Below are 57,089 nucleotides of genomic sequence, written 5' to 3' on the forward strand. Positions count from 1 at the left end.
CAGACGCCGAAGCACACCTGACACCTCACGATTCCCACGACCTCATGCTCCGGTAATCGGTTCATTCCAGTGCAGTCCAGGTGAAAACGACCTCTGAGAAGGTGATGCCGAAGGTCGGTGAGGCGGGGCCGACAGTGCCGTCGGACCGCTGGACCATGGTGGCGTCGGCTTTTTTCCATGCGCCTTCGTAGCGGGTCCACACGGGGGTGGAGTACTGGCGGCGCGTGGTGGTGCCGTCAGGGTTGGCGAAGGTCTCGGCGTCTTCTTCGCGCCGGCCCAGTATCTCCACGGGCTGCCCGGTCTTCGCGGCGAGGCCGGCCGCCTTGTTCTCGGAGGCGGTTGTCGACCCCGCCGAGGGGGAACCGTCTTCCGCTGCGGCGGGAGCCGCGGCTGCCGCCGGGAGAGCCTGGACGCTGACACCTGCCGCCGCCGAGATCGACAGGGCCACGAGAGCCGTTGCCAGACGCCTCCTTCTGCGACCTGTGAGCCGAGGATATTTCATCAGATTCCTTTCGGGAAGCACGCCCCGGAGAGTACGCGAAACGCGATGTCGATTTGAGTTGCATTCAGCCTTGCAGCCACCCCTTGAGTTCGGACTTCGAAAGGCCGCGTAACTGTTCACATCTTCTGCACATCTTTACCTTTTGTGAAGATGACTCTTGTTTTTCCTTCATTCCTCCTGGTCAGGTGGCATTGACATGTGATGACTGCATGGAGATCGCTTTGGTCTCCGTGATTTCTGATGTGTCTCAAAGTCGTTCCTGTTTCTCTTGTGCATGGGCCACCTAATCGGCTTTCCTGTGACTGATCTTTGTAGCGAGAAGGTCTGAGGGTGGGGATTTCCATGGCGTTCCGCCGCAGCTTTGGCATGCCGTTTTCGGCTCATCGGTTGTTGCGGACGCACCGCCTGACGACGGCCTTGGCCGGTCTGCTCGCCGTGGTCCTGTGCGTGACGTTGCTCGAAGCCCCGAGCTGGGCCGCGCCCGCCGCCCCCTTCTCGCCGCGTGCCGTGCCGAAGCCCGTATCGGTGCCCGGCAAGGACCTGGTCACCCACCGCACGGTGGTGCGCTCACAGTCCGATCTGAACGTCTGGCACCCACCGGGGAGAGTGACCTGGCCTGCTGCGGGGGAAGCGGACGTGACACTTCCCGCCGGCCCCGCGGGGGCGAAGGCGAAGAGCGGTGTCCGCCGTGTACAAGCAGGCTCGCTTCCGGTGCGTGTCGGCCGGCCCTCCCGCCCGGTTTCGGGCAGCGGCAAAGCGGCCCGGACCGCCGGCAGCACAGCGCCGAACCGACTGCATGTGAAGGTCGCCGACCATAAGGCCGCCCAACAAGCCGGTGTCGAGGGCCTGTTGCTGTCGCTCCGGCCTGCAGAAGCCTCCGCCGCGACCAGAGCGGCCGACGTCCAGGTGGACTACACGGGCATCACCGCCGCATACGGCGCGGACTGGGCCTCACGTCTGCGTCTGGTACAGCTCCCCGCCTGCGCACTGACGACACCCAAGGCGGCGAAGTGCCGCCAGGGCGTACCGCTGGCGACGGACAACAACGCGAAGTCTCACACCCTGACGGCGACCGTCGCCCTGCCCCCCGCTCAGAAGGCATCCGGTTCACCCTCCCTGGCAGCCGGCAAGGCCTCCGCGCAGAGCACGGTGGTGCTCGCCGCCGAGGCCGGTGCGACCGGTGAGGGAGGGTCGTTCAAGGCGACCTCGCTGACCGCGTCCGGATCGTGGTCGGCAGGCGGGAACTCCGGTGGGTTCGGCTGGAACATCCCCTTCGCGGTACCGCCCGTACCGGGTGGTCTGCAGCCGAAGGTCGGGCTCACCTACAACTCCTCGGCGGTGGACGGGCGGACCTCCTCCACCAACAACCAGACCTCATGGATCGGTGAGGGCTGGGAGTACTCGCCGGGATACATCGAGCGGACCTACGCCCCGTGCGAGAACGACAAGAAGGGCGGCAACAACACCGAGAAGGTCGGTGACCTGTGCTGGAAGTCGCAGAACGCGACCATGTCCCTGAACGGCAGGTCCACGCCTCTGGTGTGGGACGCCGGCAAGAACGTGTGGAAGCCCGCTGACGACGACGGATCCCGCGTCGAGCTGATCAAGGGCAGTGCCCCGGACGACGTGAACGGCGACCAGGACTACGAGTACTGGAAGCTCACCACCGTCGACGGCACCCAGTACTGGTTCGGGAAGAACCGGCTGCCCGGCTGGAGCAGCGGAAAGAGCGAGACGAACTCCGTCTTCACCGTCCCGGTCTACGGCAACCACAGCGGTGAACCCGGGCACGGTACGGACTTCGCGTCCTCGGTGCAGACCCAGGGATGGCGCTGGAACCTCGACTACGTCGTGGACCCGCACGACGACGCCATGGCCCTGTACTACGCCAAGGAGACCGGCTACTACGCGCAGAACAACAAGATCGACGACTCGGTCTCCTACACCCGCGGCGGTTACCTGACCCGGATCGACTACGGACTGCGTGCGGGCGAGGCCCTCACCACCGCCACCCCGGCCGGTCAGGTCAAGTTCGACGTGGCGGACCGGTGCCTGTCCGACTGCACCTTCGACAAGGACCATGCCCCCAACTGGCCCGACGTACCGGTGGACCTGGACTGCAAGGCGGACAAGCAGTGCCTGGAAGCCGCTCCGACCTTCTGGTCGAGCAAGCGTCTGAAAGCGGTCAACACCTTCGCCCTGCAGGGCAGCACGATGCAGCCGGTCGACACCTGGACCCTCACCCAGTCCTACCCCGGCACCGGTGACGTCTCCACTTCCACTCTGTGGCTGGACTCGGTCCAGCACACCGCCAAGGCGGGCGCTCTGGCCGACCTGTCCACACCGGCCATCACCTTCGGTCACGTCCTGATGGCGAACCGGGTCGACTCCTCCGAGGGCCGGCCGCCGCTGAACAAGTACCGCATCGACCGCATCACCAATGAGACCGGCGCCGACACGCTGGTCACCTACAGTCCCACCGAGTGCACCACGGGCAACCTGCCCGCCCCGGACAAGAACACCAAGCGCTGCTACCCGTCATGGTGGACGCCGGACGGTGCCGTCGACCCGGTCAAGGACTGGTTCCACAAGTACGTGGTCACTCAGGTGATCGAGGACGACACCACCGCAGGCTCCGGGTCCCCCTCGAAGACGACGACCTACGAGTACGCCGACGGCCCCAACTGGCGGCGCGACGACAACGAGTTCACGCTCGACAAGCACCGCAGCTGGAGCGACTTCCGCGGATACGGCACCGTCCGCACGCTCACAGGCACGACCAACCGCACCAAGACCGAGACCAGCTACTTCCTCGGCATGGCGGGTGACACCCTGGCCGACGGCAGCGCCAGAAGCGTGCCCAAGGTCAACGGGATCACCGACCGCGACGACTTCGCCGGCCGGACAGCCGAGACCCGTACCTACGACAAGGACGGCACCGACGGCAAGGTGGTGGCCAAGACCACCTACGTCCCCTGGGAATCCGACGCCACCGCCACCCGGCACATCACCGGGATCACCGACCCCGACAAACCGGGGACCGCAGGCCCCGACCTGCCCGACGCCGTCGCCCACCTTTCCGGGACCGTCGCGGAGAAGGCCTCCACGCTCCTCGACGACGGCACCACGTGGCGCACCCTGACGACCACCCGTACCTACGACCCGGTCTACGGCCTGGTCACCTCCCAGGGCGACGGCGGCGACAGCGGCCACGGCGTCGAGCCGGTGTGCACGCGCACCACCTATGTCACCCCCGACAAGACCAACTGGCTGATCGCCTACCCCAGCGAAACAGTGACGGTCACGTCGGCGCGCTGCGACGGCGGGATCCTGAACACCAGCATCACCAGCTCCTCCCGCACGTCGTATGACGATCAGGAACCCGGCACCGCTCCCAAGGCCGGTAAGGCGAACGTCACCAAGACCGAGCAGGCGTCGAAACTCAACACCGACGGCACGCTGCTCTGGGAGACCACCAACCAGGCCTCCTACGACCAGTACGGCCGCGTGACCACGAGCAAGGGCCAGGACAACCAGCCGGTCACCACCGCCTACACGCCCGCCACCGGCGCGCAGCCCACCACCGTCACCGTCACCAACGTCAAGAAGCAGGCGACCACCACCACCTTCGACGGACTGCGCGGGCTGGCCCTCACCACCACGGACGCGAACGGGCGCACGGCGACCAGCCAGTACGACAGTCTGGGTCGCCTGACCAACGCGTGGAGCGCGGGCCGGGCCACCACCGACGACCCCAACGCCACCTTCACCTACGCCATCTCCTCCTCCGCACCGTCGGCAGTGACGAGCAAGCAGCGCCGGGAAGACGGCACCTGGGCCACCTCCGTCACCCTGTACGACTCCCTGCTGCGTGAACGCCAGACCCAGACCGACGCCGTAGGCGTGACCGGCCGCACCATCACCGACACCTTCTACGACACCCACGGCCGCGCCTTCCAGACAGACGCGCCGTTCTACAACGACCAGCCGGTCTCCACGAAGCTGCTCAGCGTCACGCCCAACCAGATACCCGCCTCGACGGTCACCGAGTACGACGGCCGGGGCCGCCCCACGGCCGCGGTGACCCTCTCCCTGAACGTGGAGAAGTGGCGCACCACCACCACCTACGGCGACACCTGGACGGCCACGCTGCCCCCGGCAGGCGGCACGGCTGAACTCGCCGTCAACGACATCCGCGGCCGGACGATCGAGCGACGCGAGTACAAGGACCGGACCCCGGCCATCGGCGCGTCCGCCGACCACTACGAAGCGACCCACTACACCTACGACGCGGTCGGCAACCTCACCAAGGTCACCGACGCGTCCGGCCGCAACAGCTGGACCTACACCTACGACCTGCGCGGTCGCCAGGTCGCATCCAGCGACCCCGACAAGGGGGCCGGCACCACCGTCTACGGCGACGACGGGCGCGTCGCGACCGTCACCGACGCCCGTCACACCACCCTGGCCACCACGTACGACGAACTCGGCCGCAAGACGAGCCTGCGCCTCGGCTCCATCACCGGCACCAAGCTCGCCGAGTGGACCTACGACACCGTCACCGGCGGCAAGGGGCTACCGGCCACCTCCACCCGCTACGACACGTCCGTCACCCCTGCCGCCGCTTACAAGACGGAAGTCACCGGCTACGACACGGCAGGCAAGCCGACCGGCACCAAGGTGACAGTGCCCTCGGTGACCGGTGAGGAGAAACTCGCCGGCACGTACACCGTCGCCACCACCGCCACCCCCGTCAACGGCCTGCCCGCGACCACCGCCTACAGCACCACCAACACCAACGCCACCACGGCCCTGCCCGCGGAAACGGTCACCGACCACTACGTGCAGGACCAGCTCTCCATCGTCGACAGCACCCTGAACCAGGCATACCTGCGCGGCGCTACGTACACCCCGTTCGGCCAGCTCGCCCAGGCCCAGCTCGGCAACCTCGGCACTCTCGTCACCCAGACCCTCGGCTACGACCTCGTCACCCAGCGCCTGTCCACCTCGATCACCGACCGCCAGGCCGCGGGCCCGAAGACGCTGTCGAACATCAAGTACTCCTACGACACCGTCGGAAACCTCACCCGGGTCCGCGACGACCAGAGCGACGGCACCGTAGTCGACGACCAGTGCTTCGCCTACGACTGGGCGCGCCGCCTCAGCGAGGCCTGGACCACGGGCGACGGCTGCGCCACCAAGCCCGTCAACGGCACTGGCACTCCGAAGCTGGGGACCACCGACCCGTACTGGACCAGCTGGACCTTCACCGGTAGCGGGGACCGCGCCACCGAGACCCAGCACAAGGCGGGCTCCGTCACCGCCGACACCACCCGCACCTACAGCTACCCCACCACCGTCGGTGCCGCCCAGCCGCACGCAGTGCGTACCGTCACCGCCACCGGAGGCGCGACGGGGGCGGATGCCTACCAGTACGACACGACCGGCAACCTGACCAAGAAGACCCCCGCCGGCGGCCCCGCCCAGGACCTCACCTGGAACGAGGAAGGCAGACTCGCCACCTCCACCGTCTCCGGCGCCACCACCAAATTCCTCTACGACGCCGACGGCACCCGCCTCCTCAAGCGGGAACCCACCGCCACCACCCTCTACCTGCCCGGCGGACAGGAACTCCTCCTCACCAAATCCACCAACGCCCTGGCCGGCACGCGCTACTACACGGTCCCCGGCGGCTCAGCCGTCCGCACCAGCAGCGACGGAAGGGTTCGGCTCCTCATCGCCGACCCCCACGGCACCAACACCCTCTCCATCTCCGCCACCACCCTCGCCACCAACCGCCGCAAAACCCTCCCCTACGGAGCGCCCCGCGGCACCGCCCCGACCTTCTGGCCCGGCCAGAAGGGCTTCATCAACGGCGACACCGACTCCACCACCGGCCTCACCCACATCGGCGCCCGCGACTACGACCCCGCCACAGGCCGCTTCATCAGCGTCGACCCCCTCCTCGAACTCGACAAACCCCAGACCATCGGCGGCTACGCCTACAGCGCCCACAACCCGACCACTTACAGCGACCCGACGGGCACGTGGCTCGACGACGGCACCGGCCACAGCGAAACCCGCCACGACGGCGGCGCGGCGGGCGCCGGAAACCCCTATGGCGAGGGCAAGCCCGCCGGCGGGGTCGGAGACGACGGCTGCTACTACAGCTGCGGCGACAACAGCGGCACCAACGGCGGAGGCACCAGCAGCGGCTCGACGAGCGGCGGTGGCGGCAGCTGGTGGGACGACCTCGGGGACTGGGGCGACGACCTCGTCGACTGGGGCAAGGAGAAGATAGCGCCTGTCCTCCACTACGGAAACAGCCTGGCGCATGATCCCAACTTCTGGAACGGACTGTTCCAGCTCGGCTCCGGTTCGCTAGCTGGAGGAGGAGGTCTGGCCCTTGGCGCCACTGGAGTCGTCGAATGCGGGACCCTCCTCCTTTGCCTCGCAGGAGCCCCTTCCATCGTAGGTGGTGCGGGTCTTGCTATTACCGGTTACGGGGTCGCCAGAAACGGCGCAGGTTTGCTCGGCAAGGCGTTCTCCGAAGCCTCTTCCGAGTCGGCGGGCTCAACGGCAGCCTCCCAGACCCCTGCGGGTAAGGCACCTGAAGCGCCCAGTATCGACGTCGGCAACTATCGTGGCCGATTCCAGGCGTACTTGCACCGTAGAGGTGTGAAGCGACTGCCGGACGACTGGGACGCTCACCACGCCATCCCGCAGGAGTATCGAGGGCACCCGGAGTTCAAGGATTTCGACTTCGATGCCCCGTCCAACATGCGTGGAGTGCCCGGTAGTAGAATGAAGTCCCGCGGGGCCAATGTTCATCAAGAGATAACCAATCAGTGGAAATGGTTCCGCGATACGAACCCGGATCCCACGCGAGCGCAAATCGAAGACTTCGCCGGACAGATCGATAGGGGGTACGGTGCCTATTTCTGGGCTGAACGTTGATAGATGGATCGACGAAATGTCACGTCTCGTCTTGCGGTTCACTGCAGGATTCGAGGCCGCGTATGGATATCCGCCAGGTGAACACTGTGTGCTGCGATCCACTGATCGTAAGGCCAGCGAATCGCTCGCGGCGGCTTTGGGGGGCTCGGGTGCGCAGGACTTGATAGATTTCTATGCGCATGTTGCGCGAATCTCTCTTCCCGATGTCGGAGCTGGGTTCTTCGCAGACGAGGTTGAAGACGTGATCGACGGGTTGCGTGGTACTCAGCCGACACGGGTTTCCGGCGTGTCCGAGAGGAATGTCGTGGTTTTTGGATCTGAAGGTGGCGGTGCGCTGTTCGCCGCCGATCGCCAGACAGGAGAGATTATCCGACTCGAAGGCGGAGCCCTCGTTGGGTCTGACTATGAGGTTGAAGGGCCTGGTGTAGCTGTCATTGCGCGGGATTTCAGTGAGTTCATGCAGTTCCTCCAGAGAGAACTGTTGAAGCAGATCTCGTCAGAGGGGTAGGTTCGCCAAAAAGTGCGGGGGCAGTGCTCCGGCTGAGGACGGGGAGTGACCGCCCGCGCCGTCACTCCCGCCCCGAAGTAACCACCGCCAGCACCCCCGCTGCCACCCCCGCGATCAGCAGTGGTGTCCCCAGGTCGCGGTGGACGACCAGCCAGGCGCCGAGCGTGGCGCCCGCCAGCATCGCGAACACGGATGCCGTGCGGCGCGGGGAGCGGTGGCCCGAGCCGCCGCCCGCGCGGGAGTCGGAGGCGAGGCCGGTCAGCGTCATCGTGAGGACCGTCGTCGTCAGGTCCGCCACGCCCAGCTTGCGGACCGTCGCGTTGCGCAGGCCCATCGCGAAGGCGGTGAGCGCGATCAGCGCGTACGTCGTGGTGGTGGCGTCCGGCACGGTGAACGCCACCACCGCCGAGGCCCCGACCAGAAGCGCCTCCGCGGCCAGCGTCACCCGTGCCCAGGTGCGGCGCGAGCCGCCGCCGTAGCGGACCGCGACCCGGCCGCCGGCCAGCGCGCCCAGCAGGAAGCACGCCAGTGACGTGAGGGTGTGCGGCACCGAGAAGCCCGGGGCGCCGGCCGCGGCGAAGCCGAGGACGACCACGTTCCCGGTCATGTTGGCCGTGAAGACGTGCCCGAGCCCGAGGTAGCTCACCGCGTCGATGATCCCGCTGGCCACGGTCAGTCCCAGCAGCACCGGCACCAGGGGCAGCCCCCGCGCCTCCGGGTCGGCGTCGTCCGGCCGCGCGTCCTGTGCACCCTCCGCTGTCATCGAACCTCCGGTCACCTGGACGGTCAGGGGTGTTCCCAAGTCCACCATGGAGGCGGGGGAGTCTCGGATGCCGGGGCGCCCCGCGTGTCCGTAGCGTCTGGGGCATGACGAAGCACATGAACAACACGCGTACAGCGCAGGGTGGTTGGCGGATGCGGCGGGGGCTCGCCGCCTCGGCGGCACTGCTGCTCGCCTCCCTCGCCGTCGCCCCCGCGGCGTCGGCCGTCACGGCCGGCGGACCCACCGCCCCGACCGTCGCCTCCGCCCACGCCGACAGCAGCGGCCGGGGCGCGCTGCTCTCCGTGGTCCCCGTCGCCGCGCACAGCCGCGCCGGGGTCGTGCGGTACCTGGCCGCCCTGCCCATGGACACCGGCACCGTCCGGTACGGCGTACGGGCGTACCGGCTGACGTACCGCACCGTCGACCCGTACGGCCGCCCCACCACCGCCACCGGTCTGCTCACCTTGCCCGAGGGCGGCGGGCGGCGGCTGAGCCTGGTGTCGGACACGCACGGCACCATGGTCGACCGGGACTACGCGCCGTCCGTGGCGGAGGACGGACGTGCGCAGTCGTACCTGTTCGCGTCGGCCGGACACGCGGTCGCCGCGCCCGACTACCTCGGGCTCGGCAAGGGGCCGGGCGTCCACCCGTACATGGACACGCGCTCGGCGGTGACCGCCTCGGTGGACATGCTGCGGGCGGCCCGCACGGCGGCGTCGGGGCTCGGGCGGACCGTGACCGGGGACGTGTACGTGACCGGGTTCTCGCAGGGCGGGCAGGTCGCGATGGCGCTCGGGCGGGCCCTCCAGCAGGGCGCCGGCCGGCACTTCCGGCTGCGGGCGCTCGCACCGGTCAGCGGGCCCTACGACCTGGCGGGCACGGAGACGCCGGCGCTCACCGACGGGCGGGTCAACGACATCAGCGGTGTGTTCTACATGTCGTACTTCCTCGTCGCGCAGAACCGGCTGCACCCCATCTACAAGGACCCCGCCGAGGTGTTCCGCGCGCCCTACGCGAACCGGGTCGAAGCACTCTTCGACGGCCGGCACACCGAGGAGGAGGTGATCCCGCAGCTCGCGCCGAACGTGCGGGAGCTGCTGACGGACCGCTTCTACGCGCAGCTCACCCACCCGAGCGGCGGACTCGCCGAGGCGCTGAAGGCCAACGACGGCACCTGCGACTGGAAGCCGGCCGTGCCGGTGCGGCTGTACGCCGGGAACGCCGACACGGACGTGCCCATCGGCAACGCCCGCAGTTGCTCCGGCACCCTGGCCGCGCACGGGGTGACGGCACCGGTGATGAACCAGGGGGACGTCGACCACGGGGGCTCGGCCATGGCCGCACTGCCGAAGATCGCGCGGTGGTTCGGCGCGCTGGAGGACACCCGCGGGCGGTAGGCGCCGCACGTGCGGACATGACGAAGGCGGCGGCCCGGGGATCGGGGGCCGCCGCCTTCGCGACTGCGGTGCCGGTGGCCCGCGCCGGGCGGATCGCACCCGGGGGCTCACTCGGACAGGGCCTGGTCGGCTCAGTACCAGCCGTTGGCCTGCCAGAAGTTCCAGGCGGCGGCCGGGCTGCCGTAGCGGGAGTTCATGTAGTCCAGACCCCACTTGATCTGGGTCTTCGGGTTGGTCTTCCAGTCGGCGCCGGCCGAGGACATCTTGGAGGCCGGGAGCGCCTGGACCAGACCGTAGGCGCCGGAGGAGGCGTTGGTGGCGTGCGGGTTCCAGCCGCTCTCGTGCTCGACGATGTGGCTGAAGGCGTTGAACTGGGCGTCGTCCGGGATCATCTGGTGCGCGATCGTCTTCGCGTCGGCGCCCGAGCCGGTGGTGGCCGCGTGCGCGGGGGCCGAGGTGAGGGCCATGCCGACGGTGGCGGCGGCCACGGCGGCGGTGGAGAGGGCCTTCTTCGGGGTGGCGATGCGGCGGATGAAGGAGACGGACACGGAGAACCTCTTGCGTCGGGGACGGGGGGCCGCGGACAGCCGGAGCCCGCGGGAGCGGGGGAGGAGCTGCCTGGTGCCGCGCCCCCGGGGGACCGTCGGCTCCTTGCGACGTCGTCCAGAGAAGCAGCCGGGAAATCCGTCCGCAAGCACCCCTTTTACTAGTGGTCGTCGCATCCTGGGTGATCCGTCCTGATGTGAGCGGCGTCTCAAAGCCCAGGTGGACGCGGGTAAAGCCGCGTGCATGACAGCCGCTCGCGGCTACGGCCCGGCATCGTAGGTGACCCACGTCATGTGGGGCGCCTCACCGGGGCCGTCACCGTGGGTCGGCGGGGCTCACCGACGGTTCACCGCGCGGCGGGATTCAGAGGCCGTCGAAGGTGACCGGCGTCTCGAAGGCGGCCCGCCGGGTGGCCCGCCGCAGCGCCCGCAGCACCGCCGGACCCACCACGAGGGTCAGGACGACCGTGACGACGGCCCGGCCCAGGTCCCAGCCGAGCGAGGTGGCCAGGCAGTACGCGAGGAACCGGGCCAGGTTGGCGCCGACCGCCGCGTGCGGGTCGAAGGCGATCGAGGAGGCGAGGGTGCCCATGAAGGGCCAGCCCGCGAGGTTCATGACCGTGCCGTAGGCGAACGCGGCGAGGAACCCGTACCCGGCCAGCATCAGCAGCTCGGCACGGCCGCGCAGCCGGTCGGGGCCCGGCAGCAGGCCCGCGCCCATGGTGAACCAGCCCATCGCCAGCATCTGGAACGGCATCCACGGGCCCACCCCGCCGGTGAGCAGCGCGGAGGCGAACATCGTCACCGAGCCGAGCACGTACCCGAAGCCGGGCCCGAGCACCCGTCCGCTCAGCACCATCAGGAAGAACATCGGCTCCAGGCCCGCCGTCCCGGCGCCGATCGGGCGCAGCGCGGCCCCGGTCGCCGCGAGCACGCCCAGCATGGCGACCGCCTTCGGGCCGAGGCCCGACTCGGAGATCGTCGCGGCGACGACGGCGACGAGCAGCACGAGCAGGCCCGCGAAGAGCCAGGGCGCGTCCTGCGCGTGCGCGCTGAGCTGGGCGGTCGGCGGGGCGAGGAACGGCCAGGTGAACGCGGCCACACCGACGGCGCTGACCAGGACGAGGGCGGCCAGGGAGCGCGGGCCCAGACGGACCGCGCGCGCCTGCCGGCCGGCCGGGGCGACGGGCGCGGGGGCGGGGGCACGGAGGGAGGAGGGCGCGGTCATGTCAGCGCCTCGCGGACCTGGGAGACCGTGAGCCAGTGCTGCGGGGCGAGGATCTTGGTGACCTGCGGGGCGTAGGAGGGGGAGGAGACGACCACCTCGGCCGTCGGGCCGTCGGCGATCACCTCGCCCTCGGCGAGCAGCACGACCCGGTGGGCGAGTTCCGCCGCCAGTTCCACGTCGTGCGTGGCCAGCACGATCGCGTGCCCCTCGGCGGCCAGGCCGCGCAGCACGGCGACCAGGCGCGCCTTGGCGCCGTAGTCCAGGCCGCGGGTCGGCTCGTCCAGGAGCAGCAGCGGCGGGCGCGCGGCCAGCACCACCGCGAGGGCGAGCGCGAGGCGCTGGCCCTCGGACAGGTCGCGCGGGTGGGTGGCGTCGGCGACGCCGGGAAGCAGCTCGCCGACCAGGGCGCGGCAGGTGCCGGGGGCCGCGTGCGCGTCCCGGTCGGCCGCCTCGCACTCGGCGGCGACCGTGTCGGCGTAGAGCAGGTCGCGCGGCTCCTGCGGGACCAGGCCCACCCGGCGCACCAGCTCGCGGGGCGAGGCGCGGTGCGGCACCGTCCCGCCGACGCGGACCACTCCGCTCCGCGGCTCCACCAGGCCGACCAGCGAGCCGAGCAGGGTGGACTTCCCGGCGCCGTTGCGGCCCATGAGCGCGATGGTCTCACCGGGCGCGACGGTCAGGTCGACGTGCCGCAGCGCCTGGACGCCGTCGCGGCGGACGCCGAGGGCGCGGACCTCGGCGACGGGGGCACCGGGGGCCGGGGCGGCGGCCGGGGACGCGGTCGCGGCCCCGGTCGTGCGCCTGCGAAGGAGCGCGCGCAGACCCGGCCGGCGGACCGTCCCGGGTGTTGTGGGAGCCGTCCCGGGTGTTCGGGGAGCCGCCGGTGCGCCGGGTGCCGTGGGGGTGGCGGGTGCGGGCGGTGCGGTGGGCGGGAGCGGTGCCGGGGCGGGCTCGCGGCCGCTCAGGCGCTCGCGCAGGTCCCCGGCGCGGCGCCGGGCGTCACGTACTGTCAGGGGCAGCGGCGACCAGCCCGCGAGCCGGCCCAGGTCCACCACCGGCGGGTACACCGGCGAGACGGCCATGACGTCGGCCGGGGCGCCCAGCAGCGGGGCGGCGCCCGGCGCGGGCAGCAGGACGACCTGGTCGGCGTACTGGACGACCCGTTCCAGGCGGTGCTCGGCCAGGAGGACCGTCGTACCGAGGTCGTGCACGAGGCGCTGGAGGACGGCGAGGACCTCCTCGGCGGCGGCCGGGTCGAGGGCGGAGGTCGGCTCGTCCAGGACGAGGACCTCCGGGTGCGGGGTGAGGACCGAGCCGATCGCGACCCGCTGCTGCTGGCCGCCGGAGAGCGTGGCGATGGGCCGGTCCCGCAGGGCGGCCAGGCCCAGCAGGTCCAGGGTCTCCTCCACCCGGCGCCGCATGACGGCCGGGGCGAGCCCCAGCGACTCCATGCCGTAGGCGAGTTCGTCCTCCACGGTGTCGGTGACGAAGTGGGACAGCGGGTCCTGCCCGACCGTGCCGACGACGTCGGCCAGCTCGCGCGGCTTGTGGGTGCGGGTGTCGCGTCCGGCCACGGTGACCCGGCCGCGCAGGGTGCCGCCGGTGAAGTGCGGCACGAGCCCGCTCACCGCGCCCAGCACCGTGGACTTGCCCACCCCCGACGGGCCCGCCAGCAGCACGAGTTCACCCTCGGGCACCTCGAAGTCCACCGCGCTGACGGTGGGTTCGGCGGCCCCGTCGTACGTCACGGAGACGTCCTCGAAACGGATCACGACGACTCCTCGCGTGCGTCCTTGCGTGCGTCCTCGCGCGAGCCCTTGCGGGAAGCGTCGGGCGCATCCTTGCGTGCGGCGGCGTCCGCGGGGGCCACGAACGCGGGGACCAGACCGAGCAGGACGGCCGCCGCCGGCCACACCGGCAGCCCGGGGGCGGTCAGCGGGACCACACCCGGGTGCAGGGCCTGCGGGTCGCGGGCGGCGGCCAGCGTCAGCAGCGCCGCCACGGCCGCACCGGAGCCGGCCACCAGACAGGAGCGCGGGTTCCAGGTGTCGGGGCGGTAGCGGGTGCGCACCGAGCGCCGGCCGCCGAGCCACAGCCCGGCGAGCGCGGCGGCGACCCCGGCCAGCAGCACCGGAAGGCCGTAGCTGCCGCCCTCGGCGGTGAGCAGCCCGTACGTTCCCGCGCACACCCCGAGCAGCCCGCCCAGGGTGAGGGCGGCGGTGGTGCGGCGCACGGCGGGCGCGACCTCGGCGGTGCGGCCGTAACCGCGGGCGTCCATCGCGGCGGCGAGCGCCACCGAACGCTCCAGCGCGCCCTCCAGGACCGGAAGTCCCACGTGCAGCAGCCCGCGCACCCCCCGGTCGGGCCGTCCGCGCAGCCTGCGGGCGGCCCGCAGCCGGCGCCCGTCGGCCACCAGGTGCGGGGCGAAGGTGAGCGCGACGACGACGGCCACGCCCGTCTCGTACAGGGCGCCGGGCAGGGACTTGAGCAGCCGGGCGGGGGCGGCCAGCGCGTTGGCGGCGCCCACGCAGATCAGCAGCGCGGCCAGCTTCAGGCCGTCGTACAGGGCGAACAGCAGCGCCTCGGCCGTGACCCGGCCGCCCAGCCGGATGCCCTGCGCCCAGTGCGGCAGCGGGACTTCGGGGAGCGTGAGGAGCACGTGCGTGCCGGGGATGGGCGAGCCGAGGGCGACGGCGAAGAAGAGCCGGACGACGAGGACGGCGAGCGCCAGCCGCAGGAAGGCGGAGTAGGAGCGCGCGGAGGGGGTGTTCGGGCGGCAGGTGACGACGACGTAGCCGGAGACCGTCAGGAGCAGGGCGAGCAGCAGCGGGTTGGTGGTGCGGGTGGCACCGGTGCCGAGCGCCAGCGCCCACAGCCACCAGGCGCCCGCGTGGACGCCGGGTCCGGAGCGGTGACGGGCCTGCGGACCGGCCGGGCGGGCGCGTGGACCGGCCAGGTGGCCGCGCGCACCGGGCCGGTGCGCGCGGAGACCGGTCCGGTGGGCGCGCCGCGCCTCACCGGCTCCGGTCCCGTCACGCATTCCTGCGCCGCCTGGCCTGCCACAGGGCCGCCCCGGCGAGGACGACGACCACCGCGCCGCCCGCGACGAGGCCGACGGACGGGCCGCCGTCGTCCTTCTTCCCGGCCGTGCCGGCCGTGTCCGGGGACGGCTCGCCGCCCGTGGCCTTCGCGCCGCCGCCCGCCGCGACCTGCTCGCCGCAGCCCTGGCGCGGGTATCCGGAGATCGCGCACAGCAGTGCGTTCGTGTCGTACCGCAGGGGCTTGGCGACGGCCGCCAGGGCCTCCGCCGTGGTGGCGTCGGAGGGCACGCGGGCGCAGGCCGTGCGCGGGGCGGGCGGGGTCTCCCCGGAGGGCGCGTCGGCCCGGGTGCCGAAGTCGAGGACCAGCGCGACGCGCTTGCTGCCGCCCTGCGCCGGGGTGCCGGAGCAGACGGCCGCGAAGTCCGCCGTCCCGCGCGGCTTGGCAGCGTCCTGTGAGTCCTGGCTCACCGCGAAGCGGAAGCCCTGCACGTCGCCGTCGGCGGGCCGGGCCGTGGACGGGCCCTGCGTGGCGTACGTCCAGGCGCTGCCGTCGCGGTCCCAGAAGGACCAGTACCGGTACCCGGCCGCCCGGGCCGGCCCGGCGGCCGCCGACAGCAGGACGACGGCGGCCAGGAGCAGCGCCGACAGCAGCGGCATGCCGGGCAGGGCGCGGAGGCGGCGGTGTGTCACGGCTGCTGCCTCTTGGCGCGGCTGCCGCGCATGCCCAGCCAGGCGGCGGCGCCGAGGACGACGACCAGACCGACACCGCCGACGATCCACCAGGCGGTGCGCGAGGAACTATCGCTCTTCTTCACCGTGTCGCCGCTCGTGCTGCCCGTCACGGGCGCCTGCGGTGCCGGGCCGGTCGCGTTCAGCGCCTCGACCAGGTCGAGGCCGCCGAAGGCGCGCGGGTCGGTGCCGGTGGCGTGGGCCGCGAAGATCAGCTGGGCGTACGCGGCAGGGCCGCTCTGCGCCGCCCACTTCCCGGCGTTCTTCTCCAGCCACTGCAACGGCTTCCGCGCCTGCCCGGCACCGCCCTGCGCGGCGAGCGCGACGACCGCGTCGGCGGTGTTCCCGTAGTCGGGCTGCGCGGTGGCGCCGGGGAGCGCGGAGGTGAGGTGGCCGTCCTCGGCGACGGCGTGCGCGAGGTAGGCGGCACCGCCCGCGGCGGCCCGCGCGGGCGTGGCGGCACCGGTGCCGGTGCAGCGGGCCGCGCCGCCCGCCTTCCCCTGCGGGGCGGCGGCCAGCCCCTGGCCGAGCGCGGCGACCACACCGGCGGCGGTCGCGTCCGCGTTGGCCGCGAGCTTGCCGTGCTTGTCCGGCTGGTAGGCGAAGGCGCCCGCCCCCTCGCCCTCGCACGGCAGGGCCAGCTTCAGCAGGGCGTCGTAGGGGGACTTGCCGTCCTTGACGACGGACGCGGGCTTCTCGCCCACGGCGGCGAGGGCGCCCACGACGACCGAGGTGGAGTTGGCGTCGCTGGGTCCGCCGGGCGTGTACCCCCAGCCGCCGTCCTTGTTCTGCACGGACTTCAGCCAGCTGACGGCCTTGCCGGTCACCGTGTCACGGGCGCCGAGCGCGGCGAGCGCCTGGACGGCGGCGGCCGTGCTGTTGGAGTCGACGGCGGTCCTGGCGTCGCACGCCTTGGACGGGTCGGCGCGGAAGGGCGCGAACGCGCCGCTCGCGCACTGCTGCCCGGCCAGCCAGTCCACGGCCTGCGCGGCGGGCCGCACGCCCACGGTGTGCTGCGCGAGCAGGGCGAGGGACTGGCGCCAGACGCCGTCGTACTTGGGGTCGGCGCCGCCGTAGAGGCCCGGCGGCAGCGCGGGCGAGGCGGAGGGGGCGGGGGAGGAGCCGGTGACGGCGGCTTGCGCCGGGGCCCCGATCACGGCGACGGCGGCGACGGCGGCCAGGGCCGCTGCGCTGCGGCGTATGTTCATGATCGGCGGATGCCTCTCCCTGCGGGGAGCCGGACAGCACGGGACACCCCGGCGGCTCGGCTCCGTGTCCCTCGACGGTGCCGTACGGCGGCGGGCTGCCGGCGTACGCGAGCCGCTCACGCGCGCGCCCGGGGCATTCCGGCTCCCGCCACGGGGGCGGTCCACGGTTGCGGGTCAGCGCCGGATTTCCACCGGCTTCCCCCCGGACAGGCGTGAAACGACCGGGCCACTCTACCGGCCCGGCCGGCGGCGGCCGCGGGGCGGCTGTACGGACACGGGGAGGCAGGGACGCAGGAAGGCAGGGCGTGCTGCGGCTGCGGTCCCGGCGCGGGTCCGCCGAACGGCAGACGCAGGGTCCGGGAGGCAGGCGGCCGGTCACCGCCGCCGGTCCGGCCGATCCGCGGGCCCCCACAGCAGCCGCGCACCGGCGGGGGCACGCGGAACCCCCCGGGGATGGCCGCAGGGGGTGGTGGCATGCGAAAACCTACGAGACGGGTTCCCTTCGCCGGTATGGTCCGGATCAGGTGATGGGGGTCGCCTTCCGGTTCTCTGCTGCGAACCTTCCGGCCTCTCAGCCCTACCGTCGACGTCGGCCCCGGCGGATGCCTCGGCGTCTCGAGGATGCCTCAGCGTCTCGCGGAAGTCGGCTACTCCGGTCGGACTCCCTCACTCGTCCCGTAGGCCCTTTCAGGATAGAACGCCTGCCACCGGACGCAATACCCCAAGCCGGGAAAAAGGACTATTCGTGCCCTCTCTCCGTCAGGCCGATCAGCCGGCACACCGTCTCGATGTCCCCCTGGACCTGCGCGATGGAGGCACGGCCGGAGAGCCAGGTGATCAGGGCCGACAGCCAGGTGTGCTCGATGACCCGGACCGCGGAGAGCTGCTCGGGCGTCGGGTCGTCCTGGCCCATCGCGTCCAGGATGATCGCCGTCGTCTGCCGGGACACCTGGTCGACCTCGGGGCTCACGCCGCGGTCGGCGAAGGTCAGGGCGCGGACCATGGCGTCCGCGAGATCGGGCTCGCGCTGGAGGGCGAAGAAGGCGCGCATCAGCGTCTCCGCCACCCGCTCGGCCGCGCTGTCACCGGCCGGCGGCCGCTTGCGCAGCGTGCCGTGCAGCCGCTCCAGCTGGTCCTGCATCGTGGCGACCAGCAGGTGCACCTTGGACGGGAAGTACCGGTACAGCGTGCCGAGGGCGACCTGCGAGGACTCCGCGACCTCGCGCATCTGCACCGCGTCGAACCCGCCCCGGGAGGCGAGGTGCGCGCTCGCGCGCAGGATGCGGCGGCGGCGCTCCTCCTGCCGCTCGGTGAGCGGCGGCGCGTCCGACCGGGAGGTGCCGGCATGCGGCCGGGAGGTACTGGCGTGCGCAGGCATGGGTCACGCTCCATGGCAGTCGGTGGGGACGGGCGGTCGGACAGCGTGGCAGGGGCGCGGGCCGCCGCGCGACCCCGCGTACGTCCGGACGCACGGCCGAGTGCCCGGCGCCCGCCCGCCTCGGCGCGAGCCCCCGGGTGGCACCGGCCCGGGGCGGCCGGGGCGGGGCCCGGAACGGCCGGGACGGACCGGCCGGACCCGGAGCGGGCCTGGACGGGCCGGGCGGACCTGGACCGGGCCGACTCGCGGTGGACTCGTGATGGACCGGGGCGCGGGGCCGGGTCCGAGCCGTGGCGCGAATCACCCGGTTCACTGCTCACAGCGCGGCTACCTGCCGGTAGATTCGGAGCCTCCTGAACGATCAAGACGATCAAGTCTGAAACTTGTTCTAGATTAGCGTCCCGGCGTAATCTCGCGGGACGGTGCAGTCAGAAGGGGGCCCAGAGTGACCGCTGAGGCCAGTCAGGCCGGGTCCCCGGCGGACCTCGCCGCGGACGGAGGGCGACCGCTCAGGATCGCGCTCCTCACCTACAAGGGAAACCCGTTCTGCGGCGGCCAGGGCGTCTACGTCCGGCACCTCTCGCGCGAACTGGCCCGCCTCGGCCACCACGTCGAGGTCATCGGCTCCCAGCCCTACCCCGTCCTCGACGAGGACGAGGAGTACGCCGGTGCGCTGCGCCTGACCGAACTGCCCAGCCTCGACCTGTACCGCCAGCCCGACCCCTTCCGCACCCCGGGGCGCGACGAGTACCGCGACTGGGTCGACGCGCTGGAGGTCGCCACCATGTGGACCGGCGGCTTCCCCGAACCGCTGACCTTCTCCCTGCGCGCCCGCCGCCACCTGCGCGCCCGCCGCGGCGAGTTCGACGTCGTCCACGACAACCAGACCCTCGGCTACGGCCTCCTCGGCGACGTCGGCGCCCCCCTGGTCACCACCGTCCACCACCCCATCACCGTGGACCGGCAACTGGAGCTGGACGCCGCAACGACCCGGCAGCGGCAGTGGTCGGTGCGCCGCTGGTACGCGTTCACGCGCATGCAGAAGCGGGTCGCGCGCCGCCTGCCGTCCGTGCTCACCGTCTCCGGCACGTCCCGGCAGGAGATCGTCGACCACCTCGGCGTACGCCCCGACCGCATCCACGTCGTCCACATCGGCGCCGACACCGACCTGTTCTCACCCGACCCGTCCGTGCCGCAGGTGCCGGGCCGGATCGTGACCACCTCCAGCGCGGACGTCCCCCTCAAGGGTCTCGTCTTCCTCGTGGAGGCCCTGGCGAAGGTCCGCGCCGAACACCCCGGCGCGCACCTGGTCGTCGTCGGCAAGCAGCCGGCCGAGGGCCCGGTCGCGCGGGCCGTCGAGCGCTACGGGCTCAAGGACGCCGTCGAGTTCGTCAAGGGCATCTCCGACGCCGAACTGGTCGACCTGGTCCGCTCGGCCGAGGTCGCGTGCGTGCCCTCGCTGTACGAGGGCTTCTCGCTGCCCGCCGCCGAGGCCATGGCCACGGGGACCCCGCTGGTCGCCACGACCGGCGGCGCGATCCCCGAGGTCGCCGGCGAGGACGGCGAGACCTGCCTGGCGGTGCCGCCGGGCGACGCGGGAGCGCTGGCCGCCGCCCTGACCCGGCTGCTGGGCGACCCGGAGCTGCGCGCCAGGCTGGGCGCGGCAGGCCGCGCCCGCGTGCTGCGCCGCTTCACATGGGCCCGTGCCGCCGAGGGCACCGTGGCCCGCTACCGCGAGGCCATCGCGGACTCCGCCCGCCCCCGCGCCGCACAGCGGTCGGCGTACCGCCCCGCGACCGTCCCGGCGGCGACCGGGACGGCCCGGACCGCACCGGCAGCGGCGGCTGCCGAGGCGGCCCCGACCGCACCAGCAGCAGGCGCACCCGCCGCAGACGCATACGAAAGCAGGGCCACGTGCTGACCGTCGACTTCTCCCGGTTCCCGCTCGCCCCGGGCGACCGCGTCCTGGACCTCGGCTGCGGCGCGGGGCGGCACGCGTTCGAGTGCTACCGGCGCGGCGCCCAGGTCGTCGCCCTCGACCAGAACGGCGAGGAGATCCGCGAGGTCGCCAAGTGGTTCGCGGCGATGAAGGAGGCCGGGGAGGCACCCGCCGGGGCCACCGCCACCGCCATGGAGGGCGACGCCCTCGCCCTGCCCTTCCCCGACGAGTCCTTCGACGTCGTCATCATCTCCGAGGTGATGGAGCACATCCCCGACGACAAGGGCGTCCTCGCCGAGATGGTGCGCGTGCTCAGGCCGGGCGGCCGGATCGCCGTCACCGTGCCGCGCTACGGACCCGAGAAGGTCTGCTGGGCCCTGTCCGACGCCTACCACGAGGTGGAGGGCGGCCACATCCGCATCTACAAGGCCGACGAACTGCTCGCGAAGATGCGCGAGGCGGGCCTGAAGCCGTACGGCACCCACCACGCCCACGCCCTGCACTCGCCGTACTGGTGGCTCAAGTGCGCCTTCGGCGTCGACAACGACCAGGTGCTGCCCGTGAAGGCGTACCACAAGCTGCTCGTCTGGGACATCATGAAGAAGCCGCTGGCCACCCGGGTCGCCGAGCAGGCGCTGAACCCGCTCATCGGCAAGAGCTTCGTGGCCTACGCGACCAAGCCCCACCTGCCCCGGGCGGCCGCCAAGTGACCACCCCCCGGACAGAACACCTCGTCCTGCCCGGGGTCCTCACCGCCGAGCAGGCCGCCGCGACCGTGGACGGCATCCTCGCCGCCCAGCGGGAGGACGGCGCCATCCCGTGGTTCCGCGGCCACCACCTCGACCCGTGGGACCACACCGAGGCGGCGATGGCGCTGGACGCGGCGGGCGAACACGAGGCCGCCTCACGCGCGTACGAGTGGCTGGCCCGCCACCAGCTGCCCGACGGCTCCTGGTACGCCGCCTACGCCGACGGCGCCCACGACGACGTCACCGACCGCGGCCGGGAGACCAACTTCGTCGCCTACGTCGCCGTCGGCGTCTGGCACCACTACCTCTCCACCGGCGACGACACCTTCCTGGACCGCATGTGGCCGGTCGTCTACGGGGCCGTCGAGTACGTGCTGCGCCTGCAGCAGCCCGGCGGGCAGATCGGCTGGAAGCGCGAGGACGACGGGACGGGCACCACGGACGCCCTGCTCACCGGTTCCTCCTCCGTCCACCACGCGCTGTGCTGCGCCCTCGCCATCGCCGAGCAGCGCGAGGAGCCGCAGCCCGACTGGGAGCTGGCGGCCGGAGCGCTCAGGCACGCCATCCGCAGGCACCCGGAGCGGTTCCTGGACAAGGACCGCTACTCCATGGACTGGTACTACCCGGTGCTCGGCGGCGCGGTGACCGGCGCGGAGGCCAAGGCGCGCATCGAGGCCGGCTGGGACCGCTTCGTCGTGCCCGGCCTCGGGGTGCGCTGCGTGGTGCCCAACCCGTGGGTGACCGGCGGTGAGTCGGCCGAACTCGCCCTCACCCTGTGGGCGGCGGGCGAGTCCGACCGCGCGCTCGACGTCCTGAAGTCCGTCCAGCACCTGCGCGACGCGGACAGCGGCCTGTACTGGACGGGGTACGTCTTCGAGGACGACGCCATATGGCCGCGGGAACTGACCACGTGGACGGCCGGTTCGCTGCTCCTCGCGGTCGCCGCGCTCGGCGGCCACGAGGCCACCTGCACGGTCTTCGCCCAGGACGGCCTGCCCAGGGGCCTGGAACCGGACTGCTGCGGCACGGCCGCCGGCGGCTGAGGCACGGCCGCCGGCGGCTGGGGCCTCCGGCCCGCCGGGGTCAGCCGCGGTGAATGCGGTTGGCGATGGCGTGGCCGACGAAGAGGTACACGACCGCGGCCAGGCCGTACCCGGCGACCACCCGCGCCCACGCCTCGTCGAAGGTGAACAGGTCGCGCGACCAGCCGGCGAGCCAGTCGGCCGCGTGATGGACGAACCGCACCAGGTCGTTGGCCCGGTTCGCGTCCAGCAGGTACATCAGGATCCACAGTCCGAGGATGACGGCCATGATGTCGGCGACCACCGCGATGACCGTCCCGGCGGAGCCGGAACCCGTGCGATATCGAGGGGACATGCCCTTGCGTCTGGCCGCGCGCGGCCGGTCGAAACCCGTACGCCTACGGAAAGTCAGGCGCACCGCACGGAAGGTGCTCTGTTTCGGGCGCCGCGGCCGGGTTCACACGGACCCCTGGAGTACCCGGAACAACACCTTCCGGGACCGGAGCAACAGCTTTCGGGAGGACACCGTGCCCGTACCGATACGGCGCCTCGCTGTGGCGCTCACCCTGTGCTGCGCCCTGCTCGCCGGATCCACCACCGCGTGGGCCACCGGCCAGGGCGACGGGCGGCAGACCAGTCCCACGGTCGCGGTCGCCGCGGCCACGCCCAGCCCGAGCACCTCCGCCGAGCGGCAGAAGTTCGCCAAGACACGCTTCGTGGCGAACGCGGCCCTGGCGGCCGGAGCCACCTACCAGTGGATCTGGAAACCGTACAAGGAAGGCAAGTTCAAGAAGGGCACCAAGCACCGCAAGGCGACCCTCCTCAAGGCCGGTCTGGCCGGCGCGTTCACCTACAACCGGCTCAAGGCGGCCGTGCACAACGCCCAGGGCGACCCGACCCTCTCCAAGGCGCTCGAACCGCTCAACGCGGCCATCGCCGGACTGAAGGACCTGCCGGCCAAGCTCCGCAAGGGCGACGGCTCGGCGGCGAACGCGTTCAACGACACCCTCAACAAGGTGAAGGACGCGGGCAAGAGCGCGGGAGCCCCGGTCAAGGACAAGGTGCCCACGCCCTCCGAGCTGAAGAACGGCGCCCGGTCCGGCTCCTGACAGGAGGTCCGGCCCGTCCGAGCACGGCGACGGCCCCCCGCCCGTGAGGACGAGGGGCCGCAGGGTCCGCGGCGCCGCGGGATGCGCGGCGCCGTGAGCGGCTGTCAGCCGCGCTGGATGTTCGAGGCGTCCTGGAGGACACCGCGGCGGCCGTCCTGCATCTCCGTCAGCAGGCCCTGACCGCGCTGATCCACCGCCAGGTACCAGGTACCCGGGGCCAGTTCGGCGATCGGCGCGGGCGAACCGTCCTCCGCGAACAGCGGACGCGGCGCCGGGACGGCGAACCAGAACGGCGAGAAGGCGGGCGCGGGCTGACCTCCGGCGGCCGGGGCCGGCTGCCCCGGCTGCTGGCCGCCGAAGGACGCGCCGGGCTGCGGCTGGCCGCCGTACGACGGCTGCGGGGCGCCCTGGGCGCCCGGGTAGCCGTAACCGGCCTGCGGCTGCGCGCCGTAGGGGTGCGGGGCGGCCGGCCTCGGTGCCGGGACGAGCGCGGCCTGCAGGGCGGGGACCAGCGGGGTCGCGACCGCCGCGCCCGCGAGGACGAGGGCCGCGATGAAGCCGAGGACCAGGCCCGAACCCGCGCCGTACATGCCTGGGTCCACCAGGTCCCAGAACAGGATCCACGCCACGAGCACCGTGAACGCCGTGCCCACCGTGCCCAGTTCCAGCCCGGCCACCTTGCGCGGCTGGGGCAGGCACCGGTTGACGACGACCAGCGCGGCGCCGGCCAATCCGCCCACGTAGACGCCGAGCCCCATGCCGAGGCCGTCCCAGGCGGTGGAACTCAGGTAGTCGTGGGTGTGGAGGAACGACGCGATGAACAGCAACACCGCTGCTCCGATCACCACGCCGTCGCCCCGAGTGAGGGAGCGGATATTCACGTCAGGTCCTTCAGGTCGTCTCGTCGTCGGTAGAGGCGTCGCTGTCACCAGGTAGCCGTCACCGGGTCCTGGCGTGAAGCGCGGGGGTGGCCCCTCATCGTACGGGTGACACTATCGCCCGTACGGTCGGCCTGTCCGCCGGGACGGCGGCGCCGGTCAGGACCCGCGCAGGAAACTCACGATTCCCTCAGACATGCCCTCGGCCGCCTTCTGCCGCCACGTTCCGCTGGTCAGCAGGGCCGCGTCCGCGCTGTCGCGCATGTTGCCGCACTCGATGAACACCTTGGGAACCGTTGACAGATTGAGACCACCCAGGTCCTTCCGCGTGACGAGTCCGCTGCCGCCGCCGAGGTAGTTGGAGGGCGGCTCGCCGGTGACCCGCAGGAAGTTGCCCGCCACCCGCTCGCCCAGGTCGCGGGAGGCGGCGACGATGGCGCGGGTGTCGGCCGCGCCGTCGTGGACGGCCGCCGGCAGGATCACGTGGAAGCCGCGGTCGCCGGGCGCCGCGCCGTCGGCGTGGACGGAGACGGCCGCGTCGGCGTGCGCGGTGTTGCCGATCCGGGCGCGTTCGTCCACGCACGGGCCCCAGGCGGGGGAGCCGTCGTCGTGGGTCAGCTTCACCGTGGCGCCCTGCCGTTCCAGCAGGGTGCGCAGCCGGTGGGCGACGTCCAGGGTGAACCGGGCCTCGGCGTAACCGGCGTTCGTGGCGGTGCCGGTGGTGTCGCACTCCTTCCGGTTGGTGCCGATGTCCACCCGGCGGGCGATCTCGGACGTGTGCCGGAAGTTGCCCGGGTTGTGGCCCGGGTCGATGACGACGACCTTGCCCTCCAGCGGGCCCGCCGCGCCGCCGGGCCGCTTCCCGTCGTCACCGGGAGCGGCCGGGGACGACGCGCTCCCGGACGGTTCTCCGGACGGCTTCCCCGGCGGTCCGCCCCCCGGGGAGGACGCCGGAGCGGAGGCGGCGGAGGAGGACGGTGCGCCCGAGGAGGCGGCGCCGGCGCCGTCCGGGGCGCCCACCGCCTCGTACCCCAGCCAGCACAGCAGCCCGCCGCACACCAGCGCGGCGACGGCGAGGGCCGGCCCGCGGCGCGGCCGGCCGGGCCGCCCGGAGGGGTCCTGACGGGGTTCGAATTCGGGGCCTGCGTACGACACGACTGCGACCCTAACCGCGGGCGGGGGCGGCCGGGCCGGTTCGCCGCAGGACGCGCAGCGAGCCGGTCACCGAGACCTCGGTGAACTCGCCGGACTCCAGCGCCCGCAGGTACACGCGGTACGGCGCCTGTCCGGTGAACTCGTCCACCGGGTCGGGGAACACGTCGTGGATGACCAGCAGGCCGCCCTCGGCGATGTGCGGAGCCCAGCCCGCGTAGTCCGCGCCCGCGTGCTCGTCGGTGTGGCCGCCGTCGACGAAGACGAGGCCGAGCGGGGTGTTCCACACGGCGGCGACCTGCGGCGAACGCCCCACGAGCGCCACCACGTGCTCCTCCAGACCGGCCCGGTGCAGCGTGCGCCGGAAGGCGGGCAGCGTGTCCATCAGGCCGAGTTCGGGGTCGACCGTCTCCGGGTCGTGGTACTCCCAGCCGGGCTGCTGCTCCTCGCTGCCGCGGTGGTGGTCGACGGTGAGCGCGGTGACCCCGGCGCCGCGGGCGGCGTCGGCGAGCAGGAGCGTGGACCGTCCGCAGTACGTGCCGACCTCCAGCAGCGGCAGCCCCAGCCGGCCCGCGTCCACCGCCGCCGCGTACAGCGCCAGCCCCTCGTCCGTGGGCATGAACCCCTTCGCGGCCTCGAAGGCGGCCAGGATGTCGGGCTTCGGTGCCGCGGTCATGCAGCGGGTCCTTCCGGTCGTACGGCGTTCAGGGCGCCCATGCTGCCGCACCCGCTGCCGGGCGGGCGACAGCGGGTGCGGTGGCGTACGTCTCAGAGCCGCGGCCCGGGGACGGGCCCGGCCGGGCGGTGTCCGCCGGGCCGGGCGGTGTCCGTCAGGCCGTGACCGTCTCGGCCGGGAGGGCGAGGTCGAGGTCGACCGGGCGGTCGTCGCCCGCGTGGGTCGCCGCGGAGGCGTGCGGGCCGTGACCGGCGGCGCGGGCGGCCAGGACGTAGGGGCCCTGGGCCGGCACCGCGAGGGTGTAGCGGCCGTCCGCCGCGGAGAGCGTGGCACCGGCCTGGCGGCCGTGCCGGTCGATCAGGGTGACCTTGGCGCGGGCGACCGGGGCGCCGCCGGCGTCCAGCACCCGGCCGCGGAAGCCCCGCAGCACCTCCTCCGCGTGCGCCAGGTTGGCGTCCTCCTCGCTGCTGGCGCGCAGCTGCGTGGTGGTGGAACGGTTCGGCCGGGGCAGGCACAGGGCGAGCACCAGACCGACGGCGACCGCGGCGGCGGCGATCAGGAAGGAGACGCGGAAACCGTGCATGGTCGGGATCGCGACGCCGTTCACGTGGTCCGCGGTGTTGGCCAGCACCATGCCGATCACGGCGCTGGACACCGAGGTGCCGATGGACCGCATCAGCGTGTTGAGGCCGTTGGCCGCGCCGGTCTCGGACGCCGGGACCGCGCCGACGATGAGCGCGGGCAGCGAGGAGTAGGCGAGGCCGATGCCCGCGCCCAGCAGCACCGAGGTGAGGACGGTCTGCCAGGCCGCGTTCATCAGGCCCAGGCCACCGCCGTAGCCGACGGCGATGATCAGCAGACCGGTGATCAGGGTGACCTTGGGGCCGTAGCGGGCGGACAGGCGGGCGTAGACGGGCGCGGTGAACATCATCGTCAGGCCCAGCGGGGCCACGCACAGTCCGGCGACCACCATCGACCGGCCGAGGCCGTAGCCGGTGGCGGCCGGCAGCTGGAGCAGCTGGGGCAGGACGAGCGAGACGACGTAGAAGGCGACGCCGACCATGATCGAGGCGAGGTTGGTGAGCAGCACCTCGCGGCGGGCCGTGGTGCGCAGGTCGACCAGCGGGGCCTTGCTGCGCAGCTCCATCAGGCCCCACAGCAGCAGGACGACGACGGCGGCGGCGAACAGGCCGAGCGTGGTGGCGGACGACCAGCCCCAGTCGCTGCCCTTGGTGATCGGCAGCAGGAACAGCACCAGTCCGGCGGACAGGCCGAGCGCGCCCGGCAGGTCGAAGGAGCCCTCGGCGCGCATCGGGGACTCGGGGACGGTGAGGAGGGTGAGGACGATGGAGAGGACACCGAGCCCGGCGGCGCCGTAGAAGAGGGCGTGCCAGTCGGTGTGCTGGGCGACCAGGGCGGCGGCGGGCAGCGCGAGACCGCCGCCGACGCCGATCGAGGAACTCATCAGGGCCATCGCCGAGCCGAGCTTCTCGCGGGGCAGCATGTCGCGCATCAGACCGATGCCGAGCGGGATCGCACCCATGGCGAAGCCCTGGAGGGTGCGGCCCACGATCATGACGAGCAGGGCGTCGGTGAAGGCGCTGACGAGCGCGCCCACCACCATGACGGCGAGGCTGGCTATCAGCATCCGGCGCTTGCCGTACAGGTCGCCGAGGCGGCCCATGATCGGCGTGGCCACGGCGCCCGAGAGGAGGGTGGAGGTCAGGACCCAGGTGGCGTTGCTGGGCGAGGTGCCCAGCAGTTGCGGCAGGTCCTTGATGACCGGGACGAGCAGGGTCTGCATCACCGCGACAACGATGCCCGCGAAGGCGAGCACCGGGACGACGGCCCCGCTCGCGCTCCGGGTGGGCCGGTTGGTCGTCGTGAGCGTCATTGAGGGCGGCCTCCAGGCCTTGAGTCGAGAAGATCGTTGATCAACCGTGCGGGATAAGTGGTGGGTAAACCTCGTTCGCCGAGGCACCTATTCCGATGCTTCGGCGTACTAACGAATTCTTGACCGTTCCGAAAGAATCTGACTGGACGTCAGGTGGAGGACCGGTCACGGCAGCGTCCGAGGGGGGCCGGGGGACACCGGAGGGAGGAGGGGGAGGGTGCCAGGGGAGGGATGGCGGGGGCCGGGGGGGGGCGGGGCGGAGGACGTAGGTCCGCGGGACCAGGCGGGTCGGCGCGAAATCCCGATGCAAGGGGCACGGGCGGCTTGAGACCATGACACCCATGCTCGAAGCCGCCGGTCTCACCCCGACCGCCCCTCGCCGCACCCCGCCGCCGCCCGCCTGGCTCGTCATCGCCCTCGCCTGCGCCGGGCAGTTCCTGGTCGTCCTCGACGTGTCCGTCGTCAACGTCGCCCTGCCCTCGATGCGCACCGACCTGGGACTGAGCGGACCGGGCCTGCAGTGGGTGGTGAACGCCTACGCCATCGCGTTCGCCGGGTTCATGCTGCTCGGCGGCCGGGCCGGCGACCTCTACGGGCGCAAGCGCATGTTCCTGGTCGGGCTCGGCCTGTTCACGCTGGCCTCGCTCGGCGGCGGCCTCGCCCAGGAAGGCTGGCAACTGCTGCTCGCCCGCGCCGTGCAGGGACTCGGCGCGGCCGTGCTCGCCCCCTCCAGCCTCACCCTGCTCACCGCCGCCGTGCCCGAGGGGGCCGCCCGCGCCCGGGCCATAGCCACCTGGACGGCGGTCGGCGCGGGCGGCGGCGCCGCGGGCGGCCTGGTCGGCGGGATCCTCGTGCAGGGCCTGTCGTGGCGGTGGGTCCTGCTGATCAACGTGCCGGTCGGCGCCGTCGTCCTGGCGGCCTCCGCGCGCCGGCTGACGGAGAGCCGGGCCGGCGACCGCAGACGGCTCGACCTGCCGGGCGCGCTGCTGGTCACGGCGGGCCTGGCCACCCTCGCGTACGGCATCTCGCAGACCGAGGCCGAGGGCTGGACCGCCGCGGCCGCCCTGGTCCCCCTGCTCGGCGGACTCGTCCTCATCACCGCCTTCCTCGCGGTGGAGGCGCGCACCGCCGCCCCGCTGATGCCGCTCGCCCTGCTGCGGGTGCGCTCGGTGGCGTCCGCGAACGCGGCGATGCTCATCTCCGGCTCGGCGATGTTCTGCATGTGGTTCTTCATGACGCTGTACGCGCAGAACGTCCTCGGCTACTCCCCGCTGGACGCCGGACTCGCCCTCGTCCCCAGTTCACTGGCCGTCGTCCTCGGCTCCAAGGTCGCGCCGCGCCTGATGCGGGCGGCGGGCGCGCGCAGCGTCGCGGTGCTGGGCACGCTGGTGGCGGCGGCCGGGTTCGGCTGGCAGTCGGCGATGCGGGCGGACGGGGTGTACCTGACGGCGATCATGTTCCCCGGGATCCTGATGATGCTCGGCGCGGGCCTGGCCGGGACACCGCTGGCCGCGCTGGCCACCTCGGGGGCCGCCCCCGGCGACGCCGGACTGGTCTCCGGGCTCGTCAACACCTCGCGCACGATGGGCGGCTCGCTCGGCCTCGCGGTCATGTCCACCCTCGCCGCGGCCCGCACCGCCGGACGCACCACACCGGTCGGCCTCACGGAGGGGTACGCCCTGGTCTTCCGCACCGGCACCGCCGTCCTGCTCGCCGGGGCGCTGCTGATGCTGGCGTGGCTCCCGCGCGCGGCACGGAGGGCGACCTGAGCAGCGGCCGTCCTCGCGGACCCGCTCGCCGCAGGAGAAAGGGAGGCCGGCGCGGCGGAGAAAGGTGCCGGCCGGGCCCTCGGCGCGGTCCCCGAGGGGACTTCGGCGGGCCGGCGGCACGACCCCTCACCGCGCCCGCGCCGCCCCCGCACAGGCCCGCACACAGCGTCCCGCACTCGCCGGGAAACCCCCTCTGACCTGGGCTTTCCGGTAGTCCGCCGCTACTGTCGCGGTACCGGAACGGGCCCGGCGGAGGGCCCGGTGAGAGGGGGAGCCCGCATGGGCCAGGACACGGAGCGGGGCACGGAGCGGAGCGCGGACGGAGGCGGGGGCGCGGGCCGTGACATCCGTACCGTGGACGACGTACTCCGGCTGCTGGACGGGCTGTTCGCGCCGGACGCCGACCGGTGGTCGGACGGCGCGGCCGGCTGGTGGGACGGCTTCTACGCCGACCGGACCCGGCCGGTGCCGTTCTTCGCCGCCCGGCCGGACGAGAACCTGGTGGAGTGGCTCGACTCCGGGCTGATCGACGGCCGGCGAGCGCTGGACCTCGGGTGCGGGCCGGGCCGCAATGCCCTGCACCTCGCGGCGCGCGGCTTCGAGGTCGACGCCGTGGACCTGTCGCCGGCCGCCGTGGCGTGGGCGCGGGAACGGGCCCGGGAGGCCGGCGCCGAGGTGCGGTTCCTGTGCGGGGACGCCTTCGCGGCGGCCGGCGACCGTCTCACCGGGCCGTACGACCTGGTCTACGACTCCGGCTGCTTCCACCATCTGCCGCCCCACCGCAGGATCAGCTACCTCGCGCTGCTGGAGCGGGTCCTCGCCCCCGGCGGCCGGTTCGCCCTCACCTGTTTCGCCGCCGGCGCCATGGGCTGCGAGCTGCCCGACGCCGAGCTGTACCGCACCTCCCGGCTGCACGGCGGCCTCGCCTACACCCCCGGGTCGCTGCGCCGGATCTTCTCGGGACTGCGGGAGGTGGAACTGCGCCGGATGCGCGACGAGCCGGACGGATCGCCGTGCTTCGGGGAGGACTTCCTGTGGGCGGCACTGTTCCGCGACGAGCCCGCGGGCGCCGGGACCTGACCTCCCCCTCCCCCTACAGCCACCCCTGCTGCCGGGCCTCGCGCACCGCCTCCATGCGGTTGCGGGTGCCGGTCTTGCCGATGGCCGAGGAGAGGTAGTTGCGGACGGTGGACTCCGACAGGTGCAGCTTCGCGGCGATGTCGGCGACCGTCGCCCCGTCCACGGACGCCTTCAGCACGTCGCGCTCGCGGACCGTCAGAGGGTTCGGCCCGGCGCTCAGCGCGGCGGCGGCGAGCGCCGGATCGACCACCGTCTCGCCCGTCAGCACCCGGCGGATCGCGGCGGCCAGCTCCTCCACCGGCCCGTCCTTGACCAGGAACCCCGCCGCGCCCGCCTCCATCGCCCGGCGCAGGTAGCCGGGCCTGCCGAAGGTGGTCAGGATGAGCACCCGGCAGTACGGCGCCTGCTCACGCAGTTCTGCGGCGGCGTCCAGACCGCTCATGCCCGGCAGTTCGATGTCCAGCAGGGCCACGTCGGGCCGGTGGGCCAGCACGGCGTCCACGATGGCGTCCCCCGCCGCCACCTGGGCGACGACCTCCATGTCCTGCTCCATGCCGAGCAGCAGGGCGAGCGCGCCCCGCATCATTCCCTGGTCCTCGGCGAGCAGGACGCGGACGGACTTGGCGGGCCGGCGGTCCCGGGGCATCTCGTTCACGGACCAAGGGTAGGGAGTCGCGGCGGCGCCTGCCGGGGGAGCGCAGGGGGTACGGGGAGGGCGGGGGAAGCGCATCGGGACGGACGCCCGGGCACCGCGCCGGTGCACGGGCGTCCGGCGGCCAGGCGCCGGCCGCCTTTCGCCGGCACCCGCCGTACGCCGCTCGCCGTGCACCGGCGCGGGCAGTTCGCCGGCCCGCCGCGTTTCCGCCTCCGGGCCCGACGCGCACGCTGCTCCCCGCGCCGTCGGGGTTCAGGCTGGTAGTCGCGGCATTTACGCCGCGCTCGTGGGCTTCATCTGTTCGCGGTGCTGCCCGCGCCCGTAACGCTCCCCGCGCTGGTGGCGCTCGCGGCGTTCACGCTGCTCCCCGCGCTCGTCGCGGCGGCCAGGGCCGCGGCCGTCAGTTCCTCCGTGCTCGTGGGGAGCCGCGCGGTGACCGTGAAGCCGCCGCGCGGTGACGGGCCCGCCTCGAGCGAGCCGCCGGCCGCCGCGAGGCGTTCGGTCAGGCCCTTCAGGCCGGTCCCGCCGATGCCGGGCACGGCCGGGCGGGCCGCGGCCGGCGCGCCGCTCCCGTCGTCCGCGACCGTGAGGCGGACGTGCTCGGCCCCTCCGGTGACACTGATCTCGCAGCGGTCCGCGCCGCTGTGGCGGACCGCGTTCGTCACCGCCTCGCGCACCACCCAGCCCAGCAGCGCCTCCGACTGCGGCGTCAGCGGCGGCCCCGAGCGGCGCACGACGGCCTCGATGCCGGCGGCGCCCAGCGCCGAACGCGCCCGGTCCAGCTCCGTGCTCAGGCTGCCCTCGCGGTAGCCGGTGACCGCCTCGCGGATCTCGGTGAGCGCCTGCCGGCCGACCGACTCGATGTCGGCCACCTGCGTCAGCGCGGCGTCCATGTCCCGGGGCGCCAGGCGCCGGGCCGCCTCCGACTTCACGACGATCACCGACAGGGTGTGGCCCAGCAGGTCGTGCAGGTCACGGGAGAAGCGCAGCCGCTCCTCCTCCACCGCCCGCCGGGCCAGTTCCTCACGGGCCGCCCGCAGTTCCCGTACCGCCTCGCTCAGGCTCAGGATCGCGGCGGTCACCATGGTCGACAGGAACGTGGCGTAGGCGATGTTGATGCCGTCCCAGCCCTCGTGGAAGGCGGCGACGCAACCGGAGAAGACGGCCAGCGCCATACCGGAGCGCCCCAGCCACGGGCCCCGCAGGATCGCGCCCGTCGCCAGCCCGAACAGCGGGAAGAACAGCAGCCAGTTGCCGCCGTAACCGAGCCCCAGCGCGGTGGTGACCAGACCCATCAGCGCCAGCGCCGTCCGCGTCGCGGTCGCCGCCCGCCGCTTCCTGTCGAAGGCGTTGAAGACGACGTAGATGTAGAGCGAGTTGAAGGCGAGCAGGCCCAGGCCGCCTATCCACGCGTTCGGGGTCCTGCCCTGGAAGATGTTGGAGAGCGAGCCCAGCCCCATCAGCAGCCAGGGCAGCAGGGCGAAACCGGAGGGCGGCGGCCCCGGGTTCTCGGGCACCTGCCCCGCCTTCTGCGCGGCCCGCCACTCGGCCTTGAGGTGCTCCTTGTTCGCCTTCCAGTGCCGCTGCGCCTCCCGCGCCTCGCGGACGGCCGCCCGCCACGACCGCGCGTGGCAGGAGATACTGCGCCTCCAGCTCATGTCCCGTTCCCCCCGAGTGTCAGACGTCTCCCGCGTTGCGGCGGTACGACAGCACAGCGTACGAACCGAACGCCGTGAGCCGGCCCGCCGGCACGAGGATGGCACCGGCGGCCGGGGCGTGCCCCTCGGCGGGCCTTGGCCGTCCCCCGGAAGGACACGGTCCTTCGTGTCTGCGTCATGACAGAGACGCTACGGATCCGGGCGGGGCGTACGGCAGATGCGGATGTACGGAGTCGGACGGGACGTCCGCACCATGCCGGGCGGGACAAATGTCCCGGGTGACGCCCGGCGGGACAGGGTCCCGGCCACACCGGGCGGGACAGATGTGCAGGGCTCGCCGGGCGGGACAGGGCCTCGGCCACACCGGGCGGGACGGACGTGCCGGGCGCGCGGGGCGGGGCGGATGGCCGGGCGCGCCGGCGGTCGGGCCGCCGGGAGCTTCACGGGCCGCGAGCGCCGGGTGTACAGAGGGCGCATGCCCATCGACGCAGCCCGTGCCCTGGCGGCCGGCCCCCGCACCCGTGAGATCTCCTGGACGCCCCGCGACGTGCAGCTCTACCACCTCGGCCTCGGCGCGGGCGTCCCCGCGACCGACCCCGGCGAACTGCGCTACGCCCTGGAGACCCGGCTGCACGTCCTGCCCAGCTTCGCCACCGTCGCCGGCGGCGGGGCGCCCGGCGTGATCGGCGCGCTGTCCGTGCCCGGCGTCGACGTCGGCCTCGCGCAGGTGCTGCACGGCGGCCAGGCGCTGACCGTCCACCGCCCGCTCCCCACCGCGGGCACCGCCACCGCCACCAGCGAGATCACCGCCGTGTACGACAAGGGGACGGCGGCCGTCCTCGTCCTGCGCACCGAGGCCGCCGGCCCCGAGGGGCCGCTGTGGACCGAGGAAGCGCGGATCTTCGTCCGCGGAGAGGGCGGCTGGGGCGGCGACCGAGGGCCCTCCGCCCGGCCCGACGCGCCCTCCGGTGAGCCGACGCGCACCGTGCGGCGCCCGGTGCGCGAGGACCAGGCCCTGCTGTACCGGCTGACCGGCGACGACAACCCGCTGCACGCCGACCCCGGCTTCGCGCGGGCCGCCGGGTTCGACCGTCCGATCCTGCACGGCCTGTGCACGTACGGCATGACCCTCAAGACGGTCGTCGACACGCTGCTCGACGGTGACGTGACCCGGGTGCGCTCCTTCACCACGCGCTTCGCCGGGGTCGTGTACCCGGGCGAGACCCTGCGCGTCCGCATGTGGCAGGGGCAGGGGCAGGGGCAGGGGCAGGGGCAGGGGCAGGAGCCGGGGCCGGGGCGCGGGGAGGAGCGGGGGCGGGGCGGTGTGGTGCGGGTGGCGGTGAGCGCGGTCGAGCGGGACGACGCGGCCGTACTGGCCGACACGGTCGTCGAGTACGGCTGAGCCCGGCCACAGGCCCCGCCCGTGTCCCCCCGGTGCGCCGGGCCGGGACGCGGAACGGCCCCGTCCTCCTCGGGAGGACGGGGCCGCGTCTCGCTCTCCGTACCGTCAGGCCGCCATCTCGGTCTGCCCGTCGCCCGTCTTGCGGTGCCGGCCGCTGGGGGCCGTCTCGCCGTCTCGGGAGGAGACCGGGCCGCGGTGCTTGCCGTGGCCCTCCGCCTCCTGGACATCGGTCGTCAGCGGCTGGGTCTTGCTGGCGTCGCTCATCGGAAAGAACTCACCCCGTCAACATCATCTTTCGTACAGCCGGGCGAGTTTAACCGGCACACCTCGGGCGAAATCCAGGCGGACGCGCCAACCGGCACGACTTCGTTACCTGGCCGCCATCCGCCCCGTGACCGGCCCTGTCATCCGCCCTGTGAGCGCGGCCTGTTGCAGGGTTACGGGCCGGGGAACGACGGGTGACGGAGGCTCCTGTTCCGGGAGCGGGAGGGGTTCGAAGGACGGCGGGAGGGGGCCGGCTGCGGGGGTTGCGGCCGGGGGGAGCGGGCCGGCGGCCCCCGGATCCGCCGCCTTCGGAACCGGACTCCGCGGGTACGCACTCCCGGCGTGCGGGGCGTGTGTGTTCGGGGCCTGTGTGGGCCGGGGCTGCGTGTCCCGGGTCTGTGTGGGCTGGATCTGTGGGGCCCGGGTCTGTGTGTCCGGGGCCTGTGCGAGCGCCGCTTGGGCGGGCGCGGTTGGTGCGGTCCGGCTCTGTGGCGTCACAGTCCGTGCGTGCGCGGTCCCCGTGGCCGGCGTCCGTGCGTCGGGGGCCTGCGGGCTCGCGGCGCCGTGGGAACCGGCCCGCGGCTCGTCGTCGAGTGCGCCCGCCGGCGCCGGGAACGACGGGTTCAGGGACGCGGGGACCGGCGGCGGGGGAGCCGGGAGCGACGGGTCGAAGGACGCCGGGACCGGCGGCGCGGGGGCCGGGAGCGGCGGGTTCGAGGACGTCTGGTCCGGCAGCGTGGGCGCCGGGAGGGCCGACGTCCGGCGCACCGGCACCCACCGCGCCCCCCGGATCACCGGGGACGGCCGGCGAGCCGCCGGGAGCGGCATCGGGCGCGGCGCCGGAAGGGGTGCGGGAAACGGCGCCGGAAGGGGTGCGAGGCCCGTGGGCCCGGTCGTCGGCACGCCGGACGGCACGCCGGCCCCGGCCCCGGGCGCAAGGGCCGCGGGAAGAGCCGTCCACGCGTCCGGTGCCTCCCGCCCCGGCGCGGTCCAGCGCGCCACCCCGCACGGCACCGCGCCCGTGCTGAACGGCAGCCGCAGCGTGCCCTCGGCCGTCCACACCCCCGCGCCGGTCAGCCATCCCTCGGGCGCGGGGACGTGCCGCACCCGCCGCTCCGCGGGCCGCCACACCCCGACCCAGCTGCCGAACGGTCCGTCGCAGCGCAGCGCCACCGCGCAGTGTTCCGGGGTCAGCACCTGCCCCGGCTGGATCGCGAACGGCGTGACCGTGCAGTCGGGCACCCGCAGGCACTGCGGGAACCGCACCGGCAGGGTGCTGCCGAGCACGCCCCAGCCCAGCCGGAACCGCCCGGGGGAGGGCGCGTCCGAGCGGATCAGCAGCAGTCCGCTGTCGGGGTCGGCCAGCAGCAGCCGGTCGTCGCTGTGCGGGGCGATCTGGAGCAGCGGGGTCACCTCGCCGCCGCCCCCCAGGTCGACCACGACCGCCTTGGTGCGCCCGGCCGCCCGCCGGTCCAGGGCGAGCATCCGCCCGGCCCGGTCCAGCCAGACCCCGCCCGAGCAGTGGCCCGGCACCTCGGCCACCATCTCGGGCCCGAAGGCGCCGCCCGCCACCAGCCACACCGCCGAGGACCGCGGCCCCACCGCGAGCGCGTACGCCCGCGCGCCGCCGGGAGCGCAGGGCAGCAGCCGCATCCCGGTGCGCTCCGGGCACTCGACCGCGCCCAGGGGCAGTTCGCCGGTGCCGGGGCCGGTCGGGTACAGCAGGGAGAAGGTGTGGCGGCCCGCCACCAGGCGCCGGATGAGGACCCGGCCGTCGCCCATCGGCTGCACCTCGGTGCCCGGTTCCTCGGGCTGGTCGGCCGGCAGCGGCACGGCGTACGGCTCGGGGCCGTCCAGCGTCCAGCGCTCCGGGTACCAGGAGTCGCCGCTGCGGGCGAGCCGTGCGGCGTAGGCGCCGTCCGCCGTGATCGCGCAGCCCGCCGCGGGTCTCGCGCCGTCCTCGCCGACCGCCGACGGCGGTGGGGCGCCCTCCTGTTCGTGTGCTGCCGAGGGCCCCGGAGAGGCACAGACTGTCATCACTCGGTCACCTCCTGTGAGGACGCTAGTTTTCGTACGCACAGGCGGAGGACCGGCGGGCGGGCGCTTCACACATACGGGTGGCCAAGGAACGATTCGCCTGAGAAAAGCGGAACGTTTGTGCTGGAGAAGTACGAAACCTCTGTACGACCGATCCCGGCCCGGACCGATCCCGGCCCCGGACCGGACCCGGCCCCGGACCGGACCCCGGTGAGTCCGGGACCGCACCCGGGCGGAACGCGGCGGGACGCGCGTGGCGCGAGGCGTCCCCTCCGGGGCGCGGGCCCGGGCGGGACCCTGACAGGGTCCCCGGGCCGGGTGGCCCGCTCCGGGGCGGGCGGCGCCGGTTCAGCCGCGCCGAACACCCAGGTAGCCTTGCACCCGTGCCCCGTCTGTCTGAAGTCATCACCGCGCTGGAGACCCTGTGGCCCCCCGAGCGGGCCGAGTCCTGGGACGCGGTCGGCACCGTCGCGGGCGATCCCGGCCAGGAGGTCGGCCGGGTCCTGTTCGCCGTCGACCCGGTCCAGGAGATCGTCGACGAGGCGGTGAAGCTGGGCGCCGACCTGCTCGTCACCCACCACCCGCTCTACCTGCGCGGTACGACGACCGTGGCGGCCTCCACCTTCAAGGGCCGGGTCGTGCACACCCTCATCAAGAACGACATCGCCCTGCACGTCGCCCACACCAACGCGGACACCGCCGACCCGGGCGTCAGCGACGCGCTCGCCGGAGCGCTGGACCTCAGAGTCGTACGGCCCCTCGTCCCGGACCCGAGCGACCCGGAGGGCCGCCGGGGCCTCGGCCGCGTCTGCGAACTCGACCACCCGCTGACCGTGCGCGAGCTGGCCGCCCGCGCCGCCGAGCGGCTGCCCGCGACCGCGCAGGGCATCCGCGTCGCAGGCGACCCCGACGCGGTCGTCCGCACGGTCGCCGTCAGCGGCGGCTCCGGCGACAGCCTCTTCGACCACGTACGGGCGGCGGGCGCGGACGCCTTCCTCACCGCGGACCTGCGCCACCACCCGGCCTCGGAGGCCCGCGCCCACAGTCCTCTCGCGCTGCTCGACGCGGCGCACTGGGCCACCGAGTGGCCCTGGTGCGAGCTGGCCGCAGCCCAGCTCGACGAGATCTCCGACCGGCACGGATGGGGCCTGCGCGTCCACGTCTCCAAGACGGTCACCGACCCCTGGACCGCCCACGCGGCGTCCACCACCACCGACGAACCCATGGGAGCCCCCAACTGAACGCCGCGCCCGCCGACCAGATCCGACTCCTCGACGTCCAGGCCCTCGACGTCCGCCTGCAGCAGCTCGCGCACAAGCGGAAGTCGCTGCCCGAGCACGCCGAGATCGAGTCGCTGACCAAGGACCTCACGCAGCTGCGCGACCTGCTCGTGGCCGCGCAGACCGAGGAGAGCGACTGCGCCCGCGAGCAGACCAAGGCCGAGCAGGACGTGGACCAGGTGCGCACCCGCGCCGCCCGCGACCAGCAGCGCCTGGACTCCGGTGCGGTCACCTCGCCCAAGGACCTCGCCGGCCTCCAGCACGAGATCGCCTCGCTCGCCAAGCGCCAGGGCGACCTGGAGGACGTCGTCCTGGAGGTCATGGAGCGCCGCGAGTCCGCGCAGGAGCGCGTCGCCGAGCTGACCGAGCGCGTCGGCTCCGTCCAGGCGAAGGCCGACGACGCCGTGGCCCGCCGCGACGCGGCCTTCGAGGAACTGGACGGCGAGGCCGCCACCGTGACGAAGGAGCGCGAGGTCGTCGCCGCCTCCGTCCCGGCGGACCTGCTGAAGCTCTACGACAAGCTGCGCGAGCAGCAGGGCGGCATCGGCGCTGCCAAGCTGTACCAGCGCACCTGCCAGGGCTGCCGCCAGGAGCTGGCCATCACCGAGCTGAACGAGGTCCGCGCCGCGGCCCCGGACACGGTCGTCCGCTGCGAGAACTGCCGCCGCATCCTGGTGCGCACCGCAGAGTCCGGCCTCTAGACGCGCAAGGGGCCGCTGACGTGCGGGAGTCGGGCGTGCGGGAGTCGGACGTGCGGGAGTTCGTCGTGGAGGCCGACGGCGGGTCGCGGGGCAACCCCGGGCCCGCGGGCTACGGCGCGGTGGTGCTCGACGCGGTGACGGGTCAGGTGCTGGCGGAGACCGCCGAGTACCTGGGCACCGTCACCAACAACGTCGCCGAGTACCGGGGCCTGCTGGCCGGCCTGCGCGCCGCGCACGCCCTGGACCCGGCGGCGACGGTGCACGTGCGCATGGACTCCAAGCTCGTCGTCGAGCAGATGTCCGGCCGCTGGCAGATCAAGCACCCGGACCTGCGCCCGCTCGCCACCGAGGCGGCCCGGGTGTTCCCGGCCGGGCGGGTCGGCTACGAGTGGATCCCGCGCGAGCGCAACAAGCACGCCGACCGCCTCGCCAACGAGGCGATGGACGCGGGCGCCCGGGGCGAGCAGTGGTCGCCGCCGGCGTCACCGTCGTCGATGGCGGAACCGGACGCCGGCGCACACGGAACCGAGGCACCCGCCGCCACCGGGAACGCGCCTACGGCGCCCCCGTCCGCTACCGCACGGGCCGCCGTGGCGGACCGCGCCGAGGCACCGGGTACGCCGACCGCATCGGCCGCATCCGGTACGGATCCCTCCGGTACGGCCCCCTCCGGCATGACCCTCTCCGGCGCCGCAGGCGACCCGCAGGCGGCTGCCGCCGACGGGGCGGAATCCGGTACCGCCGCCGACGCCGTCCAGCCCCCTGCCGCCGACGCGCACTCCACCACCGGCCCTGGGGCGGGGGTTGCCGCCGACGCGCAGTCCACCGCCGGCCCCGGGGCGAAGGCTGCCGCGGACGGGCGGGCCGCTCGGGCGGTCGCCGGTGCGGGGGCCGCCCGGCCCGTCGCCGCGCCCGGGTGGGCGCCGGCCGACCTCGGGGCGCCCGCCACGCTCGTGCTGCTGCGGCACGGGGAGACCCCGCTGACCCCGCAGAAGCGGTTCTCCGGAAGCGGCGGCAGCGATCCGTCGCTCTCGGCCATCGGCCGCGAGCAGGCGGAGAGGGCGGCGGTCGCGCTCGCCCGGCGCGGCACGATCCAGGCCGTCGTCTCCTCCCCGCTGGCCCGTACCCGCGAGACGGCGGCGATCGTCGCCGCCCGTCTCGGCCTGCCGGTGACGGTCGACGACGGGCTGCGCGAGACCGACTTCGGGGCCTGGGAGGGACTCACCTTCGGCGAGGTGCGCGAACGCCACCCCGAGGATCTGAACGCCTGGCTGGCCTCCCCGGACGCCGAACCGACCGGCGGCGGCGAGAGCTTCGCGACGACTGCCGTCCGGATCGCCGCGGCCCGCGACCGCCTGGTCGCCGCGCACGCCGGCCGCACCGTCCTGGTGGTCACCCATGTGACGCCGATCAAGACGTTCGTACGCCTGGCCCTCGGGGCCCCGCCGGAGTCCCTGTTCCGGATGGAACTCTCGGCGGCCTCCCTGTCGGCGGTGGCGTACTACGCGGACGGCAACGCGAGCGTCCGGCTCCTCAACGACACGTCCCACCTGCGCTGAGCAGGGCCGCCTCGCGGGCCAGCCGCTCGATCCGGGCCCAGTCGCGGTCGGCGAGCGCGTCCGCCGGGACCATCCAGCTGCCGCCCACACAGCCGACGTTGGGCAGGGCCAGGTACTCGGGAGCGGTGCCGGGACCGATGCCGCCGGTCGGGCAGAACCGCGCCCCGGGGAGCGGACCGGCCAGCGACTTGAGATAGGCCGTGCCGCCCGCCGCCTGGGCCGGGAAGAACTTCATCTCGCGCACACCGCGCTCCAGCAGCGCCACGACCTCCGAGGCGGTCGACACCCCGGGCAGGTACGGCAGCCCGGAGGCGGCCATGGCCGACAGCAGGGTGTCCGTCCAGCCGGGGCTGACCAGGAAGCGCGCGCCGGCGTCCGCGCACCGGGTCACCTGCGCGGGCGTGACGACCGTACCGGCGCCGACCACCGCGTCCGGCACCTCGGCGGCCATGGCCCGGATCCCGTCCAGCGCGGCCGGTGTCCGCAGGGTCACCTCGATCGCGGGCAGCCCCCCGGCGACCAGCGCCCGGGCGAGGGGTACCGCGTCGGCGGGGTCGTCCAGCACGACGACGGGCAGAACGGGGGCGAGGTCCAGTACGGAGGCAGGCAGAGATGCGGGCATGGCGCCATCCTGCCGGGACCGAACAACATGCGCAAAGCCCGTTGCGCATGTTGCAATGCAGACGAGGGAGCGGGCCGTCGGTGCCTGGGGGCATCCGCAGGGCTCCGCCTGCCCGCCTGCCCGCCTGCCCCGCCGGCTCCGGCGACGGCGGGACGGCCGGGGACGGGCAGGTCCTTCGAGAGGCGTCAGTGCACCTCGGTCACCAGCACGTCCAGCGACCAGGGCCGTCCCGCCGCCGTGGGAGCCTGCGCCTCCACCTCGTACCCGAGGTCGCGCAGCGCCTCCACCAGCTCGGCGGGACCCTGCGGGACGGCCCCGGCCGACAGCAGGCTCCGGACGATCCGGCCCTTGGTGGCCTTGTTGAAGTGGCTGACGACCTTCCGGGTGGGCGCGTGCAGCACCCGTACGGTCGCCGTCCGCTCCGCGACCTCGCCCTTCGGCTTCCACGCGGCGGCGTACGCGGCGGAGCGCAGGTCGAGCACCAGCCCGCTTCCGGCCGCCTCGGGCAGTACCGAGGCCATCGGCGCGCGCCAGTGCGCGCCCAGCGCGCCGAGCCCGGGCAGCTTCACCCCCATCGAGCAGCGGTAGGAGGGGATCCGGTCGGTCACCCGGACCGCGCCCCACAGCCCCGAGAAGACCAGCAGCGAGCGGGCCGCGCGCCGCTTGGCCGCGGTGTCGAGGGAGGCCAGGCCGAGGGCGTCGTAGAGCACACCGGTGTAGATCTCCCCGGCGGGCCGGGTCCCCGCCGAGCGCAGTCCGGCGTTCTTGGCGACCTCGCCGCGCAGCCCCTCGCTCAGTCCGAGCACCTCGCGCGCCTTGTCGTTCCGCGCGGGATCGAGGTCACCGGAGCACAGGTCCACCAGCTCGTCGAGCACGGCCGTCCGGGCCTCGGTCAGCCCGGGCAGCGACAGCGACTCCAGGCGCAGCGGGGCGCCCCGGCCAGAGGCGGCCTTGCCCTCGGAGGGCGGCAGCAGGACGAGCACGGGTTCTCCTTCGGGTAGGGCTCCCGGCCAGCGTACGGGCAGGGCGCGGCGCCCTCGGGCGGGGGCGGCCGGGCGGGCCGTCAGCCCTGGCCGAGGGCGGCCACCAGCCGGTCCGGTTCGTCGGCGTGGAAGCGGACGACGCGGACCGGGCGCCGGCGGCCGAGGAACGTGGTGTGCGCCACGGGGTCGGTGAGTTCGAGGGTGAGGGTGGTCTGCCCGTTCACCGCGAGGTCGAGTTCGCCGTCGGCCCGCCGTGACTTCGGTGTGCACGTCTCCCGCCGGACCGAGGCGATCCGGTCCACCGGTACGCGCAGGTCGACGTGGGCGGCCCGGCGGATCCGCAGGGTGTCCGCCGTGAGCACGTGGGGACGGACCGCGGAGGCGGCGTGCAGGGCGACCACCAGGACGATGGTGTACACGTCCAGCACCAGCATGGTCCGCTCGACGGCGGGCCACTCGCGCAGCATCACCGAGGTGCCCAGCAACTCGATCACACACACGAACGCCAGCCCGAACATGTTCGCCCCCTGCCCGCGGGCGTGCCCGAACACCCTCCCCTCACCCCCGGCATGGGTCCGCCGGCCCACCCACAGCGCCAGACTGCCCAGCAGCCGCAGCTCGTGCCGCACCAGTACGTACGCGGTCCGCATCACACTTCCTCCCCCGACGACCCGGGCCGTCCGTCCGGCCGCTGCCGCCTTCGCCGTTGGTGTCGTTCCTCCATGATCAGCGCCACGGCCGGTGGAGCGGCGGCCGGCGCCCGGCGCGCCCGGTATCATGGTCGGCACGGCAGACGAGCCGGGCGGACGGCCGCGTGAAGTTCCCGTCAGGGAGCCTCCCGAGGAACGTCCGGGCTCCACAGGGCAGGGTGGTGGCTAACGGCCACCCGGGGTGACCCGCGGGACAGTGCCACAGAAAGCAGACCGCCGGACGCTTCGGCGCCCGGTAAGGGTGAAACGGTGGTGTAAGAGACCACCAGTGCCCAAGGTGACTTGGGCAGCTAGGTAAACCCCACCCGGAGCAAGGTCAAGAGGAGCGCCCTGAAAAGCGCTCTGCGCGGACGTTCGAGGGCTGCCCGCCCGAGTCCGCGGGTAGACCGCACGAGGCCGGTGGCAACGCCGGCCCTAGATGGATGGCCGTCACCGGAGGGCCCGCGAGGACCCCCGGTACAGAACCCGGCGTACAGCCCGACTCGTCTGCCCCACCCTCATGGGGCCCTGCCGGCCCTCGTCGCTCCCGGAACGGTGCGAGGAGACTCGCGCGGCGGGCGGACTCGAGCTCCCGGAGCGGACTCGGGCTCCGGCTCAGGGAGTTCGGGGTGAGATCCAGGCCTCGTCGCTACGATGACGGCCCAGGCCTACGGCCTCGAACTCGTCCTCGCCGAGAGTGCGCACCGCACCCAGCCGCCGGAGCGCCTGCGAGACCGGACTGACCGTACGGGAGAAGCGTCTCTTCGCCGGCTTGTCCGTCGGTCCCCACACCAGTGCTCCGCCCGCCCACACGGCGGCTCGTTGCTCACCGACGCCCCCGAAGTACTCGGCCTCGACGTAGGCGACCGGCCCTGCGGCGGACCACTGGGCGAGCAGTTTCTCGAGCCCCGGCGGCAGCCGCCAGAACCCCGGCACCCCCTCGGAGCCGCCGTCCGTGACCGAGTCGAAAAGCTCATCCGTGATCGGCAGCAGGGACAGGCCCTGGCGGAGCCGCGCCACCCGGGCGCCGGGAATGTCCGGCGACGCGGCGCGGAGCAATGCCTCGTGCGCGATCACCGCGTGCGGTTCGTACCCCACCCGGGCCCCTTCACCGCTCGGTCACCGATCGGTTCACCGAGGGATGCCACGTCATGCCTGACCTGCCCGAGCAGGTCCCGTCCCGGCGTCCTGCTCCCCGGGACCCGCCGGCCCGTTCCCTCCGTTCGGTCCGGCCGGGCCCAGGGACCGTTCCCTGACCCTCGCCAGGTGGTGGGCGAAGACCTCGCCGGCATCCGGGGTGAGGGTGCGCAGGGCCACCATGGCCGTGATCACCACGTCGCACAGTTCCGCCTCGACGTCCTGCCAGGTGTGCGTGGTGCCCTTGCGCGGGTTCTGGCCGGTCGCGCCTATGACCGCCTGGGCGGCCTCGCCGACCTCCTCGGAGAGTTTCAGCATGCGCAGGAGGAGCGTCTCGCGGGAGTCGTGCGCGCGGTGGCCGTCGAGCCAGGCCCACAGGGCGTCGATGGTCGCCCAGGGTTCGACGGCGGGGTGATCCGGGTCGGTCATGGGCGCAGCATCCCACGGTCCCGGAACGGACGGTCCCGCAACGGAGAGTCCCCGCACGGACGGCCCGGCACCGACGTCCCGGTACGGCGGTCCCCGTACGGGAAGGAGCGCGGCGGCTACCCCTCGCCCTCGAACAGGGCCTCCTGCCGGCCCTCCTTCTCCCGGCGCAGGTGCCGGACGCGGACGCCCAGGACCACCGCCGTGCCCGCGGCCGTCGCCGCGATGGCCGCCGGCACCATCCAGCCGCGGTTGACCGCGTGGCCGAGGGCGTGGTCCAGGGAGAGCCGGCCGGGACCGGTGATCGCGAGGCCGGTCGCGGTGAGGCCCAGCGAGGCGGCGTACTCGTAACCGCCGCTCTGGGCGAAGAAGCCGCTCGGGGCGTGCACCGCCGCGGCGCCCGCCATCGCACCCGCCGCCGCCGCGCCCGCCGCCGGGGTGGCCAGGCCCAGCGCCAGCAGGAGACCGCCGCCCGCCTCCGCCACTCCCGCCGCCATGGCGCTCGCCTTGCCCGGGCGGTAGCCGACGGACTCCATGAACCGGCCGGTCCCCTCCAGGCCGGCCCCGCCGAACCAGCCCAGCAGTTTCTGCGCGCCGTGCGCGGCCAGGACGCCGCCGGTCCCCAGCCGGAGCAGCAGCAGACCGAGATCACGGCGGTCGTAACAGGTCACGGCGACTCCTCGGGAGAACCGGCAACACCGTGGAACACCCTGCCACCGGCCGGGCCCGCCGGCCCGTCCTGCGTGCCGTTCGGGTGGCAGGGTGCCGTGAGCGGTGCGACGCCGGCCGGCATGACGGTCCGGACCGCCCAGCTCAGCGACCCGGCCGTCCGCGCCTTCGCCACCGCCGTCGGCGCCCATGACCGCGAGGGGTTCCTGCACCTCCTCGCGCCCCACGCGGCCACGTCGGACGACGGCCGCGACCGCGATCTCGCCCAGTGGATCGAGCGGGAGACCTTCTCCACGCACGGCCGTCTGTAGGCCGGCGACGAGCCCTGCGGCGGCCGCGCCTTCCCCGCCCGCCACCGCGACGGCACCTGGGGCGAGATACGCGCCCGGTGGTCCTTCACCGTCACCGACGACGGGCGGACCGCGCGGTTCGAGACCGGGCAGGCCCGACCGGCCGGGAGTGGGCGCCGCGCGGAAGCCTTGCCTTCGGGTGCGCTTCAACTCCTAACGTCCGCAGGCATGGAGAACACCAGCAGCACCGATTTCCCCCGCACAGGGACCACCGACTCCCCTTCCGCAGGGGCCGCCGCCTCGGCTGCCCCCCACGCCCCCTTCGCCCCCGGCCCCGCGGGCTCCACCGCCTTCACCGGTACCAGGACGCTCGGCCGCAGCGGCATCCAGGTCAGCGCGCTCGGGTTCGGCTGCTGGGCCGTCGGCGGGGAGTGGCAGACCCCGGACGGACAGCCCCTCGGCTGGGGGAAGGTCGACGACGAGGAGTCCGTGCGGGCGATCCACCGGGCCCTCGACCTCGGGATCACCTTCTTCGACACCGCCGACGCCTACGGCTGCGGGCACAGCGAGCGGCTGCTCGGGCGGGCCCTCGGCCGGCGCCGGGACGAGGTCGTCGTCGCCACCAAGTGGGGCAACCTCTTCGACGAACGGACCCGGACCGCGGACGGCCAGGACGCCACCCCGGCGTACGCCCGGCGCGCGCTCACCGCCTCCCTCGCCCGGCTGGGCACCGACCACATCGACCTGTACCAGTTGCACATCTCCGACGCAGAACCCGAAGCCGCCGCCGAACTCCGCGACGCCTGCGAGGAGTTCGTGCGCGAGGGGCTGATCCGCGCGTACGCCTGGAGCACCGACGACCCCGGCCGCGCCGCCCTCTTCGCCCGGGGGCCGCACTGCACGGCCGTCCAGCACGCGCTCAACGTGCTCCAGGACGCGCCCGCGGTGCTCGCCCTGTGCGAGGAGGCGGGGCTGGCGAGCGTCAACCGCAGTCCGCTCGCCATGGGCCTGCTCACGGGCAAGCACTCCGGCGGAACGCCCCTGGAGGCGGGGGACATCCGCAGCCGGCCGCCCGTCTGGCTGCCCGGCTTCCGGGCCGGTGCGGGCGCCGATCCGGCGTGGCTGGCCCGGGTGGAGGCGGTGCGGGAGGTGCTGACCAGCGGCGGCCGTACGCTCGCTCAGGGCGCCCTCGCCTGGCTGTGGGCGCGCAGCCCGCGGACCGTGCCGATCCCGGGCTTCCGCTCGGTGGCCCAGGCCGAGGACAACGCGGGCGCCCTCGCGAAGGGCCCGCTCACCGCACAGCAGTTCGCGGAGGTGGAACGACTCCTCGGAAGATGAGGCCGCCGCGCCCCCGGCAGCGAGGGCGTACGAAGGCGTACGGAAGGGGCGTACGGAAAGGGACGTACGTCAGACGGCGCGCCAGGGCGGCGCCGGGGAGCGCGGGGAGCGCGGCAGCGGAAAACGGCGTGCGGGGAAAGCGTGAGGGAGCGGTGTGCGGCGTGCGACCGGGTGAGCGACACGAGTGACACGACATCCCTCCTTCGGTGATCTTTTGATCAGCCTTTGGAGACCCGTCGTGCACCGGCCCGCTCTCCCTTTGTACGGTCCCGGGGTGCGCGATTCCTCTCCGTCCCCCCGCTCTCCCCGGTCCGCCTCCCCGTACGCCCCGCCGCTGCCGGCGTCCGCGCCGTCCCGGCGTGCCGTGCTCACCGCCCTGGCCGCCGCGGCCCCGGTGGCGGTGGCGGCGGGCGGCCGGGCCTCGGCCGCCACCCCTGCCGCTCCTGCCGCGCCCGCGGCCCCCGCCGCGCCCGCCACCGTCATCGGTGGCGAGCGGCTGGCCCGTGCCGGTGTGCAGGTCCGGGGGGTGAGCGGGCTGCCCGGCAGACTCTCCGCCCGCGCCTGGCTCGTCGCCGACTGGGCGACCGGTGAGGTACTGGCCTCCTACCGCGCCCACCAGCGTCTCGCACCCGCGTCCACACTGAAGATGCTCTTCGCGGACACCGTGCTGAAGAAGTTCGACCGCACCGAGCGGCACACCGTCACCGCCGCCGAACTGGCCGACATCCCCGCCGGTTCCAGCCTCGTCGGCATCCAGGCCGGGACCACGTACACCGTCGAGCAGTTGTGGCAGGGCGTGTTCCTGCGCTCGGGCAACGACGCGGTGCACGTGCTCGCGCACATGAACGGCGGGGTGGCCCGCACGGTCGCCGAGATGCAGGCCAGGGCGGAGGACCTGCAGGCCCTGGACACCCACGTGGTCAGCCCGGACGGGTTCGACCACCCGGGCCAGATCTCCTCGGCCTACGACCTGACCCTGTTCGCCCGGCACGGGCTGCGCAACGCCGACTTCCGCGGCTACTGCGGCACCCGCACCGCGGACTTCCCGGCCGGCGGGAGGAAGACGTTCCAGATCCAGAACACCGACCGTCTGCTGACCGGTGCGTGGGGCCTGAAGCCGTACGAGGGGATGATCGGGGTGAAGAACGGTTACACCAGCCACGCCGGGAACACCTTCACCGGGGCCGCGGTCCGCGGTGGCCGTACCCTGCTCGCCACCGTGATGCATCCCGGGGCCGGCAGCAACGCCGTCTACGAGGAGACCGCCGCCCTGCTCGACTGGGGCTTCGCGCAGGGCGGTTCGGCGCGGGCCGTGGGCACGCTGGTCGAACCGCTGAGCGAGGGCGGCGCGAAGGCGGGCGGCGGCGCGCCCGGCTCCAGGGCGGCGGCGGGTTCCGGTGCGGGGGCGGCGGGGCCCACGGCCGACGGCGGGCCCTCGGCCTGGCGGCTGCTGGAGGGGGCGGGCGGTACGGCCGCGCTGCTCGCCGGCGGGGTGTGGGCGTTGCGCCGACGCCGGGCGGCGGCACGGACGGCGGACACGGGCGGCCGTCACCGCCGGTGAAGGGGGCGGATGCCACCGTTGTCGCGGCGCCGAGGGACCCGACGCCACCGCTGCCGCGGCAGTGAGGGGTCGGACGCCACCGCTGCCGCGGCAGTGAAGGATCGGATGCCCCCGGTGTCGCCGCGCCGAGGGACCGGGATGCGATCTGCACAACCGGAATCGACAATTCCGGGCCGTCCGGGCCGGTGGACGGCATATGCTCGACATCTCCTTCACCAGAGCTTCACAGTTGGGGCATCGGGCGTCCGTCGCCGTGGCCGTCCGCCGCCCCTCGTCGGCCACATCCAGGGGAGGGGATGCGGCAGCCGTTCCATCGCACCGGCTGGGGGTGGACCCCGCGCGGGACGCGGGATGCGCACCGGCGCGTGGAACGGCTGCCGCGCACACCGGGCGCGCGCCCCGGGTGCTCAGCCCCGGCCCACGTAGGGCATCGTCGTCGCCAGCACCGTCGCGAACTGCACGTTGGCCTCCAGTGGCAGCTCCGCCATGTGCCGCACCGTGCGCGCCACGTCCGCGACGTCCATCACCGGCTCCGGCGCCACCTCACCGTTCGCCTGGAGCGCGCCGGTCTGCATCCGGGCCGTCATGTCGGTGGCCGCGTTGCCGATGTCGATCTGCCCGACCGCGATGCGGTACGGCCGCCCGTCCAGCGACAGGGCCTTGGTCAGGCCGGTCAGCGCGTGCTTGGTGGCGGTGTAGGGCGCCGAGTGCGGGCGGGGGGCGTGCGCCGAGACGGAGCCGTTGTTGATGATCCGGCCGCCCTGCGGGTCCTGCTCCTTCATCTGCCGGTACGCCGCCTGCGCGCACAGGAACGCCCCGTTGAGGTTGGTGTCCACCACGTGCCGCCACGCCTCGTACGACAGGTCCTCGACGGGCACGCCACCGGGGCCGAACGTGCCCGCGTTGTTGAACAGCAGGTCCACCCGGCCGAACCGGTCCACGGCCGCCGCGAACAGCGCGGTCACGTCCTCGGGGCGCGCCACGTCCGTGCGCACGGTGAGCGAGAGTGCCCCGGGGACGAGGGCCGCGGTCTCCTCCAGCGGCTCCGGGCGCCGGCCCGCGAGGACCACGGACCAGCCCGCGCCGAGCAGTTCCACGGCGACGGCCCGGCCGATGCCGGAGCCCGCTCCCGTCACCACGGCGATCTTCGATGGGGTGTCAGTCATGGCACCGGAGCGTACGAGTCCGGTCCGCCATGCGGAATCCCGCGTCCGCCATACGGATGCCCGCCGCAGGGGGTGCGCCGGCCGGCATCTCCCGCCGGCCGGCGCCTCACACGAGCGCGGGTGCGGACTCGGAGGCGGACTCGGGGTCAGCCGCCTCCCCGGGGTAGCGCACCCCGATCCGCTCCCGCACCGCGTCCAGCGTCCGCATCACCGCGAGCGTGCCGTCCAGCGGCACCACCGGTGACTCGGTCTCGCCCGCCCGCAGCGCGCGCATCACCTCCAGCGCCTCGTGCCGCATGCTGGTGCGCGGGCCGTCGGCCGGGTCCGCCGTGAACTCCTCGGGGTCGCGGCCGTCGCGGTGCAGCACGAAACGCTCCGGGTGGAAGAAGCCGGACGGCACGTCGACGCGGCCGCGGGAGCCGGTGACGGAGGCGGTCGTCCCCGTACCGCCGGTGATGGAGCAGTGCAACTGGGCCAGCGCCCCGCCGTCCCAGGAGAGCAGTGCGCCGGTCTGGAGGTCGACGCCCTCGGGCGAGAGCACCGCCTTCGCCGTGACGTCCGAGGGCTCACCGAGCAGCAGGTGGGCGAAGGACACCGGGTAGACACCGAGGTCGAGCAGCGCCCCGCCGCCGAGTTCCGGGTCGCGCAGCCGGTGCGCCGGCGGGAAGGGCCCGGCCAGCCCGAAGTCGGCCTGCACGGTGCGCACCTCGCCGATCGCCCCGTCGTCGACGAGCGCCTTCAGCCGCCGCACCAGCGGGTTGCAGTACATCCACATGGCCTCCATCAGGAAGCGCCCGTGACGGCGGGCCAGCGCGACGAGTTCGGTGGCCTCGCGCAGGTTCAGCGTGAACGGCTTCTCGCACAGCACGCCGCGCCCGGCCTCCAGGCACAGGCCCGCGGCGGCGCGGTGGGCGACGTGCGGGGTGGCGACGTAGACGACGTCGACGCCGGGGTCGTGCGCCAGTTCCTCCCAACTGCCGTACGCCCGCGGGATCCCGAACCGCTCCGCGAACGCCTCGGCGGAGTCCGCGCGGCGGGAGGCCACCGCCACGACCTCGGCGTCCGGCAGGTCCACCAGGTCCGCGGTGAAGGCGGCGGCGATCCCGCCGGTGGCGAGGACGCCCCAGCGCACCTTCTCTCCCGCCCGGCCGGACGCTCGTCCCGGCGCCCCGCCGGACGTTCCAGCGGACGCCTCACCGGATATTCCAGGCATTACCGGACCCCACCCTCGCTCATGCGTTCCTCGGCACGGTGTACGAGCTGAGAGCATAGGTGGCGGACCAGCCGGAGAGGGAGGGACACATGTCCGAGGGTGGGGCGTCGGCACCGCACAGGACGGCCGCGGGGGACACGGCCGTACCGAAGCCGAGGCCGGAAGCCACCCCGCCACCGCCGACGCCGGCCCCGCCGGACCGCGCCGCCCGCCGGACCGGACTGCTGGTGACGCTGATCCTCGGCAGCCTGACCGCCACCCCGCCGCTCGCGATGGACATGTACCTGCCCTCGCTGCCGGAGGTCACCCGGTCCCTGCACGCGCCCGCCGCGACCGTCCAGCTGACCCTCACCGCCTGCCTGGCCGGCATGGCGCTCGGGCAGATCGTCGTCGGCCCGATGAGCGACCGGTGGGGCCGCCGCCGCCCGCTGCTCGCCGGTCTCGCGGTCTACGTCCTCGCCACCGCGCTGTGCGCGCTCGCGCCGAACGTCGAGGTCCTGGTCGCCTTCCGGCTGGCCCAGGGCCTGGCGGGCGCGGCCGGCATAGTGATCGCCCGGGCCGTCGTCCGCGACCTGTACGACGGCGTGGCCATGGCCCGGTTCTTCTCCACCCTGATGCTGATCTCCGGTGTCGCGCCGGTCGTCGCCCCGCTCATCGGCGGGCAGATCCTGCGGGTGACGGACTGGCGGGGCGTGTTCGTGGTCCTCACCGTGGTCGGCGCGCTGCTCGGCGCGGTGGTGTGGGCCAGGCTCCCGGAGACCCTGCCGCCCGCCGAACGCCACGAGGGCGGCATCGGCGAGGCGCTGGGCTCGATGCGCAGGCTCCTCGCCGACCGCGTCTTCACCGGCTACATGATCGCGGGCGGCTTCGCCTTCGCCTCCCTGTTCGCCTACGTGTCCGCGTCGCCGTTCGTGATCCAGGAGATCTACGGCGCCTCGCCGCAGACGTTCAGCCTGCTGTTCGGGCTCAACTCGATCGGCCTGGTCACCGTCGGCCAGATCAACGGCAAGGTGCTGGTCGGCCGGGTCCGCATGGACCGGGTGCTGGGGGCCGGGCTCGTCGTCGTCATCGTGGCGGCGACCGCCCTGCTGCTGATGGCGGCGGGCGCCTTCGGCCAGGTGGGCCTCGTGCCGGTGGCCGCCGCGCTGTTCGTGCTCATGTCCGCGATGGGCATCACCATGCCCAACACCCAGACGCTCGCCCTGATGCGCACCAGGCACAACGCCGGTTCCGCCTCCGCGCTGCTCGGCACGTCCTCCTTCCTCATCGGCGCGGTCGCCTCCCCGCTCGTCGGGATCGCCGGGGAGCACACCGCGGTGCCGATGGCCGTCGTCCAACTGGCGGCGGCGCTCATCGCGCTGGGCTGCTTCGTGGGAATGTGCCGTCCCTGGGACACGGCCACGGCGGCGGATCCGGCGCACGGCGCGGCGGGAGCAGGGGGAACACAGGGAGCAGAGGGAGCGGAGAGCTGAGCGCGTCGAGACTGCGCAGGGACAGCCCGCGGAAGGCCGGGCTGGACCCCGCCGAACTGCGAGAACTCGTCCACGAGGTGCACGCCCTCACCGCCGGGAGACGCCCCTGGGCGGCGGGCGCCGTCGTCGTCGCCGGGCGCGGCCCGGTGATCGCCGTGCAGGAGGCGGCGGGCTGGGCCGTGCGGTACGCCTCCTACGACCCCGACACCGACCGCGGTGTCGAACTGCCGCCCCGGGCCCGGGTCCCCATGACCGTCACCACCCCCTTCGACCTGGCCTCGGTCACCAAGCTGTTCACGGCGGTCGCCGCGATGCAGCAGATCGAACGGGGCACGCTGGGCGTCGACGCGCGCGTGGGGGCGTACCTCCCGGAGTTCCACGCCGCCGCCACGCACGGCGTCACCGTACGGCAACTGCTCACCCACACCTCGGGACTGCGGCCCGAGATCCCGCTGTACGACTGCCCCGACCACACCGCCCGGCTCGCGCGGCTGCGCGCCGAGCCGCCCGTGGGGGTGCCCGGCACCTACACCTACTCCGACCTCAACCTGCTGCTCCTCCAGCACATCCTGGAGCGCATCACCGGCCGGCCCCTGGACGACCTGGTCCGCGAGGGGATCACCCGCCCGCTCGGCATGACGGACACCCGCTTCGGCCCCTGCCCCGGCGCGGCGGCCACCGAGGACCAGCGGCGGCCCTGGGCCAAGGCGGACCGCGGGATGCTGCGCGGCGAGGTGCACGACGAGAACGCGTGGGCGCTGGGCGGGGTCGCCGGGCACGCGGGCCTGTTCTCCACGGCGGGCGACCTCGCGGTCTTCTGCCGCGCGCTCCTGGCGGGCGGGTCCTACGGGTCCGCCCGCATCCTCGGCCCCGACTTCGTCGAACTCCTCCTGACCCCGCCGGGGCTCGGCTTCGCCGTGGACCAGCCCTGGTTCATGGGCGAGCTGGCCGGACGGGGAGCGGCGGGCCACGCCGGCTTCACCGGCACCTCGGTGGTCCTGGACCCGGCGACGGACACCTTCCTGGTGCTGCTGGCCACCACCGTGCACCCCCGCAGACGGCGCCCCGACAACCGGCCGCGCGCGGCGGCGGCCACCCGCCTCGCCCGGGCCGTGCGCGGGACCTGAGCGCGGGCCGCAGGCCCGGTGCGGGGGCCGAGCACCCCGTACGGGCTGAGAGAATCGCGTGGTGAACGACGTCGTACTTCCGTCGGAGACCCTCCGTGCCGCGCTCCTCGGGCTGCTCGACGGGCTGCCCCCGCGGCAGGCCGCGGGGGCCGTGGAGCGGCTGATCGCGAACTACCGCGGCAGCACCCCGACCGACGCCCCCATCCTGCGGGACCGCGCCGACGTGGCCGCCTACGCCGCGTACCGCATGCCGGCCACCTTCGAGGCGGTACGCGCGGCGCTGACGGCGTTCGCCCGGACCGTCCCCGGCTGGACGCCCGCCGACCACGTCGACGTCGGCGGCGGGACCGGCGCCGCGACCTGGGCCGTCGCCGCCACCTGGGCCGGCAGGCGGCCGGTCACCGTCCTCGACTGGGCGGAGCCCGCGCTCGCCCTGGGCCGCGAGATCGCCGCCGCCCACCCCGGCCTGCGCGCCGCCCGCTGGCAGCGGGCACGCATCGGCGCGGCACTCGACCTCGGCACGGCCGACCTCGTCACCGTCTCCTACGTCCTCGGTGAACTGACCGGCCAGGACCGGGCGGCCGTCGTCGACGCCGCCGCGCGCGCCGCGCAGACCGTCGTGGTCGTCGAGCCGGGCACCCCCGACGGCTACGCCCGCGTCATCGAGGCCCGTGACCGGCTCGTCGCGGCGGGCTTCCGCATCGCCGCGCCCTGCCCGCACAGCGCCGCCTGCCCGATCGTCCCCGGCACCGACTGGTGCCACTTCTCGGCCCGGGTCAGCCGCTCCTCCCTGCACCGCCAGGTCAAGGGCGGCTCCCTCGCCTACGAGGACGAGAAGTTCGGCTACGTCGCCGCCACCCGCCTGCCCGGCGCCACGCCCGCGCCCGCCCGCGTCGTACGCCGTCCGCAGATCCGCAAGGGGCAGGTCCTGCTCGACCTGTGCGAGCCGGACGAGCAACTGCGGCGCCGTACGGTCACCAAACGCCACGGCGACCTGTACAAGGCGGCCCGGGACACCGACTGGGGCGACGCCTGGCCGCCGGACGACACCACCGAAGCCCCGGACGCGTAACCGCCGCCCCACGGCCACACGTGCGGCCGCGCCCCACCGCCGGGCCGACGCACGGCGGGCCCGCCTGGCGTACCGCGGGCCCGCGGGCAACGGCCAGGACGCACCGCGGGCCGCGGCCACGGGCCGGCCGCCCGGCTCCCTCTCGGAGCTGCGAACTCTCGGAGCTGCGAACTCTCAGAGCTGCGAACTCTCGGAGCTGAGATCAAAAAAGGGGGCGCCGGCCGCCGGGGCCTGGCCCCCTTTCGTCCGCAGCTCTCAGTCGCGCAGCTCCAGCGAGCAGCACTTCACCCCGCCGCCGCCCTTGTGCAGTTCGCTCAGGTCCACACCGACCGGTGTGAAGCCGCGGTCGCGCAGCGCCCCGCACAGTCCGGCAGCCGCCTGCGGCAGCACCACGTGCAGACCGTCGGACACGGCGTTCAGCCCGAAGACGGCGGCGTCCTCCTCGCTCGCCACCAGGGCGTCGGGGAAGAGCCGGCGCAGCACCTCCCGGCTGCCGGGGGAGAAGGCGGCCGGGAGGTACGCCACCTCGTCCGCCGCGTCGTCGAGGACGGCGAGGGCGAGCCCGAGGTGGTAGAAGCAGGGGTCGACCAGCTCCAGACCGACCACCGGACGGCCCAGGAACTCCTGCGCCTCGCCGTGCGCGAGCGGGTTGGTGCGAAAGCCCCGCCCGGCCAGCACCCAGGAGGCGGTGACGGCGAAGTCGCCCTCGCCCTCGTTGATGTGCACGGGCACGTGCAGGTGCGCGAAGCCGTTCCCGGCGAACCACCGCAGGTGCGCCTCGGCCTCCGGCTCCCGCCGCGCGTGGGCGAACCGGGCGCCGAACACCCGCCCGTCCACGACGAGGGCGCCGTCCGCCGTGAACACCATGTCCGGCAGCCCCGGCTCGGGGGCCAGCACCTCCACCGTGTGCCCCAGGGACCGGTACACCTCGCGCAGCTGCTCCCACTGGGCCAGTGCCAGTGCCGCGTCGACCGGCTTGGCCGGATCCGCCCAGGCGTTGTCGGCGCAGGTGACGGTGAAGTGCGCGGGCGGGCACATCAGGTAGCGCCGGGGACGGGCGCTGCGGGAACGGGCCAAGGCGGGCTCCTCGGAGAGATACCACAGGGACGGGGACGTCGTACCCGCGTGCGCAACAGGGACGCCGTACCCGCGTGGCCGGTGGCCGGGTCGCTTGCTGCCATGGTGCGCCGGGCACGGCCGTCGCGCGCGGGCCGGGGGGCCGCCTTCGCCCGCGCGGGTGGCGGGGCGCCGCACGAGACCCGTCTCGGCGGCGCTCCGGCGGCGGCCCCAGCGGCGAGACGCCGCGTCTCATCACCCTGCTACCGTCGGCCCATGGTCAAGAAGCCCGCCCCCGACGCCGCCCGCCGCAGTGAGAAGTCCCGCCGTGCGATCTACGACGCCGCGCTCGCGCTCGTCGCCGAGGTGGGGTACCCGAGGACCACGGTCGAGGGCATCGCCGCACGGGCCGGGGTCGGCAAGCAGACCATCTACCGGTGGTGGCCGTCCAAGGCGGACGTCCTCCTGGAGGCCTTCCTCGACCTGTCCGAGCAGGGTGCGCGGCACAGCGGGGAGAAGCTGGGGGAGACGCAGGGCGGCATCCCGGACACCGGGGACCTCGCCGCCGACCTGAAGGCCGTGCTGCGCGCCACCGTCGACGGGCTCCTCGACCCGAAGTTCGAGGCGCCCTCGCGCGCGCTGGCCGCCGAGGGACTGGTGAACGAGCCGCTCGCCCGCGAGCTGGTGGCGCGGCTCCTGGAACCGCAGCTCCAGCTGTACGTGCGCAGACTGCGCTCCGCGCAGGCGGCCGGAGCCGTGCGCCCCGACATCGATCCGCGCATCGCCCTGGAACTCTTCGTCTCCCCGCTCGCCCAGCGCTGGCTCCAGCACACCGGCCCCCTCTCCTACGCGTACACCGACACCCTCGTCGACTACGCGCTGCACGGACTCGCCCCGCGCTGAGCCCCGGCGCTGCCCCTCACGCGGAGCCCCCGGGCGCTGCTCCTTGCGCCGTGTCCCCGGCGCTGCCCCTCACGCGGAGCCCCCGGGCGCTGCTCCTCGCGCCGAGCCCTTGGCGCCCCTCTGCGCTGAACCCCGGCGCCGCCCGCGCGCCGTGTCCCCGGCGGCCCCGCCCGGCCCAGCGCGCGATGGCCGTGCACCGCGGCCGTGCACCCCGGTCGTGCACCACGGCAGTGCACCACGGACCGTCCCTCACGGCCGGTCGTGCGCCCGCGCTGCGCCCGCGCTGCGTCGGACCGCGCCCGCGCTGCGCCTGCGTGCTCCGTCCCGCGCGAAGCGGCCGCCGCCCCTGCCCGCGGGACCCCGGATACCGGCTCCGGTCACCGAAGGCGCAGGATGGTGGGACCATGGGAGGCCATGGAGCATGCTGTCCAACCAGCGAGGCGAGGGGATAGATGAGCGGCGCGGAGTTCGGCGGCCGTACCGGCCGGCAGGGCAAACTCTCCCAGTGGCTGCGCGGACGCCGCCCGAAGGAGGCCGCCGGGGACGGTGGCCGGGAGGCCCTGCTGCTCGCCGCCGCCGGCGCGGGACTGCCGCTGGCGCCCGCCGCGCACCCGGGATCCGGCTACGGCTGTTCCTGCGACCGCGTCGGCTGTCCCACGCCCGCCCGGCACCCGGTGTCGTTCGCCTGGCAGACGCAGTCCACGACCGACCGCGCGCAGGTCGAGCGCTGGGCCAGGCACCAGCCGCAGGCGAACTTCATCACGGCCACCGGCATGACCCACGACGTCCTCGACGTGCCGCTGGAGGCCGGACAGGAGGCGCTGGAGCGGCTGCGGGCCACCGGCGTCGACGTCGGCCCGGTCGCACGGAGCGACGACGGCCGCATGCTGTTCTTCACCCTGACCCGCGGCACCCCCGAGGACGAGGACGAGTGGTGGCCGTGCGAGCTGGACTGCCACCCCGAGACCATGGACGAGCATCCCGGCCTGCGCTGGCACTGCCGCGGCTCCTACGTCCTCGTCCCCCCGGCCCGGCTGCCCGGTGACGAGGGCCGGGCGGTGCGCTGGGTCGAGGGCCAGGGCCCGGAACACGCCCTCCCGGACCCGCTCACCCTGCTGGAAGCCCTCACCGACGCCTGCGCCCGCCACACCGCCGACGACAGCGACCCGGGCCACGCGCACGCGGCCTGGCCCGTGCGCCACTGACCGGGGACGGTCACCGAAGCGGGGACGGCAGCCGAAGCGGCACCGCCACCGAGCGTGGACGGAGACCGGCCGCCGAGGTC

47 protein-coding genes, 1 other RNA gene, 3 pseudogenes and 1 riboswitch are annotated in these 57,089 nt (G+C 74.0%); of the genes and pseudogenes, 22 read left to right on the forward strand and 29 right to left on the reverse strand.

Annotated features, from left to right (window positions below):
* Positions 1-61: 61 nt before the first annotated feature.
* Positions 62-448: a hypothetical protein gene (locus ABZ719_RS01540; protein WP_366723241.1), complete on the reverse strand. Its 387-nt coding sequence runs from the start codon at positions 446-448 to the stop codon at positions 62-64.
* Between the two features lie 434 nt (positions 449-882).
* Positions 883-1,050 (reverse strand): hypothetical protein, encoded by a 168-nt coding sequence (locus ABZ719_RS01545; protein ID WP_366723242.1) that lies wholly within the window; start codon positions 1,048-1,050, stop codon positions 883-885.
* Positions 1,051-1,300: 250 nt separating this feature from the next.
* Between ABZ719_RS01545 and ABZ719_RS01550 the strand changes: the two genes are divergently transcribed.
* Together ABZ719_RS01550 and ABZ719_RS01555 are read left to right on the forward strand one after the other, a co-directional pair.
* Entirely contained in the window at positions 1,301-7,459 is a 6,159-nt protein-coding gene (locus ABZ719_RS01550) for an RHS repeat-associated core domain-containing protein (protein WP_366723243.1), read from the forward strand.
* Between the two features lie 16 nt (positions 7,460-7,475).
* The gene (locus ABZ719_RS01555; protein WP_366723244.1) at positions 7,476-7,967 is read left to right on the forward strand and encodes a hypothetical protein; all 492 of its coding nucleotides are present in this window, start codon (positions 7,476-7,478) and stop codon (positions 7,965-7,967) included.
* A 61-nt stretch (positions 7,968-8,028) separates the two neighbouring features.
* Here the strand turns inward: ABZ719_RS01555 and ABZ719_RS01560 are convergent, their stop codons facing one another.
* Positions 8,029-8,730: a YoaK family protein gene (locus tag ABZ719_RS01560; RefSeq protein ID WP_366723245.1), complete on the reverse strand. Its 702-nt coding sequence runs from the start codon at positions 8,728-8,730 to the stop codon at positions 8,029-8,031.
* Between the two features lie 104 nt (positions 8,731-8,834).
* On the opposite strand from ABZ719_RS01560, the gene ABZ719_RS01565 reads away from it, so the two are divergent.
* Positions 8,835-10,127, forward strand: coding sequence for an alpha/beta hydrolase (locus ABZ719_RS01565; RefSeq protein ID WP_366723246.1), 1,293 nt, complete (start codon positions 8,835-8,837; stop codon positions 10,125-10,127).
* Between the two features lie 131 nt (positions 10,128-10,258).
* Here the strand turns inward: ABZ719_RS01565 and ABZ719_RS01570 are convergent, their stop codons facing one another.
* The 7 genes from ABZ719_RS01570 to ABZ719_RS01600 all read right to left on the reverse strand — a co-directional run bounded on the left by ABZ719_RS01570 (position 10,259) and on the right by ABZ719_RS01600 (position 18,256).
* Positions 10,259-10,675 (reverse strand): transglycosylase SLT domain-containing protein, encoded by a 417-nt coding sequence (locus ABZ719_RS01570; protein WP_366723247.1) that lies wholly within the window; start codon positions 10,673-10,675, stop codon positions 10,259-10,261.
* 361 nt (positions 10,676-11,036) lie between these two features.
* On the reverse strand, positions 11,037-11,900 hold the full coding sequence (locus ABZ719_RS01575) for an ECF transporter S component (protein WP_366723248.1): 864 nt from the start codon (positions 11,898-11,900) through the stop codon (positions 11,037-11,039).
* Positions 11,897-13,672 (reverse strand): ATP-binding cassette domain-containing protein, encoded by a 1,776-nt coding sequence (locus ABZ719_RS01580; protein ID WP_366723249.1) that lies wholly within the window; start codon positions 13,670-13,672, stop codon positions 11,897-11,899. Before ABZ719_RS01580 ends, ABZ719_RS01575 begins: the two co-directional genes overlap by 4 nt.
* Entirely contained in the window at positions 13,669-14,940 is a 1,272-nt protein-coding gene (locus ABZ719_RS01585; protein ID WP_366723250.1) for an energy-coupling factor transporter transmembrane protein EcfT, read from the reverse strand. Before ABZ719_RS01585 ends, ABZ719_RS01580 begins: the two co-directional genes overlap by 4 nt.
* Positions 14,933-15,598: an SCO2322 family protein gene (locus ABZ719_RS01590; protein WP_366723489.1), complete on the reverse strand. Its 666-nt coding sequence runs from the start codon at positions 15,596-15,598 to the stop codon at positions 14,933-14,935. The genes ABZ719_RS01585 and ABZ719_RS01590 overlap by 8 nt, the downstream gene beginning before the upstream one ends.
* Positions 15,599-15,627: 29 nt before the next feature.
* Positions 15,628-16,878 carry a prenyltransferase/squalene oxidase repeat-containing protein gene (locus ABZ719_RS01595; protein WP_366723251.1) on the reverse strand — a complete coding sequence of 417 codons (1,251 nt, stop codon included), beginning with the start codon at positions 16,876-16,878 and terminating at the stop codon, positions 15,628-15,630.
* 131 nt (positions 16,879-17,009) lie between these two features.
* A riboswitch (cobalamin riboswitch) is annotated at positions 17,010-17,080 on the reverse strand.
* Positions 17,081-17,617: 537 nt separating this feature from the next.
* Positions 17,618-18,256 (reverse strand): TetR family transcriptional regulator, encoded by a 639-nt coding sequence (locus ABZ719_RS01600; RefSeq protein ID WP_366723252.1) that lies wholly within the window; start codon positions 18,254-18,256, stop codon positions 17,618-17,620.
* 445 nt (positions 18,257-18,701) lie between these two features.
* Here ABZ719_RS01600 and ABZ719_RS01605 point away from each other — a divergent pair, with 445 nt between their 5' ends.
* Genes ABZ719_RS01605 through ABZ719_RS01615 form a run of 3 tightly spaced genes read left to right on the forward strand, consistent with a single transcriptional unit; the run spans position 18,702 to position 21,987 of the window.
* The gene (locus ABZ719_RS01605) at positions 18,702-20,177 is read left to right on the forward strand and encodes a glycosyltransferase family 4 protein (protein ID WP_366723253.1); all 1,476 of its coding nucleotides are present in this window, start codon (positions 18,702-18,704) and stop codon (positions 20,175-20,177) included.
* On the forward strand, positions 20,171-20,905 hold the full coding sequence (locus tag ABZ719_RS01610; RefSeq protein WP_366723254.1) for a class I SAM-dependent methyltransferase: 735 nt from the start codon (positions 20,171-20,173) through the stop codon (positions 20,903-20,905). Before ABZ719_RS01605 ends, ABZ719_RS01610 begins: the two co-directional genes overlap by 7 nt.
* Positions 20,902-21,987 carry a prenyltransferase/squalene oxidase repeat-containing protein gene (locus ABZ719_RS01615; RefSeq protein ID WP_366723255.1) on the forward strand — a complete coding sequence of 362 codons (1,086 nt, stop codon included), beginning with the start codon at positions 20,902-20,904 and terminating at the stop codon, positions 21,985-21,987. Before ABZ719_RS01610 ends, ABZ719_RS01615 begins: the two co-directional genes overlap by 4 nt.
* Positions 21,988-22,027: 40 nt before the next feature.
* Here ABZ719_RS01615 and ABZ719_RS01620 read toward each other — a convergent pair whose 3' ends face one another.
* A complete protein-coding gene (locus tag ABZ719_RS01620) occupies positions 22,028-22,321 on the reverse strand; it encodes a hypothetical protein (protein ID WP_037854114.1) in 294 nt (97 codons plus the stop codon).
* Positions 22,322-22,493: 172 nt separating this feature from the next.
* Between ABZ719_RS01620 and ABZ719_RS01625 the strand changes: the two genes are divergently transcribed.
* Entirely contained in the window at positions 22,494-23,075 is a 582-nt protein-coding gene (locus ABZ719_RS01625) for a hypothetical protein (protein ID WP_366723256.1), read from the forward strand.
* A 104-nt stretch (positions 23,076-23,179) separates the two neighbouring features.
* Here the strand turns inward: ABZ719_RS01625 and ABZ719_RS01630 are convergent, their stop codons facing one another.
* The 4 genes from ABZ719_RS01630 to ABZ719_RS01645 all read right to left on the reverse strand — a co-directional run bounded on the left by ABZ719_RS01630 (position 23,180) and on the right by ABZ719_RS01645 (position 27,675).
* The gene (locus ABZ719_RS01630) at positions 23,180-23,956 is read right to left on the reverse strand and encodes a hypothetical protein (RefSeq protein WP_366723257.1); all 777 of its coding nucleotides are present in this window, start codon (positions 23,954-23,956) and stop codon (positions 23,180-23,182) included.
* A 156-nt stretch (positions 23,957-24,112) separates the two neighbouring features.
* On the reverse strand, positions 24,113-25,108 hold the full coding sequence (locus tag ABZ719_RS01635) for an N-acetylmuramoyl-L-alanine amidase (protein ID WP_366723258.1): 996 nt from the start codon (positions 25,106-25,108) through the stop codon (positions 24,113-24,115).
* Positions 25,109-25,118: 10 nt separating this feature from the next.
* A complete protein-coding gene (locus ABZ719_RS01640; protein WP_366723259.1) occupies positions 25,119-25,781 on the reverse strand; it encodes a class I SAM-dependent methyltransferase in 663 nt (220 codons plus the stop codon).
* 154 nt (positions 25,782-25,935) lie between these two features.
* Positions 25,936-27,675 carry an MFS transporter gene (locus ABZ719_RS01645; RefSeq protein ID WP_366723260.1) on the reverse strand — a complete coding sequence of 580 codons (1,740 nt, stop codon included), beginning with the start codon at positions 27,673-27,675 and terminating at the stop codon, positions 25,936-25,938.
* Between the two features lie 341 nt (positions 27,676-28,016).
* On the opposite strand from ABZ719_RS01645, the gene ABZ719_RS01650 reads away from it, so the two are divergent.
* Together ABZ719_RS01650 and ABZ719_RS01655 are read left to right on the forward strand one after the other, a co-directional pair.
* On the forward strand, positions 28,017-29,444 hold the full coding sequence (locus ABZ719_RS01650) for a DHA2 family efflux MFS transporter permease subunit (RefSeq protein WP_366723261.1): 1,428 nt from the start codon (positions 28,017-28,019) through the stop codon (positions 29,442-29,444).
* A 279-nt stretch (positions 29,445-29,723) separates the two neighbouring features.
* Complete coding sequence (locus ABZ719_RS01655) at positions 29,724-30,524, forward strand: class I SAM-dependent methyltransferase (RefSeq protein WP_366723262.1); 801 nt, start codon at positions 29,724-29,726, stop codon at positions 30,522-30,524.
* Between the two features lie 13 nt (positions 30,525-30,537).
* On the opposite strand, the gene ABZ719_RS01660 is transcribed toward ABZ719_RS01655, so the two are convergent.
* The 3 genes and pseudogenes from ABZ719_RS01660 to ABZ719_RS01670 form a co-directional block, all read right to left on the reverse strand.
* Positions 30,538-31,170 carry a response regulator transcription factor gene (locus tag ABZ719_RS01660; protein WP_366723490.1) on the reverse strand — a complete coding sequence of 211 codons (633 nt, stop codon included), beginning with the start codon at positions 31,168-31,170 and terminating at the stop codon, positions 30,538-30,540.
* A 302-nt stretch (positions 31,171-31,472) separates the two neighbouring features.
* Positions 31,473-32,837: a sensor histidine kinase gene (locus tag ABZ719_RS01665; RefSeq protein WP_366723263.1), complete on the reverse strand. Its 1,365-nt coding sequence runs from the start codon at positions 32,835-32,837 to the stop codon at positions 31,473-31,475.
* Between the two features lie 19 nt (positions 32,838-32,856).
* Positions 32,857-32,967, reverse strand: a pseudogene (locus tag ABZ719_RS01670) (ABC transporter permease); the annotation flags it as partial.
* 345 nt (positions 32,968-33,312) lie between these two features.
* Here ABZ719_RS01670 and ABZ719_RS01675 point away from each other — a divergent pair.
* Positions 33,313-34,239 (forward strand): MaoC/PaaZ C-terminal domain-containing protein, encoded by a 927-nt coding sequence (locus ABZ719_RS01675; protein ID WP_366723264.1) that lies wholly within the window; start codon positions 33,313-33,315, stop codon positions 34,237-34,239.
* A gap of 105 nt (positions 34,240-34,344) precedes the next feature.
* On the opposite strand, the gene ABZ719_RS01680 is transcribed toward ABZ719_RS01675, so the two are convergent.
* Positions 34,345-34,503, reverse strand: a complete 159-nt coding sequence (locus ABZ719_RS01680; protein ID WP_366723265.1) for a hypothetical protein — start codon at positions 34,501-34,503, stop codon at positions 34,345-34,347.
* Between the two features lie 978 nt (positions 34,504-35,481).
* A pseudogene (locus tag ABZ719_RS01685) lies at positions 35,482-36,540 on the reverse strand (hypothetical protein); the annotation flags it as partial.
* Between the two features lie 383 nt (positions 36,541-36,923).
* Here ABZ719_RS01685 and ABZ719_RS01690 point away from each other — a divergent pair.
* From ABZ719_RS01690 to ABZ719_RS01700, 3 genes are read left to right on the forward strand one after another with little or no spacing between them, the layout of a single operon-like run.
* Positions 36,924-37,781 carry a Nif3-like dinuclear metal center hexameric protein gene (locus ABZ719_RS01690; RefSeq protein ID WP_366723266.1) on the forward strand — a complete coding sequence of 286 codons (858 nt, stop codon included), beginning with the start codon at positions 36,924-36,926 and terminating at the stop codon, positions 37,779-37,781.
* Positions 37,778-38,521, forward strand: a complete 744-nt coding sequence (locus ABZ719_RS01695; protein WP_366723491.1) for a C4-type zinc ribbon domain-containing protein — start codon at positions 37,778-37,780, stop codon at positions 38,519-38,521. The genes ABZ719_RS01690 and ABZ719_RS01695 overlap by 4 nt, the downstream gene beginning before the upstream one ends.
* Before the next feature lie 50 nt (positions 38,522-38,571).
* Positions 38,572-40,080, forward strand: a complete 1,509-nt coding sequence (locus ABZ719_RS01700; RefSeq protein ID WP_366723492.1) for a bifunctional RNase H/acid phosphatase — start codon at positions 38,572-38,574, stop codon at positions 40,078-40,080.
* Here ABZ719_RS01700 and ABZ719_RS01705 read toward each other — a convergent pair.
* From ABZ719_RS01705 to ABZ719_RS01715, 3 genes are all read right to left on the reverse strand, one after another.
* The gene (locus tag ABZ719_RS01705; RefSeq protein ID WP_366723267.1) at positions 40,055-40,702 is read right to left on the reverse strand and encodes a bifunctional 4-hydroxy-2-oxoglutarate aldolase/2-dehydro-3-deoxy-phosphogluconate aldolase; all 648 of its coding nucleotides are present in this window, start codon (positions 40,700-40,702) and stop codon (positions 40,055-40,057) included. The genes ABZ719_RS01700 and ABZ719_RS01705 overlap by 26 nt on opposite strands.
* Positions 40,703-40,887: 185 nt before the next feature.
* Complete coding sequence (yaaA, locus tag ABZ719_RS01710) at positions 40,888-41,685, reverse strand: peroxide stress protein YaaA (RefSeq protein WP_366723268.1); 798 nt, start codon at positions 41,683-41,685, stop codon at positions 40,888-40,890.
* Between the two features lie 80 nt (positions 41,686-41,765).
* Positions 41,766-42,335 (reverse strand): hypothetical protein, encoded by a 570-nt coding sequence (locus ABZ719_RS01715; protein ID WP_366723269.1) that lies wholly within the window; start codon positions 42,333-42,335, stop codon positions 41,766-41,768.
* Positions 42,336-42,479: 144 nt separating this feature from the next.
* Here ABZ719_RS01715 and rnpB point away from each other — a divergent pair.
* An RNA gene (gene rnpB, locus ABZ719_RS01720) (RNase P RNA component class A) lies at positions 42,480-42,884 on the forward strand.
* 105 nt (positions 42,885-42,989) lie between these two features.
* Here the strand turns inward: rnpB and ABZ719_RS01725 are convergent.
* From ABZ719_RS01725 to ABZ719_RS01735, 3 genes are all read right to left on the reverse strand, one after another.
* Positions 42,990-43,472: a hypothetical protein gene (locus tag ABZ719_RS01725; RefSeq protein WP_366723270.1), complete on the reverse strand. Its 483-nt coding sequence runs from the start codon at positions 43,470-43,472 to the stop codon at positions 42,990-42,992.
* Between the two features lie 51 nt (positions 43,473-43,523).
* Positions 43,524-43,940 (reverse strand): MazG-like family protein, encoded by a 417-nt coding sequence (locus tag ABZ719_RS01730; RefSeq protein WP_366723271.1) that lies wholly within the window; start codon positions 43,938-43,940, stop codon positions 43,524-43,526.
* 116 nt (positions 43,941-44,056) lie between these two features.
* A complete protein-coding gene (locus ABZ719_RS01735) occupies positions 44,057-44,608 on the reverse strand; it encodes a DoxX family membrane protein (protein ID WP_366723272.1) in 552 nt (183 codons plus the stop codon).
* 120 nt (positions 44,609-44,728) lie between these two features.
* Between ABZ719_RS01735 and ABZ719_RS01740 the strand changes: the two are divergent.
* The 3 genes and pseudogenes from ABZ719_RS01740 to ABZ719_RS01750 form a co-directional block, all read left to right on the forward strand.
* A pseudogene (locus ABZ719_RS01740) lies at positions 44,729-45,052 on the forward strand (nuclear transport factor 2 family protein); the annotation flags it as partial.
* Positions 45,053-45,124: 72 nt separating this feature from the next.
* A complete protein-coding gene (locus ABZ719_RS01745; protein ID WP_366723493.1) occupies positions 45,125-46,234 on the forward strand; it encodes an aldo/keto reductase in 1,110 nt (369 codons plus the stop codon).
* Positions 46,235-46,568: 334 nt separating this feature from the next.
* Complete coding sequence (locus ABZ719_RS01750) at positions 46,569-47,795, forward strand: serine hydrolase (protein ID WP_366723494.1); 1,227 nt, start codon at positions 46,569-46,571, stop codon at positions 47,793-47,795.
* Between the two features lie 407 nt (positions 47,796-48,202).
* Here the strand turns inward: ABZ719_RS01750 and ABZ719_RS01755 are convergent, their stop codons facing one another.
* Together ABZ719_RS01755 and ABZ719_RS01760 are read right to left on the reverse strand one after the other, a co-directional pair.
* Complete coding sequence (locus ABZ719_RS01755; protein ID WP_366723273.1) at positions 48,203-48,961, reverse strand: SDR family oxidoreductase; 759 nt, start codon at positions 48,959-48,961, stop codon at positions 48,203-48,205.
* Between the two features lie 106 nt (positions 48,962-49,067).
* On the reverse strand, positions 49,068-50,093 hold the full coding sequence (locus ABZ719_RS01760) for a Gfo/Idh/MocA family oxidoreductase (protein ID WP_366723274.1): 1,026 nt from the start codon (positions 50,091-50,093) through the stop codon (positions 49,068-49,070).
* Between the two features lie 170 nt (positions 50,094-50,263).
* Between ABZ719_RS01760 and ABZ719_RS01765 the strand changes: the two genes are divergently transcribed.
* From ABZ719_RS01765 to ABZ719_RS01775, 3 genes are all read left to right on the forward strand, one after another.
* The gene (locus ABZ719_RS01765) at positions 50,264-51,646 is read left to right on the forward strand and encodes a multidrug effflux MFS transporter (protein ID WP_366723275.1); all 1,383 of its coding nucleotides are present in this window, start codon (positions 50,264-50,266) and stop codon (positions 51,644-51,646) included.
* Entirely contained in the window at positions 51,643-52,773 is a 1,131-nt protein-coding gene (locus tag ABZ719_RS01770; protein WP_366723495.1) for a serine hydrolase domain-containing protein, read from the forward strand. Before ABZ719_RS01765 ends, ABZ719_RS01770 begins: the two co-directional genes overlap by 4 nt.
* 61 nt (positions 52,774-52,834) lie before the next feature.
* Complete coding sequence (locus ABZ719_RS01775) at positions 52,835-53,845, forward strand: small ribosomal subunit Rsm22 family protein (RefSeq protein ID WP_366723276.1); 1,011 nt, start codon at positions 52,835-52,837, stop codon at positions 53,843-53,845.
* Positions 53,846-54,100: 255 nt separating this feature from the next.
* Here the strand turns inward: ABZ719_RS01775 and ddaH are convergent, their stop codons facing one another.
* Complete coding sequence (gene ddaH / locus ABZ719_RS01780; RefSeq protein ID WP_366723277.1) at positions 54,101-54,922, reverse strand: dimethylargininase; 822 nt, start codon at positions 54,920-54,922, stop codon at positions 54,101-54,103.
* 255 nt (positions 54,923-55,177) lie between these two features.
* Here ddaH and ABZ719_RS01785 point away from each other — a divergent pair, with 255 nt between their 5' ends.
* Both ABZ719_RS01785 and ABZ719_RS01790 read left to right on the forward strand, forming a co-directional pair.
* Positions 55,178-55,804 carry a TetR/AcrR family transcriptional regulator gene (locus tag ABZ719_RS01785; protein WP_366723278.1) on the forward strand — a complete coding sequence of 209 codons (627 nt, stop codon included), beginning with the start codon at positions 55,178-55,180 and terminating at the stop codon, positions 55,802-55,804.
* A gap of 452 nt (positions 55,805-56,256) precedes the next feature.
* The gene (locus ABZ719_RS01790) at positions 56,257-57,009 is read left to right on the forward strand and encodes a bifunctional DNA primase/polymerase (protein ID WP_366723279.1); all 753 of its coding nucleotides are present in this window, start codon (positions 56,257-56,259) and stop codon (positions 57,007-57,009) included.
* Positions 57,010-57,089: the final 80 nt, after the last annotated feature.

Origin of the sequence: Streptomyces sp. NPDC006743, from assembly GCF_040703815.1 — a bacterium.
GTDB lineage: Bacteria > Actinomycetota > Actinomycetes > Streptomycetales > Streptomycetaceae > Streptomyces.

Coding starts and splice junctions, on each gene's coding strand:
- ABZ719_RS01555 (WP_366723244.1), top strand. CDS start 7,476: ATGTCACGTCTCGTCTTGCGGTTCACTGCAGGATTCGAGGCCGCGTAT.
- ABZ719_RS01560 (WP_366723245.1), bottom strand. CDS start 8,730: ATGACAGCGGAGGGTGCACAGGACGCGCGGCCGGACGACGCCGACCCG.
- ABZ719_RS01565 (WP_366723246.1), top strand. CDS start 8,835: ATGACGAAGCACATGAACAACACGCGTACAGCGCAGGGTGGTTGGCGG.
- ABZ719_RS01575 (WP_366723248.1), bottom strand. CDS start 11,900: ATGACCGCGCCCTCCTCCCTCCGTGCCCCCGCCCCCGCGCCCGTCGCC.
- ABZ719_RS01585 (WP_366723250.1), bottom strand. CDS start 14,940: ATGCGTGACGGGACCGGAGCCGGTGAGGCGCGGCGCGCCCACCGGACC.
- ABZ719_RS01590 (WP_366723489.1), bottom strand. CDS start 15,598: ATGCCGCTGCTGTCGGCGCTGCTCCTGGCCGCCGTCGTCCTGCTGTCG.
- ABZ719_RS01595 (WP_366723251.1), bottom strand. CDS start 16,878: ATGAACATACGCCGCAGCGCAGCGGCCCTGGCCGCCGTCGCCGCCGTC.
- ABZ719_RS01600 (WP_366723252.1), bottom strand. CDS start 18,256: ATGCCTGCGCACGCCAGTACCTCCCGGCCGCATGCCGGCACCTCCCGG.
- ABZ719_RS01620 (WP_037854114.1), bottom strand. CDS start 22,321: ATGTCCCCTCGATATCGCACGGGTTCCGGCTCCGCCGGGACGGTCATC.
- ABZ719_RS01640 (WP_366723259.1), bottom strand. CDS start 25,781: ATGACCGCGGCACCGAAGCCCGACATCCTGGCCGCCTTCGAGGCCGCG.
- ABZ719_RS01645 (WP_366723260.1), bottom strand. CDS start 27,675: ATGACGCTCACGACGACCAACCGGCCCACCCGGAGCGCGAGCGGGGCC.
- ABZ719_RS01650 (WP_366723261.1), top strand. CDS start 28,017: ATGCTCGAAGCCGCCGGTCTCACCCCGACCGCCCCTCGCCGCACCCCG.
- ABZ719_RS01655 (WP_366723262.1), top strand. CDS start 29,724: ATGGGCCAGGACACGGAGCGGGGCACGGAGCGGAGCGCGGACGGAGGC.
- ABZ719_RS01660 (WP_366723490.1), bottom strand. CDS start 31,170: ATGCCCCGGGACCGCCGGCCCGCCAAGTCCGTCCGCGTCCTGCTCGCC.
- ABZ719_RS01665 (WP_366723263.1), bottom strand. CDS start 32,837: ATGAGCTGGAGGCGCAGTATCTCCTGCCACGCGCGGTCGTGGCGGGCG.
- ABZ719_RS01675 (WP_366723264.1), top strand. CDS start 33,313: ATGCCCATCGACGCAGCCCGTGCCCTGGCGGCCGGCCCCCGCACCCGT.
- ABZ719_RS01680 (WP_366723265.1), bottom strand. CDS start 34,503: ATGAGCGACGCCAGCAAGACCCAGCCGCTGACGACCGATGTCCAGGAG.
- ABZ719_RS01705 (WP_366723267.1), bottom strand. CDS start 40,702: ATGCCCGCATCTCTGCCTGCCTCCGTACTGGACCTCGCCCCCGTTCTG.
- ABZ719_RS01715 (WP_366723269.1), bottom strand. CDS start 42,335: ATGCGGACCGCGTACGTACTGGTGCGGCACGAGCTGCGGCTGCTGGGC.
- ABZ719_RS01730 (WP_366723271.1), bottom strand. CDS start 43,940: ATGACCGACCCGGATCACCCCGCCGTCGAACCCTGGGCGACCATCGAC.
- ABZ719_RS01745 (WP_366723493.1), top strand. CDS start 45,125: ATGGAGAACACCAGCAGCACCGATTTCCCCCGCACAGGGACCACCGAC.
- ABZ719_RS01755 (WP_366723273.1), bottom strand. CDS start 48,961: ATGACTGACACCCCATCGAAGATCGCCGTGGTGACGGGAGCGGGCTCC.
- ABZ719_RS01765 (WP_366723275.1), top strand. CDS start 50,264: ATGTCCGAGGGTGGGGCGTCGGCACCGCACAGGACGGCCGCGGGGGAC.
- ABZ719_RS01785 (WP_366723278.1), top strand. CDS start 55,178: ATGGTCAAGAAGCCCGCCCCCGACGCCGCCCGCCGCAGTGAGAAGTCC.
- ABZ719_RS01790 (WP_366723279.1), top strand. CDS start 56,257: ATGAGCGGCGCGGAGTTCGGCGGCCGTACCGGCCGGCAGGGCAAACTC.